Here is a 57,671-nt window from a genome sequence, read left to right on the forward strand (position 1 = left end):
AGATGACCGCAACAACCGACGAGCTCATGGCCGCGGCCGCCGCCTGGCTGGGCACTGACCCGGACCCGCAGACCCGCCGGGAATTGCAGGATCTGGTAGCGGCTGCGGACGGCGACGGCCCGGAGGCCACAGCAGCCCGGGCCGAACTGGCTGACAGGTTTTCCGGCACGCTCGCCTTCGGCACGGCCGGGCTGCGGGCCGCCTTGGGCGCCGGTCCGTTCCGGATGAACCGGGTGGTGGTGCGCCGGACCGCGGCAGGCCTGGCCCGGTTCCTGCTGGACACCGCCGGCGGCGAGTACACCCCGCGCGCCGTGGTCGGCTTCGACGCGCGCCGGAACTCGGATGTTTTTGCCGCCGAATCCGCCGCCATCTTCACGGCCGCCGGCATCGAAACCTTCCTCATGCCGTCGGCCCTGCCCACACCGGTGCTGGCCTACGCGGTCCGGGCACTGGGCTGCGAAGCGGGCGTGATGGTCACCGCCAGCCACAACCCCGCCAATGACAACGGCTACAAGGTCTACCTGGGTGGACGGGCCGTGAACGAAGGCGGCCGCGGCGCCCAGATTGTGGCACCGTACGACGCCGAAATTGCCGCCCGGATCGACTACGGCCCGGCCTTGGAATCGATCCGCCTGGCCGAGGAAGGCTGGACAGTCCTGCCCGACGCGATCGCCGGCGACTACGCAGCGGCCGTGACCGCGCTGGCCGATCCCCGGCTGTTCCCCGAGCGGGAACTGAAAATCGTGCTCACGCCGATGCACGGGGTGGGCGGGGCGACCATGCGGGCCGTCTTTGAGCAGGCTGGATTCACTGACGTCACGGTGGTGGCCGCGCAGGCGGATCCGGATCCCGATTTCCCGACCGTGGCTTTCCCCAATCCCGAAGAAGCCGGAGCCATCGACCTGGCCCTGGAGACCGCGGCGGACGTCGATGCCGATCTGGTCATCGCCAACGATCCCGATGCGGACCGTGCAGCCCTGGCAGCCAAAGATCCGTCGACCGGCGCCTGGCGGATGCTTCGTGGCGACGAGGTCGGTGCCCTGCTCGGCGCACACATCTCCGCTCGTTTGGCCGGCCAGGACCAGTTGGCCCCCGATAACGGCGCGCCCGGCCAAGACCGGGTCTTCGCCAACTCAATCGTCTCCTCCCGGCTGCTGGGCAAGATCGCGGCCGACGCAGGCACCCAGCACGTGGAGACCCTCACCGGCTTCAAGTGGATTTCCCGCGTCCCCGGCCTGGTCTACGGCTATGAAGAGGCCCTGGGCTACTGCGTGGCACCGCATCTGGTCCGCGACAAGGACGGCATGTCCGCGGCCCTGCTGCTCGCGGAACTGGCCGCCGACGTGCAAGCCTCCGGCCGCACCGTCTTCGACATGCTCGACGAACTGGCCCTGCGGTACGGGCTGCACGCCACCGACCAGCTCAGCGTACGGGTGGAGGACCTTGCCCTGATTCCAGCCATGATGGACCGGCTCCGCGAGCAGCCGCCGCCGTCATTGGCCGGGTCACCGGTGACGGCCCGCACGGACTTGTCCCTGGGCAGCGAAGCACTGCCGGCCACCGACGGGATGCTGTTCCTCAGCCAAGACCAGACCCGCGTGATCATCAGGCCCAGCGGTACCGAGCCCAAGCTCAAGTGTTATCTGGAGGTCATCCGGCCGGTCGGATCGGCGGAGCAGCTGCAGTCCGTGCGCGCCGAGGCCGCAGAGGCTCTGCAAGCGATCAAGGTTGATATCCGGGCAGCCCTCGGACTGGCGGAATAGCACCTTTTGCGCTAGGCACGACTGTGGGACGATGCTGCCATGGCCATCGAAGAGGATTATTCGCCAGCCTCGCCGGGCAGGCACCCAAGCCCCGAGGACAGGCCGGAACACAGAGCGTCGGAGGAACACGGCCCGGCGGACGACGAGCGCGCCATCGCCCGCCGTCGGAAGGACGCCGAGGACAAACTCGAGGAGCACCGACGCGATGCCGAACAACACGGCCATCCGACGGGCGGCAGGCACTGACAGGTAGGCCCCGCGTCGCCTGCCCGGGCGGGGCTGTGCACTGAGCTTCCCCAGCAGGTGTCCGCGGTATGCAAGGATGGATGTTCCTGGACCCAGCAGATGAAAGGGATGGCCATGTCTGAAGACAGCACACCCGGATCCGCGCCGAGCGAGACCTATCACGACCCGACGTCGATCGCTTCGGTCATCGACCACACCCTGCTGAAGCCCGAAGCTTCCCGCGAGGACATCCTCACAGTTTGCGCGGAGGCGGTGGCATACCACTTCGCCGCCGTGTGCGTGAACCCTTTGTGGACCGCCCTGGTGCACAGCACGCTCAAGGGTTCCGGCGTCAAGACCTGCTCGGTCATCGGCTTCCCGTTCGGTGCCACGCCCACCGATGTGAAGGTTTACGAGGCCCGCGGCGCCAACTTGGACGGTGCCGACGAGATCGACATGGTGATCGACATCGCCGCCGCCCGCGCAAATGACCGCGACGCCGTTTTCGCGGACATAGCGGCCGTGGCCGAGGCCGTACATGCCGGTGGTGCCATCCTCAAGGTCATCCTGGAGACCCACCTGCTCTCCGACGAGCAGAAGCGGATGGTCTGCGAAGCCGCGGCCGAAGCCGGCGCGGACTTCGTCAAGACCTCCACCGGGTTCAGCGGCGGCGGAGCCACCGTTGAGGACATTGCGCTCATGCGGGATGCCGTGGGGCCGCAGCTCGGCGTCAAGGCCTCCGGCGGCGTGCGCTCCATCGACGACGCGCGCGCAATGCTCCGGGCCGGCGCAACACGAATTGGCGCCAGCTCATCAGTGGCTATTGTTAATGGTGAGCAAGCCGCCGGCGGCTACTGATGCCGCATCGCACTATCGAGGAGAAACACCCCATGGCAGCCCATCCCAAGCAGCGCACCCATTCGGGCGAGGGACATCTGGCCAGCAATCTGATCACGTTCGTGGTCATCATGCTGATCTTTTTCGGTTCCCTCTACGCTTTCAGCCTGGAATCGGTCATCGGCCCCATCCCGGCGTTCGCCATCGGCCTGGGCCTGTTCGCGCTGGCGTTCTTCATTCCCAAGCAGATCCTCGGGCGCTCCGACACCCACCACGACGCCTGAGCCAACACAGGCTTTCCGGGCGCGCAGCCAGGGCACGGCAGGATCTGCCCCCGGCTGCGCGCCCGGCGCTTTTAAGCACGACGGCGGCGCCTCCTCGCGGTTCCGTCCGAACGGTTCCCGGCGCCTGAGCAACGATGGGCGTGTAAACTGGCACACGGTGTGACGGGAAGACTGGTCGTCAAGTCATTGAACGAGCCCTCAGGGCGACCAAAGTCAGGAGCCATGCATGGCCACTCCCCCATCTCCCGGCCAGAAGACCATCCTCAGCCGAGGCAGCTACCCAGAGTTCCTCCGGATCAGCGAGCTGCTGCGCAAGGAAACGGTCGGCGGGATCCTGCTACTGGTCGCGACCGTTGCGGCGCTGGTCTGGGCCAACTCGCCCGCAGCCGACAGCTACTTCGCCATCCGCGACTTCCAGGTCGGCATCGAGGCCCTGCACCTGAACCTCAGCATCGGCCACTGGGCTTCAGACGGCTTGTTGGCAATTTTCTTCTTCCTGACCGGTCTGGAACTCAAGCGCGAGTTCGTCGCCGGCGACCTGCGCTCCCCTGCCCGGGCCATCGTCCCGATTGCCGCGGCCTTCGGCGGGGTCGCGGTGCCCGCCCTGATCTTCGTGATGGTGAACCTGAGCGCCGGCCCCGAAGCACTGCGCGGCTGGGCCATCCCGACGGCAACCGACATCGCCTTCGCCGTCGCTGTCCTTGCAGTCATCAGCTCGCACCTGCCCAGCGCCCTGCGGATCTTCATCCTGACCTTGGCCGTGATGGACGATCTGATCGCCATCGCCATCATCGCGTTCTTCTACTCGTCCGACGTGCAGGTGCCCTACCTGCTGTGGATGTTGCTCCCGCTGGGCGCCTTCGCGTTCCTGTCACATAAATTCCCCAAGTTCTTCGCCCAACACCATCTGGCCGCCTGGGTCATTCTGCTGCCGCTCGGCATCGTCACCTGGGCGCTGATGCACTCCTCCGGCGTGCACGCTACAGTCGCCGGCGTGCTGCTCGGCTTCATGGTCCCGGTGCTGCGCAGCAAGAAGAACGGCGGGCCGGAAGCCGGCCCCGGGCTGGCCGAACAGTTGGAACACCGCTTCCGGCCGCTCTCCACCGGGTTCGCGGTGCCGGTCTTCGCGTTCTTCGCCGCCGGTGTGGCCCTCGGCGGCTGGGAAGGCATCAGCCGCACCTTCACCGACTCGGTGGCCATCGGCATTGCCGCAGCACTCGTGATCGGCAAACCGCTGGGCATCATGCTCACCACCTGGGTGCTGACAAAGTCCACCAAGGCCAGCCTGGATCCCTCGCTGAAGTGGATCGATGTGCTGGGCGTTGCGGTGCTGGCAGGCGTCGGCTTCACCGTGTCGCTGCTGGTCAACGACCTGAGCTTCACGCTCGGCTCCGAGCACCACGACCATGCCAAGGTGGCCGTCCTGGCCGGCTCGCTGGTCTCGGCCCTGCTGGCCGCCGTCCTGTTGCGCGCCCGCAACCGGCACTACCGGCAGGTCGAGGAGCTTGAAACCGCGGATGCCGACCAGGACGGCGTGCCGGATGTGTATCAGCAGGACCCGCGCGCTACCAACTGACCCGGGGCCGACTCCGGCCCGCGTCGGCGCTGCCTCTGCGACCCGCGTCACACACCGTACGGTTCCGCTGTGCGCACCCGTGCCCGTGCCCGTGCCATACTGAACCAGTTATGGCCAGCCCGGGCCCCGCAGAGTAGCCGGCAGGAGGGCTGCCGGAGTAGGGGATCTTCGAGCATGTCTGCCGCACCAAGCCCGCTGTTGTCATTGCTGATCGGACGCCAGCAGTTCCACGAGCTTTCCCTGCGCGCACGCGTGGTGCTGAGCCATCTGCCGCTGTGCCTGTCTGTGGCGTTGACCGCGTTGCTTGCTGCAGTGTTCTTCCCGGACCTGCTGTCCAACCCGCACTTCATCGGCGGACTGGTCGGCATCGGCCTCTTGTGGATCCTGAGTGCCGTCGTCCCCTGGGATCGGCTGCCCTATCCCTCCTATTGGGTGATCCCGCTGCTGGACTTCGTCGCCATAGGGTTCCTCCGCCAGGGCAGCGGGACGGAACTCTCCGGCATCAGTCTGCTGGCCATCTTCCCGGTTTTCTGGATGGCATGGTCGGAGATCGCTCCCGCCGCCGCCCGTATTATTAGTTTCGTTGCACCGCTGTTGATCATCTGGATCCCGGTGTTTGCCGGGCCGGATCCGGTGACAGCTGAAGCATTGGTGGGTCCAGCCCTGATCCCGATTGTGACCTTGGCGGTCTCCATCACCGCGTCCGTTTTCGCCTTGAGCTCTACGGCTCAACAACAAACGCTGGCTCACAAAGACCGCGAGCTGCGGGCCCTGCTAGAAGAGAGCAAGGTCCACGTTCGCCGGCTGGATACCGTTTTGAACGCCGTTGCCGTGGGCGTCCTCGTCACCGACGCCGAAGGACAGGACATCCTGAGCAACGTCCAACAGCAGCGGGACCGCTCGGTGGCCAGGCCCCAGGGAATCGAGAATCCGGACGAGGCCGACCTGCTGGTCTTCGAAGCCGACCGGGTCACGCCTTTCGCCCTGGAAGACCGGCCCATCCGCCGTGCCGTGCGCGGGGAAGCATTTTCGGACGTTTTGGTGTGGATTGGTGCCGGTGAGAACCAGCGGGCCATGCTGTGTACGGCCCGGCCCATGCAGGACGATGCAGGCCGGTTCGACGGGACCGTCATGGCGTTCAGCGACGTCACCGACCTCGTCAACGCGCTGACGGTCAAGGAAGAGTTCGTCTCCAGCGTCACGCACGAGCTGCGCACACCCCTGACCTCCATCATGGGCTACTTGGATCTCGCCCTCGAGGACGCCGACCAACTGCCGCAGCACGTCAGCCATTCGCTCAACATTGCGATGCGCAACTCCGAGCGGCTGCTCCAACTAGTGGAAGACCTGCTCTTCACGGCGGCGGGGACGCTGAGCATAGAACCGCGCAGCACCGCTTTGGCTGAAGTCGTGGCCGGCAGCGTGAGTTCGGCCATGCCGAGGGCGGAACACGCAGGCGTGGAATTGGTGATCGACGCCGCCGAGGGGCTGGTCGCCGAAATCGATCCGACCAGGATGGGCCAAGTTCTGGACAACCTGCTCTCCAACGCCATCAAGTATTCGCCCGACGGCGGCCGGGTCACCGTGCGGACGCTGGAATCCGACGGCGCAGCCGTGCTGGAGGTCAGCGACGCCGGGATGGGCATGTCCGAAGCCGACCAGGCGGAAGTCTTCACCAAGTTCTTCCGGACCAGTTCGGTCCGGCAAGCTGCCATTCCCGGGCTGGGGTTGGGGTTGGCGATCAGCAAGTCGATTACCGAAGCGCACGGGGGCACGCTGACCTTCACCAGCGTGCTCGGAGTCGGCACCACGTTCCGGGTTTCAATCCCGCAGCGGGGCGAAAAGGGAGGCCGCCCGGAGACGGCCTCCCTGAGCCAGCTGCCGGCATAAGCCGCTGGTGCCGGCAGCTGGCCGGATGATGCCCGACCGTTAGCGGATGGCCTGGTGGCCCTTGAACAGCATCTTGCTGCTGTCAGTTCCCTTGCCGTTGCCCTTGGCCGTGCCGTTCACCGCCGAAGTGGTCTCCGCGAAGGTCAGCGTGGTGTGCGCAATCGCATCGGCCATCTGTTCGAGGACCACGGGGTCGACGTTCTCCACCGTGTCGCAAGCTTGGTGGTAGCAGGGATCATAGGCCTCGCCCGCCGTGCCTCCGTAGATGGCTGCTTGTTCATCGGTCTTGATCTCCTCTGCACCGGTGAACAAACCTCCGGCGGGAATGCCGTTGTTGATGAAGGCGAAGTAGTCCGAGCGGCCATCGAAGGCCGTCGGCTCCGTGGCCAGTCCCTGCGAGGCGAAGTAGTCCTCGAAGATGTGCTCGACGTTGGCGGACCCGTTCGGCCCGGTCAGCCCGAACGCACTGCCGTCGCCGTCATACACGAAGCGGACGGCATTGGGCGAGCCGACCATGTCGAAGTTCAGGTTCAGCGCATGATTTTTGATGTCCTTCTTGGTCAGCTGGGACACGTAGTACTCGGAACCGAGCAACCCGTCTTCTTCCCCGCCCCAGAAGGCGAACCGGACCCGGTTCCGCGGCTCGTCGCCGCTGGCCGCGATCTGCAGCGCGGTTTCCAAGATCGCCGCGCTGCCCGAGCCATTGTCATTGATGCCCGGGCCTTCGGGGACCGAATCCAAGTGCGCGCCGACCACAACGGTGCGGTCCGCGCGTCCGGCCGTGTCGGCCAGAATATTGAAGGTCTCCGTCTGGACGATTTCGGCGTCCACCGCGATCCGCACCTCCAAACCATCCGTGCCGGCCAGCTCGGCCCCCAGATCGAAGCTGGTGGTCACCGCCGGGATGGCCTGGGGCGTGCCCAGCGTGCCGCCGAACAGGTCGAGCCGGTCCGGCGTCCCCCCGTTTCCTTGGTTGAAAAGCACCACGCCCACGGCTCCCGCCGCCGCGGCATTCGACACCTTCAGGGCGAAGTCGCAGGTGCCGCGCTGGATCAATGCGATGTTTCCGGAGGGGAAGCCGGTGAAGTCGGCTGCCTCACAACCGCTGGTGGAGGCCCTGTCACCGGCCAGGTTGACGTCCACTGCCGTTACCGGTGCGGTGACGTCGCCGGATCCTGAATAGTCCATGCCCAGGAAGTCCTCTTCCGCGGCATACACCGTGGGCGTCGGGGCCACCTGCTCGAAGTCCGCGCTGTTGAGCACGAAGCGTTCATAGGAGAACGTCTGGCGCAGCGGAGTGTATCCGGCGGCCACCAGCTGCTCTTCGATGTACTGGGCCGATGCCTCATACCCGGGGGTACCCGCGGCGCGGTTGCCGCCATTGGCATCGGCCACGTCCTGCAGGGCCTGCAGGTGGCTAAAGATGTTCTCAGCGGTGACGGCTTCTCGCAGGGCGCTGGTATTTGTCCCGTTGTCGGCCTGGGCTGGCAGCCCGATGCCGAAGGCCAAAGCGGTGGCGGCGGTGATGGCCGCTCCGCGCCTGAAACGGTGGGTTTTCATACTGGTTCCTCCGTAGGGTGCGATGATGGACCCCGCTATCCCCGTAGCAGGATCCTGCCCGGAAGCTATCCGATCTGAAGCAATTGCAAAAGAGTTGGCAACTGTTTCGGTGCTGAAACGAACAAAGATCCAGCAAAAGGGCTTCACCGATAGCACGGGGACCTGCTGCCAGTCCTGTTTCAGCACGGTGAACCTGCACGAAAGGACCCCCATGCGGCGTGGCACACCGCCGGAACGCGGCCGCCTCCCCGCTGCCACCTTGCTGGCCGTCTACCTCCTTGGGCTCGGCCTCGTCGTGTTGTGGCCCACGCCGATGGACGCGGTGGCGAACGGCTTGGTACAGCACGTCCTCTCAGCGCTGCATCGCGCAGGCGCCCCTGCCTGGTTCGACTACAACCTGGTCGAGTCCGGGGCCAACGTTGTGATGTTCGTCCCGCTGGGTTTCCTCACCGCCCTGTTGCTGCCATCCGGATGGCGCTGGCTCACGCCGGCGGGCGCGTTGTTGTTCTCCGTGGCCATCGAATGGTGCCAGCAGTCATTCCTACCCGGCCGCCATGCGTCCCTGCAGGACGTGTGGGTGAACACGCTCGGTGCCGCGATCGGTACGGTGCTGGCGTACGCCTGGCTGGAGCACCGGCGTAACCGGCGCCCGGTAACGCGATAAAGTCGAACTAGTCTCTCTCACCGCACGGACAAAGGACCAGTATGCGTATTTCCGTCATCGGGTGCGGCTACCTCGGCGCAGTACACGCGGCGGCCATGGCCAAACTCGGGCACGATGTCATCGGGATCGATGTGGATGCGCGCCGAATCAGCGAACTACAGGCGGGACGGGCACCGTTTTTTGAGCCCGGGCTGCCGGAGTTGCTGACCGAAGCGCAGCAAACCGGCCGTCTGGCCTTCAGCACCGACCTGTCGGAGGCGGCCGGCGCCGTCGTGCACTTCGTCTGTGTGGGCACGCCGCAGCGCAAGGGCGAGAACGCCGCCGACCTGCGCTACGTCGATGCCGCCTTCACATCGCTGGCTGAACACCTCAATCCCGGTGACGTCGTGGTCGGCAAATCCACCGTGCCGGTGGGCACGGCCGCACGGTTGGCTGATGAAGTCCGGGAGACTGCCCCGGAGGCAATCCTTGCGTGGAACCCGGAGTTTCTCCGGGAGGGCCACGCGGTGAAGGACACCCTGACACCTGACCGGTTCGTGTACGGCGTGCCTTCGGGACCCGCCGGCGAAGCGGCCACTGCAGCCTTGGACGAGGTCTATGCGGTGCCCCTCGCGCAAGGCACACCCCGGCTGGTGGTGGACTATGCCACGGCGGAACTGGTCAAGACGGCCGCGAACTCCTTCCTGGCCACCAAGATCTCCTTCATCAATGCCATGGCCGAGGTGTGCGACGCCGCCGGCGCCGACGTCACGGCCCTCGCCGACGCGATCGGCATGGACGAGCGAATCGGACGCAAGTTCCTCAACGCCGGCGTCGGCTTTGGCGGCGGCTGCCTGCCCAAAGACATCCGGGCGTTCATGGCTCGGGCCGGTGAGCTCGGGGCCGATCAGGCCCTGACGTTCCTACGCGAGGTGGATGCCATCAACATGCGGCGCCGCACCCGCGTTGTCGAATTGACCCGAGAGCTGGCAGGAGGATCGCTGATCGGCAAACGCATCACCGTGCTGGGTGCGGCGTTCAAGCCTGAGTCCGACGATGTCAGGGACTCCCCTGCCTTGTCCGTCGCCGCACAGTTGCAGTTGCAGGGCGCTACCGTCACGGTCACCGATCCAGAGGCACTGGCGAATGCCAAGCAGCGCTTCCCGGAACTCAGCTACGAACCGGATACGAAGACCGCGATTGGCCGCGCCCACGTCCTGGTGCTTCTGACCGAGTGGAAAGAATACCGCGAGCTGGATCCGGCCACCGTCGCAAACCAAGTGACTGAGAAGAAGATCTTGGACGGACGTAACGTGCTGGACCCCATCGCCTGGCGCGAGGCCGGCTGGACCTTCAAGGGCATCGGACGCCCGTAGCGTTTTTCCAAGTTCCGCCCTCCACAATGGACCCGTACAGCCAGGCTGTTCGGGTCCATTGCCGCATCCGTTGACAGTGGCCCCAAACAGGAGCATGTTAGGTGGATGGCCAGCGCCAACACCGCCGACCCTAGCCAAGTGCGGGTCCGGACCAAAAGCGCCGGCCGATGGGGGGGAATAATCGAGATGTTTCGGCGCAGCAGGCTTCTGACCGCGGGTGCAGCCCTCGGTGCCAGCTGCCTGCTGCTGCCCGCGGCTCCGGCCGCGGCTGCGCCGGACCCGGGGCAGCCCTATTTTGAACCCGGCACTGCCAGCATCGGCGATTCCTACTTTCCGGACGCCGGCAACACTGGCTACGATGCCAAGCACTATCAGCTGGATCTGCTCTATGACCCGCCCACCGATCAGCTCACTGCCAGCGCGACGATGACCGCGCGGACCACCCAGGACCTCGCCAGCTTCAGCCTGGACCTTGACGGGCTGACGGTCCATTCCGTCAGCGTTGACGGGCTGGGGGCACGCTTCGAGCATGACGGCAGCAAGCTTGTCATCACTCCCGCCCGTGGCATACCGAACGGCCGGAGCTTCAGCGTGGTGGTGCAGTATTCCGGCGTTCCCCGTCCCCTGTCCCTGCCCGGGCCTGCGGGGTTCATCCACACCGACGACGGAGCCATCGTCACGGGCCATCCGAAGAGCGCGCCGACTTGGTTTCCGGTGAACAACTACCCGGGCGACCCTGCCAGCTTCGGATTCAACATCTCGGTCCCGGATGGGTGGCAGGCTGTTGCCAACGGATTGCCGGACGGAACCGACCGGACGCCCGGGCGCACGGTGTACAAGTGGGAGGCTGAAGAGCCGCTCTCGCCGCATCTGGCGACCATCGCCGTCGGGCAGTTCAACCTGGCCGAGTACACCAAGGCCGGGATTAGGTACGTGGACGCCATGGATCCGGCGTTGAAGAAGACGGTCATTCCGCGCAACGGGGATGGCCTGGCCTGGTCGCAAAGCGATGACGCCAGCTACAAGCGCCTCACCCGAACGCTCAGCGTGCCCGATGCCGGCGCGGAGTTCTCATTCTGGATGCTGCGCGACACGGAGCCCGGCTGGGACTACGCGTTCGTCGAGGCACGCACGCCCGGCGGGGACAACTGGACCACCTTGAAGGACGCCACCGAATTCGCGGACAACGGCACCGGAAATTCGTGCCCTGCGTGGCATCAGGTGCATCCCTTCCTGAAGCACTATCAAAACGACGACGGCGGCGGCTCCTGTTCCGCGAAAGGGTCCAGCGGACAGTGGTGGGCGGCCACCGGTACGAGCGACGGCTGGGAGCACTGGGAGTTCGATCTGGCGGACTACGCCGGTGAGGACGTGGAACTCTCCATCACCTATGCCAGCGACATCACCGGACAGAACGACGGCGTCTTCGTCGAGGACATCAAGGTGACCGGGAGCGACGGCTCCACCTCGTTCGACAGCGACGGTGACCGGTGGGACGGCTGGAGCCCGCAGGGCGCGCCCAAGGGAAGCCGGCTCAATGAGAACGAGTGGACCGCCGGCAGCAGCACGCCCCCGTCCCAGGGCTACAAGATCCAGCAGTCGTTGGACAAGCAGCCGAAGATGATCAAGTTCCTCTCTTCCGTGTTCGGGGCCTATCCGCTGGCCAGTGCCGGCGGCATCGTCGACAATGTCGAGGACCTCGGGTTCGTGCTGGAGACCCAGGCCAGGCCGGTCTACCCGATGGATTATTTCTACAGCGAGGCCAGCGGTGACTCATTCATCGTCCGGCAACTCGCTCTCCAGTGGCTGGGCAGCCAATTGCCCGTCCATCGGTGGCAGGACAGTTGGCTCAACCAGGGATTGGCAACCTACGCCCAATGGCTCTGGGCGGAAGACCGGGAATCCGGCAGCGCCCAAGACAGTTTCGAGTTTTACGCGGACATCGACGCCGCAGACCCGTTCTGGAAGTTCAAGTTGTCCGACCCGGGGCCGGACAACCTGTTCTCCAGCGGCCTGCAGACCCGCGCGGCCATGGCCCTGCACGCGGTGCGGACCGAGATCGGCGACAAGGACTTCCACAAGCTTGTCAGGCAGTGGGTCAAGGACGGTTCGGGTTCCCCCAAGGATTTCCGGAAGCGCGCGGAGAAGGTCTCGGGGAAAGACTTGTCCGGCATCTTTAAGGCCTTTGTGTCGACACCGGGCAAGCCAGGAGCCCTCTGACGGCTGGCCGCTGCGGGCATCGCGGGCTGGCTCGTGGACTGCGCACTGTGCGGGCAGACAGCGCCGGGGCGTCGGTCCTCCCCGCTGCCGGCTCCGATTCCACAGAAGAGTGTAGGTGCAGGCGCTGAATCCAGCCGGCTAACGGTCCTCGCCCAGGACCCGCAGCCCCTCGCGGTAGGCATCAGCTGTGAGCTCGCCGCGGGCAAAACGCTGGTCCAGGATCTGGCGTGCCGTGCTGCGCCCGTGCGGCTTGTCCAGCCGACCGGCTGCGGAAGCCACTGCAACCGCATCTTCCACGCTGCCCGGGCGCAGCCCCACAAACGCCCTGACCACGAGGATGGCCAACATTGCCACGATGGCCACAAGCAGGAGGGCGAACAGCCACGCCAAGCCCATATCTACCATGATGAAGCACCCCTTCGATCACGACGGAACGATGGCTTTATAGTCCGTTCCCTTAGCGTCAGGATACGCGTCGGCCTCGGGAACAAACAGGGCAAATCCATCACAATAGGATTCCGCCGGCGCCGGCCGCTTCGGGCGGAGAGCCTCGGCCTCCCTTGACGGACCCACAGCGCGGGCGCCCGGAGCGGAGCCACTGACGATGCGCACGATAGCCACAGGTGGTAAATGATGCGGCATTGAGATGTTCCGCACCCACCGCTTCCCCGGTTTCCGGCGGATGCGGACATAGGATGGCTGTAGGCACCCTCCCGTGTAGATTACCGGGCCACTGTGCTGTCCTACTTTCCCTGACCTCCGGTTGCCCGGTTGAAAGTCGAGTTAATGAGTCCCACTGCCGACGGCACGCCGTTTCCGCGCCGCCGCGACGTCCGCACCGGCGCCGCGGAACCAGCCCAGCCCACCGGGATGATCCCTGTGGTCCCGTTGGTCTCCGCACCGTCCGGAACCCCCTTGCCTGCCCGCCGTGAACTGCGCACCGGACTCATCCAGGTGGTTCCGCCGGCCGCCGGCCAGCCAAGTGGCGCAACCCGATACGTTCGCACGGAGGCTCAGCCCGCTCCGAGTGCCACGGGGCGCAAGGGCCGAGGGACCGCGTGGGCGTTGTGCACCGCCGCGGTGCTTGCCGCTGCGTCCGCCGCATTCTGGTTGCTGTTCGTCCGCTAGGCCTCAGCCTTCCGCCGCTGTCAGCTTGCCTAGGAGCGAGGAGAGTTCGGCGCGCTCCGCTGCGGACAGGGCGGCAAAGTATTCTTCGGCATGCTGGACTTGGACCTTCCGGATGGCCTGCCCAATCTCCCGCCCCGCCTCAGTGAGGGCAACCACCGTGGCCCGGCGGTCCGTCGGGTCTGGCTCGCGCACGCACCAGCCGCGCTCCTCCAAACCATCGACGATGTCCGTGGCCGATCGCGGCGCTATCCGCAGCCGCTCGGAGAGCTCGCCCAGCCGCAGCGAGCCATGATGGCGGAGCATCCTCAGCGCACGGGCCTGCGACGGCGCTACACCCAGCGGGTCCAATCCCTGCCGGGTGGCCCTCCGGAGTTGACGCGACACAGCCCAGAATGCGTCCAGTAGGTTTTCATCAGCCATCGGAATAGGCTATCAAGTTTTCCTGTTGTAGCCTCATAGTGAGGTAACCTCAGCAATACGGCGGTGTTAGAGCCCCCAACATCATGAAACGAGGTGGTTCCGACGGAAACATTCGGAATGAACCCCGGCCGCGGCCCCGTGAAGGAACCGACGGCCGCAGAAAAAGAACAAGCACGGCACGTTCCGCTCCAGCGGATTGTGGCCCTGTTCCGGCCCTACCGGGGACAGTTGGCCTTGGTCACGGCAATCATCGTTGCCTCCTCGGCCGCCGCCATGGCCTCCCCGTTCCTGCTGCGTGCCGTCATCGACACTGCCCTGCCCCAGCAGCAATTGCCGCTGCTGGCCTTGTTGACCGCCGGCATGCTGGCCGTGGCTGCCGTCACTTCGCTCTTCGGAGTCCTGCAGACGTGGATTGCTACCAAGGTGGGCCAACACGTGATGCACAGTCTCCGGACCGACGTCTTTTCCCACTTGCAGCGCCAGTCGGTCGGCTTCTTCACCCGGACCCGCAGCGGCGAAATCCAGTCCCGCATCACCCAGGATATTGGCGGCATGCAGTCCGTGGTCACGTCCACCGCCACCGGCATTGCCACCAACTTGACCACCGTCGTCGCCACCGCCGTAGCCATGGCGGCCCTGTCCTGGCAGCTGTCGCTGATCTCGCTGCTGGTGATGCCGCCGGCAGTGGTGCTGACCGGCAGGGTGGCCAAGGTGCGTCGGGAGCTCACCGCCCGCCGCCAGCGGGAACTGGCCGACATGAACGTGACCATCGAAGAGTCGCTCTCGGTCAGCGGAATCCAATTGAGCAAGACCCTGGGCACCGGCAACGACTTAGCGGACCGGTTCTCTGCCTCCTCCGAGCGGCTGACCGATCTGGAACTGCGTTCAGAGTTGGCCGGACGCTGGCGGATGGCCACCATGAGCATCATTTTCGCCGCTGTACCAGCCGTCATCTACTTCGCCGCCGGCCTGCCCGGTGCCGCGGGGAACATCAGCATCGGCACCGTGGTGGCCTTCAGCGCGCTGCAAGGCGGGCTTTTCCGCCCGCTGCTGGGATTGATGAACGTCGCCATCACCGTTACCAGTTCGCTGGCGCTCTTCGCCCGGATTTTCGAGTATCTGGACCTGCCGGTGGAAATCACCGAGCCGTCCTCGCCGGCTCTGGTGGAGCCCGCCAGGGTGGCGGGGCACGTTCGCTTCGAGGACGTCAGCTTCAGCTACCCGGACAGCGCAACAGCGGCCCTCCGGCACGTGAACCTGACCGTTCCTGCCGGCTCCACCCTGGCCCTGGTCGGCCCGACCGGTTCGGGAAAGAGTAGCCTGGCCGCCCTAGTGGCCCGGCTGCACGATCCTACCGCCGGGCGGATCACCATCGACGGTGTGGACCTCCGCGCCATGCGCTTGTCCGATCTGGCACGCATCGTGGGAGTGGTCAGCCAGGACACCTACCTGCTGCACACCACGGTGCGCGGGAACCTGCGCTATGCCAAGCCGGACGCCAGCGATGCCGAAATCGAGCAGGCCGCGCGGGACGCCCAGATCCACGACCACATCGTGGCGCTGCCGGACGGGTATGACACCATCGTCGGCTCGCGCGGGCACCGGTTCTCCGGCGGCGAGAAGCAACGCATTGCCATTGCCCGCACCCTGTTGCGGAACCCGCCGGTGCTGGTGCTGGACGAAGCGACCAGTGCCTTGGACACGCAAACCGAGCATGCGGTGCAGCAGGCGTTCGACCGGCTGGCTGCCGGCCGGACCACCATCACCATCGCCCACCGGCTCTCCACCGTCCGGAATGCGGACCAGATCGCCGTCCTGGAGGCGGGTCGCATCGTCGAACGCGGCACCCACGAAACGCTGCTGGACGCCGACGGGCGCTACGCGGCTCTGGCCGCCTAGCAGCGGAAACTGGCCGCCCAGCAGGGGGCGCCGCTACTCGGTGAACACCGCGTCGATGACCCCCTGCGCCCACTCCAGAATCTGCCGGTCGGCCAAGTCCCGCCCCCCGATCCTCGCGGTCTTGGGCTTGGGAATCAGCACAAAGTCCAGCGCGGGTTTCACCTGCGACCCCGGGTACATCCGGGTCAGCCGCATGACCTTGGATTCCGGCAGTGCCGCCGGGGCGAACTTGATGAAGTTGCCCTGCACTGCCACATCCGTCAGACCGGCCGCACGCGCGCGGACCCGGAAACGTGCCACGGCCACGAGATTCTGAACCGGCTCCGGCAGCTCGCCGTAACGGTCGGTGAGTTCGGCAACCACTTCGTCGATGGCTTCGTCGGTGGCCGCCTGCGCCAGCTTCCGGTAGGCCTCCAGCCGCAGCCGCTCCCCCGGCACGTAGTCGTGCGGCAAGTGGGCGTTCACCGGCAGCTCGATCTTCATGTCGGCCACCTTCTGCTCGGTTTCGCCGCGGAAGTCCGCCACGGCCTCGCCGACCAGCCGGATGTACAGATCAAAACCGACGCCTGCAATATGCCCGGACTGTTCCCCGCCGAGCAGATTTCCTGCGCCGCGGATTTCCAAGTCCTTGAGCGCCAGCTGCATGCCGGCACCCAGTTCGTTGTGCGCCGCCACCGCTTTGAGCCGCTCCAGCGCCACTTCGCCGAGGGGTTTCTCGGCGTCGAACAGGAAGTACGCGTACGCCCGCTCCCGGCCGCGGCCCACCCGGCCGCGCAGCTGGTGCAGCTGGGATAGCCCGTACCGGTCCGCGCGGTCAACAATCAGCGTGTTGGCGTTGGAGATGTCCAGTCCGGTTTCAATGATGGTGGTGCAGACCAGAACGTCGAACCGCTTTTCCCAGAAATCGACGATGATCTGTTCCAGCCGCGACTCGCTCATTTGCCCGTGCGCCACTTCCACCCGCGCCTCGGGAACCAGTTCCCGGATCCGCGCCGCCTGCCGCTCGATCGACGAGACACGGTTGTGCACGAAAAAGACCTGTCCTTCGCGCATCAGCTCGCGTCGGATCGCCGCCGTCGTCTGCTGGTCCGTGTACGGGCCAACGTACGTCAGCACCGGGTGCCGCTCCTCCGGCGGCGTCGCCAGCGTGGAGGTCTCGCGGATGCCGGTCAGCGACATCTCCAGGGTCCGCGGGATCGGCGTCGCGGACATGGCCAGCACGTCCACGTTGGTGCGCATCTTCTTCAGCGCTTCTTTGTGTTCGACGCCGAACCGCTGTTCCTCGTCCACAATCACCAGGCCCAGATCCTTGAACTGGACCTCCTTGGAGAGCAGTCGGTGCGTCCCGATGACCACGTCGATGCTGCCGTTTTTGATGCCTTCCATGGTGTCCTTGGCTTCCTTGGACGTTTGGAAGCGGGACAACGCCTTGACCCTGACCGGGAACCCGGAGAAGCGTTCGCTGAAGGTCTCGAAGTGCTGCTGGGACAGCAGCGTGGTCGGCACCAGGACCGCCGCCTGTTTGCCGTCCTGAACGGCCTTGAAGGCAGCGCGCACCGCGATCTCGGTCTTGCCGTAGCCCACGTCGCCGGAGACCAGACGGTCCATCGGCACCTCACGCTCCATGTCCGCCTTGACCTCGTTGATGGTGGTCAACTGGTCGGGGGTCTCGATGTAAGGGAACGCTTCTTCCAGCTCCCGCTGCCATGGGGTATCCGGTCCGAAGGCATGCCCGCGGGACGCCATTCGGGCCGAGTACAGCCGGATCAGCTCACCGGCGATTTCCTTGACCGCCTTGCGGGCCTGGCTCTTGGTCTTGGCCCAATCGGAGCCGCCCATCTTGGACAGGACCGGAGTCTCGCCACCCACGTAGCGGGTGACCTGGTCCAACTGGTCCGTCGGCACAAATAGCCGGTCCCCGGGGGCGCCGCGCTTGGACGCGGCGTATTCCAGCACCAGGTACTCGCGCATGGCCTTGGTGGGTCCGGCTCCGGTGGAGCGCTGCACCAGTTCAACGAACCTGCCCACGCCGTGCTGCTCGTGCACCACGTAGTCGCCCTCGGTCAGCTGCAGCGGATCCACGGCGTTGCGCCGCCGCGACGGCATCTTCCGCATGTCCCGGGTGGAGCGTGCCGAGGCACGGCCCAGCAGGTCTGCTTCGGTCAGCAGCCCGAGTTTAAGGCCGTCGAAGACAAAACCCTTGCCGGTGCTGGCCGTGGTGATTTCGATGATCCCCGGCTGCGGCTCGTTCTCCAGCGATTCCACCCGCGTGGCCGGGATCTGCGCGTCGTGGAAGAGTTCGGCCATGCGCGAGGCAGGGCCGGGGCCTTCGGTGGCCACTACCACGCGCCATTGGTCGCGCACGCGGGAACCGATGAATTCCATCATCTCGGCCACATCGCCCTGGTAGCCCCGGGGTTCCCGGGCTGCGATGGTCAAGGTGTCGATGTCCAGCACGGTTTCGTCGTCGGGGTTGAACGACGTGATGGACCACCAGGACACCTGATGTTCTCCGGCCGCTGTGCGTGTATCGCCCAGCGAGCGGAAGCCTGCCTGCTCCAGATCCCCCTGCAGCGCCAGGTCCAGCGGCGCGTCCCCGCCCTCGGACGCCGTGGCCCAGGCGGCCGCGAGGAATTCGTCGTTCGTGGTCTCCAAATCGTGGGCCCGGCTCCGCACCTTTTCCGGCTCAATCACCACCGCGATGGATCCGGGCGGCAGCTCGCCGATGAAGGGAACCATGGCATCCACCAGCACCGGCGAGAGCGATTCCATGCCCTCGACCGCGATGCCCCCGGCGATCTTTTCCAGCATGTCCGCCGCAGCCGGCATCTGGTCCTTGAGCTTTGCCGCACGGCTCATCACCGATGGGGTGATCAGCAGCTCCCGGCACGGCGGGGCGTACAGCCGGGTGGGGTGCTTGACGTGCTCGCCGGCCAAAGACCGTTGGTCTGCCACGGCGAACCAGCGCATTGACTCGACCTCGTCGCCGAAGAATTCGATCCGGACCGGGTGGTCATCGGTGGGCGAAAAGACATCCAGAATTCCGCCGCGCACGGCAAACTCGCCGCGCCGGCTTACCATGTCCACCCGGGCGTAGGCGGCTTCGGACAACCGGCGGACCACATCGGTGAAGGCCACCTCATCGCCGACCGCCAGCGCAACCGGCTGCAGCTCCCCTAGCCCCTGCACCAACGGCTGAAGTACCGCACGGACCGGCGCAATGACCACGCGCAGCGGCGCCGCGCCGTCGTCGTGCTTCAATCGGCGCAGCACCGAGAGCCGGCGCCCCACGGTGTCCGACCGCGGCGACAGCCGCTCGTGCGGCAACGTCTCCCAACTGGGGAACTCCTCGATGGACTCATCCGGCAGGTAGCTCCGCAGCGCGGCGGCTAGGTCTTCCGTCTCCCGCCCGGTTGCCGTCACAGCCAGCACCACCCCGCCTGCTGCTGACCCCTCCGGTGATCGGCCAAGGCCGCCCTCGGCCGCGTGGAGATCCGCCTCCAGCCCCTGCACCATCTCTGCCAGCAACGCTGCCCGCAACCCGGGGGGTGCGCCGATCTGCAGGTCCTCGCTGCGCTCTGCCACAGGCCGGGCCGACTGCAGCCGCACCTTGGCGAACGAATCGTCCTGGGCGAGGGCTGTGCGCAGTCCGTTGAGGCTCATTTTTCCATCTTCTTCCGGTCGGGGCGCAACACGAATACCCTCCAGTTCGGCGGAACTGAGGGTCAGAAGTCCAACTTTACCGCGCACAGTAGGATGGATGTTGGCCCACCCAGTTCCGAGAAATTCCGGGAGTCTTTATGGCGCTCAGCGCTTCCACCACCCTGCCCTACCCCGCAGCCAAGGTCACCGAGACCTTCACCGACGAGGCGTTCCTGCGCCACATCAGCGAGCTGGTCGGCGGCTCGCTGGAGTCCGTGCAGCGCGACGGCGATGTGTCCGGCGCCTTCACCCTGACCGTGGTCCGCAAGGTTCCCAGCGCGCGGCTGCCGGAAATCGCCAAGAAGATGCTGGGCGACTCGCTCACTGTCACCCAGACGGAACGGTGGCAGGCACCGGCAGCGGACGGCTCGCGGACAGCCGACGTGACCATGAAGGTGGCCGGCGCTCCGGTGGACGTCAACGCCGTCCAGCAACTCGTTGCCGACGGGGGCTCCACCCGCGTGGACCTGACCGGCGACGTGAAATCCTCCATCCCGTTCCTGGGCGGGAAAATCGCCGCCGCCGCCGAGCCCATGCTGGGCAAGGCCCTGAACATCCAGGCGCAGCAGGCCGAGGCCTGGCTGTCCGGCCGCTCCTGATCCGGGAGCCGCAGAGATGAACATTCCAGCCGCCCTGGCCTGGGTACTGATCCTGGCCGGCGCGTGGTCCCTGCTTGTCTGGGCGCCGCACCTTGTCCGGGTGTGGAAGGATCCCCGTTCCAAGGACGAGAAGGGTGCAATGACCCGCTACTTCACCATGGAGTTCATGAAGGCAACCACCTCCATGATCCTGGGCATTGCCACCTTGGTGATCGGCGCCCGCGGACTCGCCGGGTAAGCAACGAGGACAGACAATGGGCCGGGCAGCAGATGTGCTGCCCGGCCCATTGCTTAACCTGCGGTCAGTTGGCCGCCAGCAGGGCTTCCTCCAGCGCCACCCACGCCAGCATGGCGCACTTGACCCGTGCCGGGTAGCGGGAGACGCCGGAGAGCGCCGCGGCGTCGCCGAGAATTTCCTCGTCGGCCTCGATGCTGCCCCGGGAGCGCATCAGCTCGCGGAAGTTGTCCACCACTTTCAGCAGTTCCTCCCGGTCCATGCCCTGCGCCAAGTCGCTCAGCACGGACGCTGAGGCCATCGAAATGGAGCAGCCCTGGCCGTCCCAGCTGATGGCGGAGAGGGTGGTGGCCGCGCCGTCGTCGTGCACGGCCGCCCGAAGCGTGATTTCGTCCCCGCAGGTGGGATTGAGCATGTGCGACTCGCCGGATTTGTCGCCCTGCGGCGGATCGGCCAGCGGAGACCCGTTCCGTTTTTTGGCGTGCTCCAAGATGATCTGCTGGTATAGCTGCTGCAGTTCTGCGCTCACGTCAGTTGGCTCCAAAGAACGGGCGGACCCCGGCGACGGCGTCCAGGAACACGTCGACATCGTCCGTGGTGTTGTACAGGTAGGTGCTGGCCCGGGTGGTCGCCACCAGCCCCAGCCGCCGGTGCAGCGGCTGGGCGCAATGGTGGCCTACGCGCACCGCAATGCCCTTGTCATCCAGGAACTGCCCCACATCATGGGCATGGACGCCGTCCACATCGAATGCTGCCAGCCCGATCCGCTCGGCGCCGGCGGCGGGGCCGAGCACCCGGACACCGTCGATGGCCTCCAATCCGGTCACCAGCCGCTGCCCCAGTTCCGCTTCCCAGGCGTGGATCCGGTCCATCCCCGTCTCCCGCAGATAGTCCACGGCCGCGGCCAGCGCCACCGCCTGCGAAATCCGCTGCGTCCCGGCTTCGAACCGCTGCGGAGACGGCAGATAGTCGGCCTTTTCCATGGTCACCGTGGTGATCATGGAGCCGCCGGTCAGGAACGGCGGCATCGCATTGAGCAGCTCCGCCCTCCCGTACAGCACGCCGATGCCGGTGGGACCGAGCATCTTATGCCCGGAGAAGGCGGCGAAGTCCACGTCCAGCGCCTTCACGTTCACGCCCATGTGCGGCACCGATTGGCACGCATCAAGCACGACGGCGGCGCCGACCTCCCGCGCCAGCCGCACCAGAGTGCCCACCGGGTTGATGGTCCCGAGCACGTTGGAGGCATGCGTGAACGCCACCACTTTGGTGCGCGGGCCAATGATCTGTTCGGCCTCGTCCAGGCGCAGCGCACCGGCGTCGTCTACCGGGATGTAGCGCAGGGTGGCACCGGTGCGGAAGGCGAGCTCCTGCCACGGAATCAGGTTGGCGTGGTGCTCCATCTCGGTGACCACCAGCTCATCGCCCGGGCCCAGGACGAAACGCGAGGCCGCCTCCCCGCCGCGTCCGGCGCTGGCGTTGGAGAAGGCATAGGCGACCAGATTGATCGCCTCGGTGGCGTTGGAGGTCCACACCACTTCGTCCATGCCGGCATTGATGAAGCCGGCGACGGTTTCGCGGGCGTTCTCGAAGACATCCGTGGCCGAGACCGCCAGCATGTGGGCGCCGCGGTGCACCGCAGCGTTGCGCTGTTCGTAGAACTCCTGCTCTGCCTCCAGCACGCACAGCGGATTCTGCGAGGTGGCGCCGGAGTCCAGGTAGACCAGGGGGGCGCCGTTCACCTGCTGGTTCAGGATCGGGAAGTCGTTGCGGATGCGCCGGGCCTCGGCGTCGTCGATCATGCCGGCGGCATGTTTGAGCGTTGCGGGTGTGGATACCACAGACACCTTGGGGTGCTCCTTGGATCGATGGTTGGAACGGTTTGTCCCGCACGCGGCGCGTGCCATCAGCCGACAATACGCAAGACAAGTCTGCGCTAATCATCCCACTTCGCCGGCCTCCGGTCACGTGAGTCCTGCCTTACCCAAGCGTTTTTACTGGCTCCTGGCGCCGGTTTTCCGGGGGTTTGCCGCCCGGAGCCGCTCTCCGCGGCGCCGACCTGCCCTATACAAAGCCCCGCTGGCTGGTTAAAAACGAAACTACGCACCATCGTCTCGAACCGATCTGCAGGAGCCTCATGCCGATTCACCCCCAGCCACCTGACCGTGACGCGCTGCTCCGGGTCGCAGAAGAATCGTTCGGTTGGAACGTCCTCCGCGAGGGGCAACTAGACGCGATGGCCGCGGCCGCCCGCGGCGAGGACGTGTTGGCCGTGATGCCCTCCGGACATGGGAAGTCCGCCGTCTACCAGGTGCCGGCCGTCGCCCTGCCGGGCACCGCCGTCGTTATCTCTCCGCTGATTGCGCTGCAGTACGACCAGGTGGATGCCATCAACGACGATCTGCGCGCCCGGCGGGCCTTCGCAGTCAATTCACAACAGCGAGCCTCGGAAGAGCGTGCCGCGTGGGACGCCGCGGCCGGCGGCGAGGCGAAGTTTCTGTTCCTTGCCCCGGAACAGCTGGCCCGTGAAGAAACCCTGCAGCGGCTGGCGGAGCTGGACATCTCGCTGTTCGTGGTGGACGAGGCGCACTGCATCTCCTCCTGGGGCCACGATTTCCGGCCCAACTATCTGACCCTCACCCCGGTCATTAAGCGGCTGAAGCACCCGCCGGTAGTGGCCCTGACCGCCACTGCGTCGCCGCATACCCGCTCGGAGATCGTTGACCGCTTGGGCATGCGCGAGCCCTACATCACGGTGCAGAGCTTCGACCGGCCGAACCTCAACCTCCGGGTGCTGCGGCACCACGAGGACCGCGGCAAGCGGCACGCCGTCCTGGGGCAGGTGGCCGGCCTTGACGGGCCGGGGCTGCTGTATACGGCCACCCGCAAGGACACGGAGCGCTACGCCGCCGAACTGGCCGAGCGCGGCCTGCGGACGGACGCCTATCACGCGGGACGGCGGGCCGCCGACCGGGTGGCGATCCACGAACTGTTCCTCGATGGCGGCCTGGACGTGGTGGTGGCGACCTCCGCATTCGGCATGGGCATCGACAAACCGGACGTCCGGTTCGTGTTGCACGCGGACATTCCCGACTCGCTGGACAGCTACTACCAGGAGATCGGCCGCGCCGGCCGGGACGGCGAACCGGCGCAGGCGGTGTTGCACTACCGGTCGGAGGACCTGGGCCTGCAGCGCTTCTTCGCCGGCGGTACTCCCGATCCGGAAGAGCTGGCCGCGGTCTTTGGCGCCATCCGGGAGCACGGTCCGCTCCGCCCGGCCGCGCTGCGCGAACGGACCGGGCTATCGCAGCGCAAACAAGCCCGCCTGCTCAACCTCCTGGAACACAGCGGCAGCATCGCCGTGAACCGCAACGGCTACCGGGCTGTCGGCGGGGCGGATCCCTCCTCGGCCGCGGACAAGGCGCTGGCGGAAGCGGATTCGCGGCACCGGATCGACGAGTCCCGAATCGAAATGGCCCGCGGCTACGCAGAGACGGACCATTGCCGCCGCGACTGGCTGCTGAACTACTTCGGCGAAGAGACCGACGGCTATTGCGGCAATTGCGACAACTGCGACGCCGGGTCGGAGGCCGTGGCCGAAGCCCGCGAAGCCCAGATGCCGGAGGGCTACGAGATCCAGCGGCCGGTGAAGCACCGTGAATGGGGGCCGGGCATCGTGATGGGCACCCGGCCCGATCGGATCACGGTCCTGTTCGAGTCGGTCGGCTACAAGGACATCGCGCTGTCGGCTGTGCGGGAGGACTCCGGGTTGCTGGAATCCATCACGGATCAGTAGCCCGGCCCGGCCCGGACCGCCCGCGGCGTGAACCATGGTGGTGGAAGCCGTTCCAACAGAGAAACCCGCCATCCTCTATACAAACATGCTGCCGCCACGCTAGACATAACGCCATGCGGGGGATAATTCTGGCTGGGGGCACAGGATCGCGGTTGCATCCGATCACCCTTGGCATCAGCAAACAGCTAGTTCCTGTCTACGACAAGCCGATGATTTACTATCCGCTGTCGACGCTCATGCTGGCGGGAATCCGGGACATCCTGATCATCACCACGCCGGTGGATGCGCCCCAGTTCCAAGCACTGCTCGGTGACGGGTCCCAGTTCGGCATCTCGCTGACCTACCGGCAACAGGAAGCGCCCAATGGCCTGGCCGAAGCCTTCATCATTGGGGCGGACCATATTGGAACCGACGCGTGTGCCTTGGTGCTGGGAGACAACCTGTTTTACGGCCCCGGTCTGGGCACGCAGCTCGAGGACATTGCCAGAGTCGACGGCGGCACAATCTTTGGCTATTGGGTGGCTGATCCGAGCGCCTACGGCGTCGTGGAATTCGATGCCAACGGCACGGCGGTTTCGATCGAAGAGAAACCGCAGAAACCCAAAAGCAATTACGCGGTGCCGGGGCTGTATTTCTACGACAACGACGTGGTGGAGATGTCCCGGACCTTGCGGCCCTCTGCCCGCGGCGAATTGGAGATTACCGACCTGAACCGGCTGTACATGGAGCAGGGCCGCCTGACCGTGAAGATCCTCCCCCGCGGAACTGCGTGGCTGGACACCGGGACCTTCGATTCGCTCAACGATGCCTCCAACTTTATTCGGACCATCGCGAACCGGCAGGGCATGCCCATCGGCTCGCCCGAGGAAGTCGCGTGGCGGATGAAGTACATCGACGACGAGCAGCTGCACGGGCACGGCCGGTCGCTGGCCAAGAGCGGCTACGGCACCTACCTGCTGGATCTGCTGGAGAGCACCCGCTACGGGCGTTGAGTGGCCCGGACCGGCGGCAGCCGGCCTGCTTCGGCCGGTGACGGGGGCGAGCGCCGCTGTTCGGCAATCTTGGCTGCAGCACTAGTCGCGCGGTGCAACGGTGGCTACATTAGGGCCTATGCGAAAGCTACTGGTAACTGGGGGTGCCGGTTTCATCGGGTCGAATTTTGTGCGCCACGTTCTGGCCCACACCGATGACCAGGTAACCGTAGTGGACAAGATGAACTATGCGGCCAACGCCGCTTCGCTCGATGGCCTGCCGGTGGGCCGCTGCCGCCTGGTGCACGGCGATGTGGCCGATCCAGCACTGGTTGACCGGCTGCTGGCCGGCCACGACGCAGTGGTGCACTTCGCGGCGGAAACCCACAACGACAATTCGCTGGCGGATCCGCAGCCGTTCCTGCACAGCAACATCGTGGGGACGTACACCCTGCTGGAGGCCGCGCGCCGGCACGGAACGCGGTTCCACCACATCTCCACGGACGAGGTCTACGGCGACCTTCCGCTGGACGGGACGGAGCGGTTCACCGAACACACGCCGTACAATCCATCCAGCCCCTATTCGTCAACCAAGGCCGGCTCAGACCTGCTGGTTCGGGCCTGGGTCCGTTCCTTCGGCGTCAACGCTACGCTGAGCAACTGTTCCAACAACTACGGTCCGTACCAACATGTGGAGAAGTTCATCCCCCGGCAGATCACCAATATCCTGACCGGACGCCGGCCCAAGCTGTACGGGGACGGCCGCAATGTGCGCGACTGGATTCATGTGGAGGATCATTCCTCCGCCGTACTGCGGATTCTCGACGACGGACGGCCCGGCGAAACCTATTTGATCGGCGCCGACGGCGAACGCAGCAACCGCGAGGTGCTCGGTATCCTGCTGGGCCTCCTGGGCAAGGGAACCGACGACTTCGACCTGGTGGCGGACCGGGCCGGCCATGATCTGCGCTACGCCATCGACTCCAGCAAGCTTCGCGGGGAACTCGGCTGGGAGCCGAAGTTCCTCAGCCTGGAAGCCGGCTTGGCCGACACGGTGGAATGGTACCGGGACAATCCCGGCTTCTGGGCCGCTGCAAAAGAATCCACCGAACTGTTCTACGCGGGCCGCGGCCAGTGAGCGCCGCACAGCACGGCATCGAGCAGACTCCGATCCCGGGACTGCTGGTGATTTCCCTGCCCGTCCACGGTGACAACCGGGGCTGGTTCAAGGAGAACTGGCAGCGCGAGAAGCTCATCTCACTGGGGCTGCCGGACTTCGGGCCGGTGCAGAACAACATCTCCTTCAATGCCAAGGCCGGAACCACCCGCGGCATCCACGCCGAGCCCTGGGACAAATATGTCTCCGTCGCAGCCGGCAGGATCTTCGGCGCCTGGGTTGACCTGCGCGACGGCCCCACCTTCGGCCAACGGTTCTGCATGGACCTGGGACCGGACACGGCCGTCTTCGTGCCGCGCGGCGTCGGCAACGGCTTTCAAACGCTGGAGCCGGACACGGTCTACAGCTACCTGGTCAACGAACACTGGAACGCCCGGGCCCAAGAAGAGTATGTGCACCTGAATGCAGGCGACGAGTCCGCCGCCATCCCCTGGCCGATTCCGCTGGCCGAGGCCGAACTGTCCGAGAAGGACCTGCACCATCCGCGCCTGACGTCCGTGGTCCCGATGAAGCAGCGGCGCATCCTGGTTCTGGGTGCCGACGGCCAGTTGGGCCGGGCCCTGCGCCAGGCGCTGCCGGACGCGGAATTCGCGGCCCGATCGGACTTCGACCTCACCCGTGAGGAGTCCTACCGCTCGCGGGACTGGAGCGGGTACCGCGCCATCGTCAACGCTGCCGCCCACACCGACGTGGACGGCGCGGAGTCCAGCGAGGGGCGCCGGCTGGCCTGGCAGCTGAATGCCACCGCCGTGTCGCGGCTGGCGGCCACCGCAGCCAAACACCGGCTCACGCTCGTCCATCTCTCCTCGGACTATGTTTTCGACGGCGTCCAGGAGCGGCACACGGAAGCGGAAATGCCGTCGCCGCTGGGTGTGTACGGACAGTCCAAGGCCGCCGGCGATGCCGCTGCCGCGACCGTTCCGAAGCACTACATCGTTCGCACCAGCTGGGTGGTCGGGGACGGCGCCAATTTTGTCCGCACCATGGCGGGGCTGGCGGCCCGCCATGTCTGCCCTTCAGTTGTCGACGACCAGCGCGGGCGCCTGACCTTCAGCCGCGACCTTGCCGCCGGAATCCTGCACCTGCTGGAGAGCGGCGCCCCGTACGGCACCTACAACCTGACCAATTCCGGCCCGGTCACCAGCTGGGCGGAGGTGGCCGCGGAGATCTACCGCTTGCTAGGCAAGGACCCGCAGCAAGTGACCCCAGTCAGCACCGCTGACTATCTGGCCTCCCGTCCGGCCGCGCCACGGCCGGCCCGGAGCGCGCTGGATCTGGCGAAAATCGAAGCCGCCGGTTTCACTCCTCCGAAGGCTTTTGCTGCGTTGCGGGACTATCTGGCTACGGATCCCGTGTGTGGTCCGCTGGCGGCACTCACCGTTTCCGGAGGGCCGGCCCAGTGACCCCAGTCCCGCAGCGCATCCATGAGTCGAGGTCCGCCGGCAAGCCCTGGCTCTTCCTATCGCCCCATCTGGATGACGCGATATTGTCCTGCGGCGCCCTCATCGAAGCCGAGGCCGGGCGCCGCGAGGTGACGGTGGCGACCATTTTCACCGAATCGGCCCCGCCGCCACACACCCGATCGGCACGCACCTTTATGCGGCTTGCCCACGTCGAGGACGCCGCGGCCCTCTTCGAGGCCCGCCGTGCCGAAGACCTCGCGGTACTGCGGAAGCTGGGCGTCAAGCATCTGCATCTGGGCGCCACCGATGCCATCTACCGCCGACGAACGCCGCCCGCCGCCGGTCCGCCGGGCCGGTTGGCCTGCTTCCTGCCGGAACTGGTGCATACGTACCCCACCTACCGATTCAATATTGTGCGGGGCCGGATTTCACGCGGCGACCGCCGACTCATGGCCCAGTTGCGCAGCACGGTGGAGCAGCTGATGGAGCAGACGCAGGCCGAACTCATTTTCTGCCCCCTCGGTGTCGGTGGGCATGTGGACCACGTGGTGACCAGGACGCTGGGCACGGCCTTCCCCGAGCGGGTGGTCTACTACTCCGACTTCCCCTACAACCAGTCCGCAGAACCGGAAGCCGCCTTCCTCGCCGAACACCTGTTGGAACCCTGGCATTGGGACGAGGGGCTTGAGGCGAAGGAACGCTGGATCCGGCAATACGACACGCAAGCCGACGCATTGTTCCCCGACGGACGCATCCCGGCGGCGCCGGAATCGTATTTCGCGCCGCGATGACCGGTAACGAGGGGAAAGCTGTGACTACAACCAATCATCCGTTGCATGTACTCGTGGTCCATCCGTCCGCGGACCTGTACGGCTCGGACCGGGTGCTGCTCGAGACGGTCCAGGCTCTGCTGGAGCACGGACACCGGGTGGCGGTAGCCCTTCCCCGAACCGGCCCGCTGGTGGATGAACTGATCGGACGGGGCGCCCTGGTGGAGTTCTGTCCCACCCTGGTGCTGCGCCGGTCCCTGCTCTCGCCGTCCGGGCTGCTGCGGCTTGCGGGCGAAGGTCTCAACGGGTTCTGGGCGGGCATGCGGGTGATGCGCCGCTACCGTCCCGACGTGCTGTACGTAAACACCGTGGCCGTCCCGTTGTGGCCGCTACTGGGCCGGCTGTGCCGCGTCCCCACCGTGACCCACGTCCACGAAGCCGAGCGCCATACGCCGCGCAGGCTGCAGTTGGCCACGGCGCTGCCGCTGCTGCTTGCAGACCGGATCGTGGCCAATAGCCGCTTCACCGCCGACACCTTGGCGCAGGTGCTGCCGGCGCTGCGCGGCCACGCCCGAGTGGTTTACAACGGCGTGCCCGGACCGGCCGGGCCGCGGCCGGCTCGCACGGCGCTCGACGGCGGCCTGCGCGTGGCCTACGTGGGCCGGCTCTCGCACCGTAAGGGACCCGACCTTGCCGTGGAGGCTGTCGCGCGGCTCCGGCAGCGCGGCGTCGCCGCGACGCTGGCTATCGTCGGTGCCGCGGTCCCCGGCTATGAGGACTACGAGCACGCGTTGAGAAGCCGGATCCGCGAACTGGGCCTGGGGGACGGGGTGACCTTCCACGGCTTCCAACCGAACCCGTGGGACGTCCTGGCTGACGCCGATGCAGCGGTGGTCCCATCCCGGCTGGACGAATCGTTCGGCAATACGGCGGTGGAAGCGGTGCTTGCCTGCCGACCGCTGGTGGCCAGCGCGGTTCCCGGGCTGCGCGAGGCCGCCTGCCATTACGCCAGCGCGCAATTTACGGCACCAGACGACGCCGCGGCGCTGGCGGATGCGCTGGAGCGGGTGACCCTGGACTGGGAGCATTTCCGTACCGCCGCTGCCGCCGACGCCGACGCCGCCTTCGAACGCCATGCCCCGCACCGGTATCGGCGCAGGATCACGGACGTCATCGTCGGGACGGCCGCCGTGCGCCGCAGACGCTGACGCAGGGTCACACCAGCCGGTTCAGCCGGCGGGCGGGGTTTTCTTCTCGGCCAGTGCCGCCCGGCGCCGCGCCCACGTTTGCAGCGTTTTCTTAGCCATGCGTCTCCCCCGGAGGTAGGCGGTTCGGCCCAGCACAAAGGCGCGGCCGCGCAGCGTGGCGATGACCCGCACTTCGTAGAGCGGACGAGGCCGGGCGCCGAAGTCAGCCTTGTAGGATTCGTCACCCACGGTGAGGTCGAAGAACTGTTGCCCGCGACCGATCGCATCCTTGGCAAGCTCTTCTACAATCAACAGGCCAAGTGAGTAGTTGCGCAGGCGCTGCATGTCGTAGCCCACCAACAGGAACAGGTCGCGGTCCGGGGCGATCAGGTCGAAGGCAATCGCAACCGGTTCGCCGCCCACCTCAAGGACGGACAAAGTCCCCGGGGCGCCGGTCTTGACGCTGTCCCGAACCACTGCGCAGTAGAACTCAAAGCAGTCCGCGTCCTGCACCAGGTCTACTCCCCGACGTTCCGCGAAGCGCGCGGCACGGAACTCCTGCATGCGTCGCATGAGGTCCTCGACGGCGGTGACGTCGGTGATCTCGAGCAGGCGCTTCTCGCCCTTCGGCCGGAGCCGTTTGTGCTTTCGGTCGAGGTGACGGACGAAACCGGCGTCCAAGCCGTCGCGCCACTCCGCTACGGAGGAGGCGAGCGTCATCAGGTGCGTATCGTAAAGATGCCTGGCGCTCGTGGCCCCGGTCAACAGTGCCGTGAATGCATCGGGCGAGTCGGCAACGCGCTCGATCCGAAGCAGGTCGAACCGGCCTAGAGCCTCGCGGATCCGGCGGGCCACCGAGGGATCCGCATCAAGGCCAGCCGTTGAGTCGAGGACAGGCGCCGCGTAGTCGGCCACGCCCAAGTCGGCGTATTCGACGAGACGGAATGGCCCCAACCGGCGGCGGACGAAAGGCAGGACGAGGACCAGTTCGCCGCCGTCACGCCGTGCAGTCACAACGACCTTCTCTGCCTTCCGGGCGGGCACCAGCATGTTGTACAGGCGGTCCAGCCAGACGCCGTGCTGGAACGGCGTGGCATCGGATTGCGCATACAGGTCGTCATACTCGCTGGTGAGGAAGTCGAAGTCGTCCTCGCGCTGCACGGTGAAGCCGGACATAGTCAGCCCTTTCGGTCTGGGCGGACGCGCCCGCCTCCTGGGGACCTGCGTACCGCCGTCGATGCGCTCGAGCGGGCCGGTCCCGTTGAGGGACGGCCGATGCGCGCCAGTCTAGCCGACGGGGTTGCGGCTTGCGGCGAACGGCCATAAAGTTGTGCAACTTCCGCGTCCACCAGAGCGGGGAGATCTGCGATGACGGATGGTTACATCTCGGGGCGGCGCCGACCGCCTGTGAAGTATCTAGCCGTCGGCGCGGTGACGGCTCTGGGCCTGCTGTGCTTGCCCTCGACGCTGTCCGCCCCGTCCGCCGGCGGGGAAGACCCGACATCAGTTTCCGCAGCGGCCGCGGCCGTCGCGGCCGCGGCCCAACCCTTGGTGGTTTCGCCCGAGGGCTCTGACGATGCGGCCGGAACACTCGCGGCGCCGCTGGGTAGCGTCCGGGCCGCCGTCGCCAGGGCCGCCACCGGCCAAACCATCGTGCTGCGGGCCGGAAGCTATCACGAATTCGTGACCATCCCGCCGGACAAGAAACTCATCCTCCGGTCCTACCCGGGGGAAGAGGTATGGCTGGACGGCAGCGTGCCGGTGACTGGCTTCGCCCGGCACGGCGGCGTCTATACAGTCGAGGGTTGGACCACCGAGTTCGATGCGAGCCCCACCTACAAGCGCGGCGCCCCCGACGGGACGTCGCAGGGTTGGCAGTTCGTCAGCGACAAACACCCCATGGCGGCACATCCGGACCAAGTCTGGATCGACGGTGTCCCGCAGCGACAGGTAGGGAGCCGGCCCGAGGTCGTGGCGGGCACCTTCTACGTGGACTATGCCGGCGACCGCCTTTACCTCGGCTCCGCTCCGCGGGACGGCACCGTCCGGGCCAGCACGCTGGGTAGGGCGCTGAGCATTCAGGGTGCCGGATCGGAGCTGCACGGCGTCGGAGTCCGCCGGTACGCGACCTCGGTGCCGCAGATGGGGGCGGTGACCGTAGAGGCCCCGCATGCAGTGCTGGACGAGGTGGTCATCACCGCGAATGCAACCACCGGCCTGTTTGTCGGCGCCGCCGACGCATCCCTGCGGAACGTCACCTTGGCGGGCAACGGAATGCTGGGGGCCGCCGCCACATACGCCGATGGGTTGCAGGTATCCGGGCTGTTGGCGGAGCGAAACAACACCGAGCATTTCAACACCTCCCCGGTTTCGGGTGGAGCCAAAATCGGCCGCTCCCGCGGCCTTGAGATCAGTGACTCGGTCTTCCGCGACAACGACGGACCGGGCCTGTGGTTGGACGAATCGGTCTTTGACTCGGCTATCCACGGGAACGATGTGCTGGACAACTCCGGCTATGGACTGGCCCTTGAACTTTCGGCCAAGGCCGACGTCGTCAACAACGTGATCGCCGGCAACTCCGGGCACGGGCTGAAAGTCAACAACACCAGCGATGTACGGATCTGGAACAACACCATCAGCGCCGAGGGCCGCGCCATTAATATAGTCCAGGACGGCAGGCGGGCCAGCGACCCGGGCACGCCCGGTCACGATCCTCGGCAACCTTTCCCGGACCCGGCCATGTCCTGGATCAACGGCCCGGTGGAGATCCGCAACAACATCATCTCCAATCCGGGCTCCATCGCCGACTGCCTGCTCTGCGTAGAGGACTATTCCGGGACCTACAGTGCCAAGGAGCTCGAGGTCACCGCCCTGGGCGACGTCTACCATCGTGCCGTGCCGGCTTCACCCGAGTCAGCCGTGATCTGGGCAATGGAATCCGGCAAACCCGCCTTGTTCGCGGATCCGGACGACTTTAGGTCAGCCACTGGCCAAGAACGGCAGCACCTGTACTTGGATGGTATTTCTCCCTTCGTCTCCGGCTACCGGCCGGACGACATCATCGCAACCCGGAATCCCACCGTCGCCCAACCGTTGCCCCGGGAGATCGCGCGACTGGCTGGTCAGCCGGCCGGAACGCGTTCGCTCGGTGCCTTTGACAGATAGTTCGCTGCCTTGGAACCTGGCTGGATACGGCTTGGCCGCGGTACCGCCGCGCATCCGGGAGTGTAGGTGGGCGTTGGAACGAAAGCGGGGCGGGACCGTTCGGTCCCGCCACGCTGTGTGCTGCTGCCGGCGGCGGTGTCAGTTGCCCGCTTTCACCGTCAGATCATCGAACGAAGCGATAACCGGCGTGTTGGTCGCGGAGCCGGAGGCATAGACGCCCAGCCCGACGGCTCCCGGCACCTGCAATTCCGGCGTCGTATCCGTGGCGGACACCTGCCAGTCCGCTGGCTCCTCTGTCCCGGCCGGCCACAGCTTGGCCCGAACAGTGGTCGGCGAGGTTCCCATGACTTCCAGGCGCAGCTGCAGTTGCTGTCCGGCTTGGTAGGTCAGTCCAGCAACTGTGGCCTGCCGCAGCGTAGTCTCCGTGGACCCGACGGCCCGCACTGCCTGCAGGGTCACCGCTCCGTTGGAAGCCACCCTGGCCGTAGCCATGTACTGCCCGGTGGTGCCGACCTGCCGCCCGACGACATCAACGTAGATGCCGCCGCCGGTGGCCGGCTTATCCAGCGAGAACCTCACGCTGGTGTCCGTCCCGGCCGCAGAGACCGCGTTCAACGAAGATCCCGGTCCATGCCCCGGAGCATTCATCCGCATCCGGCCCGCCCCATCGGCGACGCTGAAGTGCGTGGACGATCCCCGCAGGGTCCACGCCCCTCCGGTGTCGGCACTCCCCCAGCCGGAGGCCAAGGTCCGACCGAATGCGTCCGCCGCGACGTTGGCCGCCGGCGGCGGGCCGGCATCAACGGTGACCTCCTGGCTGGTACTCCGCGACTCGCCGTCGTCGTCCGTCACAGTGAGTTTCACCGTGTAGGTCCCGGCGTTGGCATAGGTATGCGACGCCGTCGCTCCAGTGCCCGTTGCGCCATCGCCGAATTCCCAGACGTAACCGGCAATCGAGCCGTCAGGATCCGAAGACCCGGACCCGTCCACTGCCACACCCAGGCCGTTGGTCGTGGCGGTAAAGGAGGCCGTCGGAGCCGCGTTGGACGGCGTACCGGTGCTACCGGCGGTGAAGTGGTTCTGCACCTGGGCGGCACTGAGCACGGCCGGGTAGATGGCCACTTCGTCGAGGTCGCCGGCAAAGTAGGCGCTGGTCGGCCGCGGGCTCCACCGGCTCAGGCTGTCCCCGCCGATCCGCCAGTAGCCCAGGACATCCTGGCCCTTGGTCACGTCCGCCCGCTGGGCCACTACCTGTCCGTCGACGAACAGTTGCATGCCGTTCGCGCCAAGCGTCGTCACCGCATGGTGCCACTTGCCGTCGTTGTAGCTGCCGGTGCTGTTGACCGTCTGCCGCGCACCGTTCTGGATGACGCCGAAGTACAGCTGGCCGGTGTTGGCCATGTACAGGTGACGGTCCATCAGGTCCGAGTTGATGGTGGTCGAGTTGGCATAACCGAGCAGCTTCCCGCCACGGGTTGTGGAGGTGCGGAACCACAATTCGGTGCTGAACGTGTTCGCCGGCTTCACCCGGGAGGTGGTAGAGGCAAACCCTGTTGTCGCTCCGTTGAAGGTGCCGGCAGCGTCCGCATCGGCGGCCACCGCTCCAGCTGTGCCCAGGGTTACCCCGGCGTTCAGCCGAAGGTCGTCCTTGCCGGACTGGTCGATACCCACAGCACCCGATGGTTCACCAAACCTCCAGTAGTTGGCGGGCTGGTCGGCCTTGATCGTGGCTGCGTAGGCGCTGGCCGCCGGATCCTCCGCCGCTGCGGTGACCGTGACCGTGTTTCCTCGAACCTCCACACCGGTGGGATCAGTGGCAATGATCCGGTAAGAGTACTGCCGCCCCGGCACCAGCCCGGTGTCCAGGAAGGTCATGCCCGGCCGGTCCCAGAACGTCGTGGAAGCGCTGGTGGTGTAGACCGGACTGGCAAGGTTGCCGTCACGGATCACCTTGTAGCTCAGCTTCTTGTTGTCCATGTCCCAGTTGGCCTGCCAGCGCACCCGCACGGTCCCCTTCTTCGGCGAGCTGAGCGTGGGGATGAAATTAGCCCCGATGACTTCCGGCCCCCGTAGGTTCGGTGCATTCTGGCGCACGGTATAGCGCACCAGTCCCTGCTGGGCCACGCCGTTCACCCTGGTGAACTCGCCGCCCATCACCACGTACTGGTCATTGCCGGTGACTGACCACGGACCCTGGAACTGGCCGGTGAAAGTGCCGGAGTTCATGTCCGGGAACCAGTTCTGCAACTCGGGCCGCGGCAGGCCTTCGAAGTTGGTGTAGTCGTACAACTCCCGTGTGATCGTGCCGCCCACAGCCTTGCTGAACGACATTCCCCGATGCCATTCCCAATCGACTTCCTGCGGGAAGGCACCGACATTGGCGCAATGGTGCGGGTGCCCGGCCAGATAAATCAGATCGGGCTGGCCCGCATAGACGGAGTAGGTGTCACCGTGGCAGTCGTTGACCCATTCGGTTCCCAGATCCGACCATCTGATCGAGACCACGCCTTCCAGCGTGCTGATCCGGCCAAAGGTGTAGCCGCTGGCATAGAAGTGGGTTCCGTCCGAGGTCAAGCTGGTGATCGAACCATTGTCGCTGCCATTGCGGATGTATGCGCTGGCTGGCAGCGGGAACTGCGTTGCGGATGCCGTGTCCAGGACGCCGAGCCCGTAGCCGGGCCGGTCTGAGCCGTTCAAGCTGGTGAAGGCGCCGCCGACGGCGATCTTGGTGCTGTCCGGCGATAGCGCCAGTCCATTGACTTGACCGCCCGCCGCCTGCGGCGCCCAGTTCAGCAGCGCTGCGTCCGAAGCCCGCACGGCCGCCAGCTTTCCGCGCGCCACGCTACCCACGAAGTTGAAATCGCCGCCGAAATAGACGGTGTTGTTCGTGGCGACGATACCGTGAACCGATGAGGAGGCCTGTGGCTGGAAGCCCTGGATCAACGCTCCCGTCGACGGGTTCAGCGCCACGATGCGCGAAACCGCGGTGGTTCCATTGAACTGCGTGAAATCCCCGCCCACATACAGTCGCGAACCGTCCGGTGAGGCGGCCAGGGTGAGCACCTGGGCATTGAAACGCGGGGCGAAGGAACCGATCAGCGCGCCGGTGGTGAGGTTGTAAGCCATGATGTTCGACCTGGCCACCTCATTGGTTCCGGCCGCCGAGCCGGCCGGCCGGGCGGACGTGAACTTACCGCCGACATACACGGTGTTGCCGATGATGACCTGCGACCAGACGACGCCATTGATCTGCGCCGTCGGCAGCCGGTCAGCAGTGACGGTGGCCGGAGTCAGCGGATCCGCTGGGTTCTCCGGCAGTGAGTCCGCGGTCGCGGACGGTACACCCACGATGGCTATGGAGGCTGCCAATGCGGCTGAGGATAGGAAGACGGCGCTCCTGCGCCAGCGTGTATGCATAGCTATCCTGCCTTTCTTGGAGCTGCGCCTTCGAACGCAACCACAGACTCGGACGCAGCGTAGTTCAGGTAAATGCGCACCTGACCCCGCTGGTCCTCGGGTACTAGGAAAACAAAGGTGCCTGAGGCCTTCTTGCCCGCCTCAACTTCCCGCGGGAAGAGCTTGGTGCCGGAACCGTCAAGCCGGATGGCGGGAAGCGTTTGCGCTCCTGCCTCCACGGTGACCTCGGCGGTATCCAGTTTCAGATCGCTTGCCGATGTGTTCTGTACTTCCACCACAAAGCGGATGGCCGGTCCGGCAATCTGCCCAATGCCTTCCGCCTTGGCTTCGATGGCCTCGATCTTGGAAATGGTGGCGACGCCGCCAGCGACGTCGGCGGGCTCCCGTAGCCGGACGGCCCGGGCGACAGGCTTGGGCGTGGCCGCCCGTTTGGCGTCCTTGTCGACCGCCAGCGAGTCGCCGCGTGAGTTGTCCGCCGGATCGCCCCCGGGCTCCTTCGCCGCCTGACCGGCCTTGGCCTTGGCTCGGTCGGACTTCGCCTCGTTGGATTTCTTCTCGGCCGCGGACCTATCCGCGGTGTCTTCGGAGGCACCCCCTGTCCCGCCCGCCTTGCCGGTTTGTTCAGGGACTGCGTTCTGGCCTGCCGCGGTGGAGGCCTCTGCGGCAGCCGAAAGCGGCGCAGCCGTCGTTCCCTGGCCGGCCCAGGTGGACCAGGCTGCGGCTCCGGCCACCGCCACGACCGCGGCAGCTGCCAGGGGCGCAACGATCCAGCGCGCTCTGCTCCGTCCGTTAGGCATGCCGCCCACCTCCCTCTGCAGGGCGGGCCGCCGGATCGAGGCGGCCCAGTTCCCGGAACCACTTCACGCAGGCCAGCATCAGGTAGGCCAAGTTCGCCGCAAAGAACAGGGTGTACAACACCATGAATAGCGCCGGTGCGCCCACGAAGAGGAAGACGAAACAGAAGATCCCGTAGTCCGTCGGCAACAGGGCAAGCGATTTGAGTCTTGACCCAGTCCGCGGCGTGGCGGCGGCACCGGCTTTCAGGAAGTGACTCTTTCGGAGCTGTTCGGTGAGGATCATCGTGAAGAAACCCACCCCGTCCACTAGGCAGTAGCCGATAGGGATCAGCAGCCAGACCGGCTCCTCTAACCCAAACGTGCGGTAGGCACACACCAGGACCGCAAGATGAAGGCTCGAGTTCTTCAGGCTGTCCAGCACATGGTCCAGCCACTCGCCGCTGAGCGAACCTCCTCCGCGCAGCCGCGCCACTTGGCCGTCCGCGGAGTCAAAGGCATAGCCAATGGCCAGGCCGCCCCACACCACGAGTCCGACCCACATCTCGGGCCCCGCCGGGCCTTGCGCCGGTGTGAATGCCAGGAAGACGATGGCGGACAACGTGAACAACGCGCTGATCGCGCTGACCGTGTTTGGCGTCAGACCGGCCCGGTAGGCTGCGGCGGCGAGCAACCTTCCGGCACGACGGTTGACCAGGACGGAATAAGCCGGGGCGCCGGGAGCCACCGACTTCTGCGCCTTGGCCAGGATCCTGACTGTCTCCAGATAGCCCGGACGATCCCGTCCCAGCAGCTGCCCGGTCATGCCACACCTGCCGGAGTCCGGTCCGCTGCAGTGGGACGACGGCGGCCGCCGGACTGTCGCACCCTGCCTGCGTGCAAATCCCGACAGAGCTGCTCATAGCCGTCGGTGACCACGTCCCAGTCGTAGTTGGCGGCGCGCTGCTGCCCCAGCAGGCCCCGGGCCGTGGTGGCCTCCGGCTGTGCTTCGGCGGCGACAGCCAACGCGGCCGCCTCCGCGGCAGTTGAAAAGTAGCTGCCGGCTTCGGCCAGGACCTCGCGGTTGAAGTTCACGTCGAAGGCGTTGGTGGGTGCCGCCGCGCCGATGGCCCGTAGCAGCGAAGGATTAGTACCGCCGACCGAGTGGCCATGCCAGTAGATCAGTGCGTTGGCATAGAGCCGGTCCAGCAGTTCCTGGTCCCACACCCCGCCGAGGAACCTGACCCGCGTGTCCGCCCCGTCCATGACGCGGCGGGTGTACTCGTCGCCATAGGGACTGCCGCCGACTACTACCAGCGGCAACTGCGCTGCGCTGGCCGTGAAGCCTTCCACGATTAGGTGGACATGGTTCTCCGGTTCGAAGCGGGCAACCACCAGGTGGTACCGGCCAGCTTCCAGCCCGAGTTCGGCCAGCCGCTCCTGCTGTCCCGGGCCGATAATGGGTGCGCCGTAGGTGATCAGCCGGGAGGCCGCACCAAATTGCTCCGTGTAGTAGTCCTGGATGCCGGCGGCGTCCGCGATCAGGGCGTCGGACCAGCGCACCGCCATGGATTCCGCCAGCCGATAGTATTTCCTCCCGATCGGCCCCCACTTGCCCCGCTTCCACTCCAGCCCGTCCACGTGCGTCGCCACCGGGATCCGCGCGGCGCGCAGCAGCGGCAGCCACGGGGCGTTCGCCGCATTGAACACGATTGCCGCGTCCACGTGGTGCGCCGCCAAGTGAACGGCCGACAGTCCGGAATGACTCAGCGTCTCCAGACTGCGGCGGCGCAGTGCCGGCAGGTGTACGAGCCGCATTCCGGCGTACTCGCGTTGGGTCGCGTCGGCGCCTGTGGTGGTCCGGCAGTAGACCACTACCTCATGGCCACGTGCGGCTAACCGCCGGCCCACCTCTTCCACACAGGTTTCGAAACCGCCGTAGCGTGCCGGTACTCCCCGCGTGCCCAACAGGGCAATGCGCAGCGGCCGTAGATCTTCCCTCGATGTTGACATATCCCCATCCCCAGCATGGTTGTGTCTTATTTAGCTGTGCTGTTGCTTCGCGGCGGCCCAGCCGGCCAGCGGGCTAATCATTCACCGCCGTGCCGGCAGGCCTGCCTCGGGCCGATGTGGCGCCGTTAAGCGCCGTCAGCGCCTGCCGCAGCGCAGTACTCGAGGTATGGACCGTGTACGGAAAATAGATCACCGAGACGCCAACGCTGGCGAAGTCCCGCTCCAGCCGGCGGCCCTTCTCGGTGTCCTTCCAGTCGTCGCCCTTGAAGAAAACGTCAAAGCCGACATCAGCCCACGTCTGCAACCGGTCCGGCGAGACTTCCGCCACGGCCCGGTCCACAAAGGTGATGTGGCGGACGATTTCCAGGCGCTCCTGCAGCGGCACTACGGGGTAGCGCCCCTTGGTCGCGTAACAGATTTCGTCGGACACGGCGCCGGCGATGAGATAGTCGCACCGCGAGCGCGCTTGGCGCAGAATATTCAGATGCCCGACGTGGAACAGGTCGAACGCACCCGCGGCGTAGCCAACTACAGTCATGCCCAGTCCCCCAGAACGTATCCCCTACGTTGTTGCCCTCAACGCCTTGCCCAGCTTCTGCCTGGCAACAACCGGATTCACGGATCGTTTACCGCTCCGTTACCTCAAGCCACAGCCTAGGAAAAAACAGCTGTGCACACATGAGTGGGTGATACGTAAGTCGGCGGGACAGATTACTCACAGCGCGCCGCACAATACTTACCCCGGCCCCGCCTGTACTCGTAGCAGGCGGCTGCCCACAGCGTGTGGATTTCTGCCGACATCGGCGATGCCAAGGACTCGTGCGGGCCCTCAGCTGGCGAAGGTCCCGTCCTCAGGGCGCTTTCGCTAGACCATCATTCAGCCCGGCGGGCCGGTAGTCTGCCGGGTGAAAGGGCCGGGCGCTGGCCCTTTCCAGGAGCACGGACAGGGTGAAGAAAACCACGAAGTCGACGCTGGCATCCACTAGTCCGTTCTCGGTCACGCTACGGAACAGGATGAACAGCAGTGCCCCATTGGTGAAGGTCCCCAGCTGCGGCGAGCGCAGACTGTCCCAACTGGTACGGGCCACCCACAGGGCCAGCAGTGCAGCTCCGACCAGCCCTGCCTGGGCCAGCGCCGAAATCCAGCTGGAATCGAAAACCTGCTCATCCCAATACTGGCCGAGCACGGCAATCTGCTTCACCGAGAGACCGCTGCCCACCCACCTTTCCCAGGTGTTGAAGGGGATCTCCAACACCGCTTCCCAGCTGATGGTGCGCGAATTCAGCGTGAGCAGCGAGGCGCTGTCCTCTCGATTCACTATATTTGCCAGCGTGGGCGTGTAGGCGATGACCGCGAAGATGGCGGGCACCGCCACGAGCACCATGGCGGCGACGGCGACGGGCGGCCTGCGCACCTGCAGCAGGATCACCAGCATCGCGGCGACCAGGGCGAAGATTGCCGTCCTGGATCCGGTGGCCAGGACAAGACCCGTTAGTCCCACAAACACGGCCAGCAGCTTGCCGGAGGCACGGCCATGGACGATCTCGTGCAGCACGCCGAGGGCGGGAAGGCCGCACAGTGAGGCGATGTCGTTGGGCGACAACGGCGGGATGCCCCCGCCCAGCCTTCCCCCGGCGAGCATCAGGCCGAGGCCAGTGATGGCGCTGAACGCTCCCACCAACGCCATGGCTGCCAGCAGTGATGTCACAGCCAGCCGGGCGGGGAACGACAGCAGCACCACGATCACCGTGGCCGTCAACAGCACAACGCGGGTGGCGAGCACCGCAGAGGGCTCCGTGTTCCCCTGCGCATAGGCGCCGATGGCTGAAACCGCCACGATCAACAGCAGCAGGCCCAGCGAGCGCCCGCCCAGCGGTTGCCGTTCCCGGGTGCGGATGAGCACAATCACGGCCACCATGAGCGCGAAGCACTGGATCAGTGCCTTGATCACGACTACCGGATCGGCGCCTCCGCTATAGATGCTGCCCTGCCGCCAGCGGACCAGGCTGACGACGACCAGCAGCCAGATGAGGAACGGGAGGACGGCGCGTTTGACGCCGGATCTAGGCATTCACGTCAGCGTCGCGGACCCGCGAATGCCGGCCGGCCGCTGCCTCCGCGCGATGGATGAGCGGCACCGCAGATGGCCGCCTGCGCAGTGGTACTCCCGTCATGACCACCCCTTGGGGCGGATTCCCTGCGGCGGCCAGTTCCGCAAAGGTCCGGCGCAGATCGTCCCTCTTGGTCTTCCCGTAGCGGCAGATGACCAGCGTGTGATCCGCGGAGAGAACCAACTGCTGCGCATTCAAGGGAGTGGAGGTTACAGCGCTTCCGGCCAGCGTCATATCGAAACGCGCTTTGAGTTCGTCCAGGACGGGCATGGCTCGACGCGCCCTGTCGAGGCTGCGGCGTTTTCCTTCCTCAGGTTTGCCCGCCAGGATATAGGAAACCTGACCCGCCTCGGCGGTCCGTATGACGGCGGCAAGGTCCTCCCTGCCGCTGAGAACTTCGGCCAGCCCGGCGCCGTCTGGCTCCTGCCCGAAGGCCGGAGGCAGTGCCGAGTCCGTTTCCAGAACGCAGATCCCCTTGCCCATGTCCGCCACCATCAGCGCGAAATTCCTGCGCTGGAAACTGGCGCCGGCCCCGGGCGACGCAGGTACCAGCAGCAACAGCGGCGGCAACTCCGATTGCCCCGCCAACAGCAGATTGGTGAGAAGTTCGCGGTGCGCCAGCCATTGCTTGCTGTTGCTGGCCCACTCACCCGGTTTGCCGGCCCGGCTCCGGTAGCGGGGCAGCTGTCCCACAACCGCCATCCCGACTGCCGACTGGACGTCATGGCTGGTGCGAAGCCGGGAGTCCAACCGGAAGGCCGCAATGGCGAAGAGCAGTCCGGCGGACAGCCCGATCAAGGCTCCCAGCGCCACATTGAGCGTGGTCCGCGGCGAGGAAGGAGCGGCTGGCGGTGACGCGGGAACGGTGAGCTCCGGGGCCACCGTGACCCTGCTGTCTCCGGAGGTGGTTTCCAGCCGTCGAATGTGCCGGCCCAGATGTTCCGCCACCGCATTGGCGATATTGGACGCCATCTGCGGTTCGCTCGATTGGGCGGTGACATTGAGGAACACTGTCTCCAGTGGGTTGTCTGCCTCGATGCTGGTCCTGAGCTCGTCAAGGCTGAGCTCAAGGTCCAGTTCGCGGATCACCGGTTCCAGGACCTCCGGGCTCTTGACCAGGCTCGGATAGGACTTGACCCGCTGCAGGCTGAACTGTGATCTTTCATAGGCTGAACCGGAGCCTGTTTCGACCTTCACGAAAAGGGTGGCATGGGCCTCGTAGACTCGGGGCATCGCACTGCTGGCTGCCAAAGCGCCGCCGATCCCTGCCAGCGTTAGAACGAGGATGATGATCCAGCGGCTGACAAATGCCCGGCCGTAGTCGCGCAATTCCATTGCTCCCACCTTTCCAGTGCCCCAACCGGAGGTGTACACAACATAGCACCCGCTTTACACCGGCGGCGGTCTGCGTTCCCGCACCGTTATGCTCCCGTTGTACCGGCCGGCCGGTACAACCCTCCGCGTTCGGCCGCCGGGCGCGCGCCGTGGTATCACTCAGCCCGGGCCTGGCCCACCCAGAGATTGTCCCAGAGGGAGTGGACCGGGGCGTTGGTAGCCGAGCCTGACAGGTAGGCTCCGACTCCGATCCGCCCCGGCACCTGCAGTCCCGGGGACGAGTCGGATGCCGTCAACTGCCACTGCCCGGGTTCCGAGGAGCCCAATCCCCAAATCTTGAACTTTATCTGGGTGGGCGAGGTCCCGGTGGCCTGCACCCTGGCGTTGAGTAATTCTCCCGGCTGGACCGACAGGCCCGAAATGACGGTCTCGTTGGCGATGACCGTCTCGACGCCGTTGAGCAGGCGGTACAGGCTCACGGCCACCTGGCCGCTGGCGCGGAACCGGACCGCTGCCTCGTACCTGCCCACATCCGGCACCTCTCGGACGACCAGGTGGTTGTAGACGCCGCCGCCCGTGGCCGCCTTATCGTTGCCCAGCTGGATGGCGATTTCCGTGTTGCTGGCCTCGACGCCCGGGAGCGTGACCCTCGGGCCCGCACCGGGACTGCCCATCCGAAGCCGTCCTTGGCCGTCTACCACGCTCAAGTTGGCCGCCGATCCGACGCGCTGCCAGGTTCCTCCTTCGTCCGCCTGGCCCCAGCCGCCGCTGAGACTTCGACCGAACGCATCCAGCGCGTAAGCGAGCGGTTCCTGGCTGGCCTCCAGGGAGATCGTCAGGGATACCCGTGCCTTGGCTCCGGCGTTGTCGCTGACGGTCAGCGACGCCTCGTAGTCGCCCGCGGCGGCATACCGGTGCTGAGCCGAAGCCCCTGTTCCTTGGGTGCCGTCTCCGAAGTCCCAGGCGTAGGATTCCACCGTGCCATCCGGATCGTTGGAATCGGCCGCGTCAAAGCTCACGTCCAGCCCGTCCACCGTGGACGTGAAGACGGCTACCGGAGCGGCATTGGCCACATTGATGTCCTCGGCATAGCTCCCGGTGCCACCGTTGCTGTCGGTCACCACGAGGGTGACCGTGTAGGTGCCGTCGGCAGCATAGGCGTGACTGATCGAGGCTCCCTCGGCACTCTGACCGTCTCCAAAGTCCCACGCGTAGCCGGTCACGGTGCCGTTGGGCGAGCTGGAGCCGGATGCATCCAGCTCCAGGTACCTGCCGGTGACCTCCTTGCTGAAGACGGCGCCGGGCCCCTCGAGCGCCTTGACCGTCACGCTCTGGGTCAGCGTGCTGCTGGCTCCCAGGTCGTCGGTCACGGTCAGCACAACATCGTAAGTGCCGGCTTTCGCATAGCGGTGCGAGACGGTCGTGCCGCTGCCTGCGCTGCCGTCGCCGAAGACCCAGGCATACCCGGAGACTTCCCCGTCAGGATCCTCCGATGCCCCCGCATCGAAGGCCGCGTCCAGTGCATCGGTGCTGAAGCTGAACGCAGCGGACGGCTCGGTATTAACCACCACCAGTTGAACGGTGGCAGCAGCCGAAGCTCCGTCATTGTCTGTGACAGTCAGGGTGACCGGGTATTCGCCGTCGGCCGTGTACCGGTGGGAGGGATTAACGCCCGTACCCGTGCCGCCGTCACCGAAGTCCCACGCATAGCTGGCTATCGTACCGTCGGTATCCGCCGACTCGGCGGCATCGAAGGTGACCCGCAGCCCGGTGGCAGTGCTGGTCAGCGACGCCGTCGGAGCCTGATTCGGGCGGGCCGTGGTCACTGCCAATTGCTTGCTTGCAGTGGCGCCGCCGTCGTCCGTGACGGTCAGGGTGACAGTGTAGGTTCCTACCTCGGTATAGAGGTGCTGGATGCCTGCCCCTTCGCCCGTCGTGCCGTCGCCGAAGTCCCATTGGTAAGTGACGATTTGGCCGTCTGCATCGGTCGAGGCCCGCGCGTCAAGGACGGCATTCTTGCCGTCGATGACGGTGCTGAAGTCTGCGACCGGGGCCTTGTTCAGGGTCCCGCCGAAGGCGTAGTGCGCCTGAACCTGTTCCAACGTCAGGGCAGTCGTATAAACGGCCGCTTCATCAATGGTCCCCGCGAAATAGCCGCTGGAGGCGCCGTCCCAGACGCGGTCCCCGCCGATGCGCCAGTACCCCGAATAAGGTTCGGCTGCGGTCTGCGGATGTGTGCCGGCGAGCATGCCGTCCACGTAGAGCTTCATCCCCGCCTCGGACTGGGTCGCCACCACGTGATGCCACTTGTTGTCGTTGTACGGCAGTTCAGTTGTGGTGGTGTTGATCACCCCCGTATAGGTGCCGAAGGTCAGTTTTCCGTCATTGCGCATATACACGTGACGGTCGTAGCTGTTGGAAAGCCCGCTGTTCGAGTTGCCGAAGCCGATGATCTTGCCGCCGCTGACGGTGCTCGTCTTGAACCACGCCTCAGTGGAATAGACCCTGGGGTTGCTGACAGAGTTGCTGGCCGCGGCCATCCCGCTGGAGCCGTCGAAGGTGAAGGCTTTGCCGCCCGGGCCGGTCATGGCACCTGGCACTCCCGCCGTCACTCCGCCCAGAACGTTGGCCGCGTTAGCGGACAGGCTCGTGTCGGCGGCGGTCGGTCCGCCGGCGTCCTCCAGCCGCCAGTACAGTGCAGGATCGTCCCGGAAGACTGCCGCGCCATATCCATCTGTTGGCACCGGTGCAATATCCGGTGTTCGCCCGCTGGCCTGATAATGGTCGGCAACGGTCAGGCGGTCGAGCGCAGCCGGGTAGATCGCGACTTCGTCGAGGTTGCCGGTGAAGCGGCTCGAGCTCGGCTGATTCGGCCAGCCATTAAGATTGTCGCCGCCGAGCCGCCAGTAGCCGCCGTATTTCTGGCCCGATGTCACGTCCGAACGCTCGGCGACGCGCACGCCATCGACGTAGAGGGACATCCCTTTGGATCCCAAGGTGGCAGTCAGCTGATGCCACTGGCCGTCGTTGTAGCTCTTCGAAGAGTTGACCGTGGCGGCGTAACCAAGCCACGTTCCGAACCACAGCCTGCCGGAATTATCCATCCAAACGTGACGGTCATAGCTGCCCGAGTCGCCGGTCCGCGTATTGCCGTAGCCCACGATCTTGCCGCCGCTGGTTGAAGTGGTCTGAAACCAGGTTTCCACCGAGAAAGTGTCAGGTGCCTCGGCAAAGTTCCTCGTGGCAATCGTTGCCGTGGCGGCGCCACTGAAGCTCGCGGCGGTGTTGCCCGGTACCGCGCCTTCGATGGAGCGTGCCACCCCGGCACCGGCATCGCCGTCATTAAACCCGGCATGGTCGAAGGCAACGGTGCCCGAGGACTCGTTCAGCGGATAGTAGGTCGAGGCGCCGTCAGCCTTGATGGCATCGCCGTAAGCGTTGGGGGCCGTGGCGGCAACCGTCACCGGCGCGGACCGTGGACCGATGTACTCATTGCCGGAGGGGTCCTTGACCCTGATCCGATACGTGTGCGTGGCACCCGGCGTTCGTCCGGTGTCGACGAAGCCGACGGACTTCTTTTTCCACCAGATGGAGGGTTCGTTGAGGACGGCTATTGCCGTCAGGCTATTGTCCCGGAGGACTTCATAGGTGAGGGTTGAGTCGTCGTAGTCCCAGGTGGTGGGCCAGGCGACGCGCACCGATCCGGCCGAAAGCGACACGGTCGTCGGTTTGAGATCGGCGGTGTACTCCGGCCGCATCTTGTTCGGTGCGACGGTGCGGGAAGCAAAAACGGCCAGCCCCTGTTGTGCCATTCCGTTCACCGACGTGAATTCTCCGCCGGCCACGAGGTAGGTGTCGTTATTGGCCAGTGCCCACCCGCCTTGGTATTGGCCGGTGAAGAAGCCGGTGTTAAGAGCGGGATACCAATGGAGCAACGTGGGAACAGGCTGTCCGGAATATGTGCTGTTGCTGCCCGGCGGTGCTTGGTCCGTTCCGGTAGCAAAGGTGGTTTCCGCGAGCGCCCGCTTCCAAACCTGCGGATCCTCCTCCGGAAACTCGCCCAGCGAGGAACAATCATGTGCGTGCGAGACGCTGTACATGATCTGGCCCATCACCGCTATATCAGAGGTGGAGCCGTAGCAATTGTCCATCCAGATCAGGTCGCCGGTCTTGAAGTCGGCTGCGAACCGGCCGTCAAACCAGTGTCCGCCCATCCCATTGGCCCCGGCATAAACGACGCCGTCTTTTTCGATCAGCTGGGTCACCCAAGAAGTATCGGCACCCCGGGTCTGCGGAATCGGAGTGCTGCTCCAGGGCAGGGACGCCCCCGTGATCCCGTGCACGGCCCCGATGCCGATTTTGCGCTCGCCATTGAGCTGTTGGAACCGGCCCCCGATGACTACCCGGCTGTTGTCGGCCGCGGCGATAACACCGTGAACGATACTGTCCACGGCAGGAGCCCACGGGAGGAGCGCGCCGTTGGCACGGTTGAAGGCGGCCACATTCTGCCGGGGCTGGCCTCCCGCGGTGCCGAAGGAGCCACCGAGGTAGACAGTGTTCCCGGTGACGGAAATGGTCTCCACCTGACCGCTGATGCTTGTGCCGAAGCTTTGGAGCGCCCCTGTGCCGAGATCGAATGCCGCAATCTTGCTGCGCGGCTGGCCTCCCACGGCGCTGAAGTCACCGCCGACAAAGAGTTGTGTCTTGTCCGGGCTAATCTCCACATCTTTACCCTGGGCGTTGAGATTCGGATTCCACGGAAGGATCTTTCCGGTGCTGATCTCAAACGCCATGGCGTTATTCCGGAGGACCTCGCCAGCGCCTCCGGCCGCGACTCCGGAGGGCCGTGCACGAGTGAAGCTGCCCACGGCGTATGCCGTGTTCCCATTCACCGCAGTGCTCCAGACGACCCCGTTGATTTGAGGAGAGGGCAGAACGTCCGCACTCACCGTCTGTGGCAGGACTGTGCCTTCCTGCGTTGTTTCCGCAGCATGGGTTGGGGCAGCGGCGAACAAGCTGGCTAGCAGCACCGCCGCGATCAGGAGCACCTGGCCGCGCCAGATACGTCCCCGGGCTTCCGAGGTGCCTTGGTGGGAGTCGAAGGTCGGTGTGGATTTAGACATGCGTATCCGACTGCCTTTCGTACGGTGCACTGTGATGGGCATTCTGCATCTCGTCCCGCTTCAGGGGAATCAGCAGAAAAAGTCGAATGGAGGTACCGCCGAGTCCGGAACCCAGTGCTGCCGCCCACGGCGCAAGCGCGAAGTTTCCGGTCAAGTGCAAAATAAGGACGACACCGGCCAGCGACACCAGCGTGTCAGCCAGCCTCAGCGCAAAAACACGCTTGGCGCTCCCCTTGATCGCAGCCAATGCCCCGTACGGAGAGACGACGGCCACCGAGGCGGCATAGGCCAGCCAGCCGGCGACTGCGAGGAAATCGGGTGTCTGGCCGGTTGCCAACGGTCCGGCAACCGGTAGCGCCCACAACGCTACTGCCGCGCCTGTGGCCGTAATGCCCAACACGACGAGCAAGGCACGGTCTGCCTGCGCCAGCAGCGCAGCAACCGTGGAGGCCCTGTTTTTGGCGTAGGCCGCGAAGAGGTACGAAGAGATCCCGCCGACAAAGAGCATGGCGGGTGCCGCATAAATGCGCGCAATCTCCAGCTGGCCTGTCGCGGCGAGCGTCACCAAGATCATCAGCGCCAGCCGCATGGCCGTCATCAGGCCCGGTCGAAGCATCTGCTGGGCCGCTCGCCAGGATCCGTATGCAGCCACGGCTTTCCAATCCGCACCCCTGAACCGCACCAGGTAGCGGTCGGTCCTAGGTACCAGTACCGCTCCGACAATTATTCCCGCGGTTTGTCCGCAGGCGATCGCTGCCAGGTATCCGGCCAGTGACGGAAGCCCATTCAGATTCTGCAGCCACACTATTGACAGTGCGACGCACGTGACAGACAGATCCATAACGACAATGCGTGCGAAGCCTAGATGCGCCATCAGCAGTCGGCGCAGCACATCCTCGATCAGGTAGGCCGCTACGGCCAGACCGAGCAGGAGCGCTTCTATCCCGGACACGAAGCCGACGGTCAAGCTAACAGTCGGCACAAGGACGCCGCAGGCACAGCTCAACGTCAGCAGCCAGAGCTGCATGCCGGCCCGGAGCCATCTGTCCGAGCGGTCCAGCACGGTAAGGGAGTCTCCAACAAAACCGCTGGTCGTCGCCGCGCAGAGCACCAGCACACCGTAGAGCACGCCCAATTTGCCCAGCTCTTCGATCTCCAACGTCCTGGCCGCGAGCGCCATGATGAGGAAGCTGCCGACCGCCTGACTGCCCTGCGCGCCCAGCGCCCATAAGGCGCCGGTCAGGGACGCCGGGATCCGCCGCGCGCTCACGGCAGGTCGCCCGTGAAGACGACCGGAGCATGTGTGCCGTTGATATCCAAGTACAGCGCCGTCCTCGTTGCATCAGCCGGGAGCAAGAAGGCGTACGTTCCTTTCGCCGAGCCTCCGGCAGGCACTGTGCCCACCAGATCCGCCGCCGGGACGCCGGTGTAAAGCGGCGCTGCGGGCACCTGATCGGGCCCGTAGGCCATGGTGGGTACTACCGCTGATAGATCCAGCGTGGCTTCCGATCCGTTCCGCACCCCCACCGTGAAGAGAACGTACGTTGCCCCCGTCATCGCCCCGGAGCCCTCTTCGGTGACTACCCCCTCGCTGAAGCCGCCGGTGGAGACGGTCACCCCGTCGTCGTACTTCGCTTCGCCGTTGAAACGGGCGGCCGACACCGCAATTCTCTTCTGCTTCCCGTCCTTCCCGCGATTCACCATGACGAATCCGGGCTTCCGTGCCTCGTACGCTGGGCCACCGATCGGGCCTTCAGGCTCCCCTGCTTCCGGTTGTGGCCTAGGGTCATCGAATGATGCCGCCGAGGCGACCCCTACTTGAGGTGCCGGTTGCGGGTCAGCCACGGCCGCGCCATTAGAACACGAGGTCAGCACGGCGAGCAGTGCCGCGGCGGCCATGATCCCCCCGCTTCGTTTCATCAGTAGGCCCCCACTGGATTCAGCATGACTTTCACTGTGCGCCACATGATGATGAGGTCCCCTAGGACCGACCAGTTCTCCACGTAATAGAGGTCGAGCCGGACACTCTCCTCCCAGTCCAGATCAGAACGTCCGTTGATCTGCCACAGTCCGGTACATCCGGGCTTGATGAAGAGGCGCCGGTGGGTATGGGTTTCGTATTTGCTGACTTCATCGTGCAAAGGCGGGCGCGGGCCTACCAAGGACATGTCCCCACGCAAAACGTTGTAAAGCTGCGGCAGTTCGTCCAGCGAGTACTTCCGGATCCAGCGGCCAACCCTGGTGACTCTGGGGTCATCCCGAAGCTTGAAGAGGACTGAGTTGCCTTCGTTCAAATGCTTGAGTTGTGCAAGTTCGTCTTCTGCGCTGTCCACCATCGAGCGCAGCTTGTACATCCGGAACGTCTGCCCGCCCTTGCCCACACGCTCCTGGACGAAGAACCCCGGGCCGCGGCTGTCCAACTTCACGGCGACCACCAGCATGGCTATGAGCGGGGACAGAAGGATCAGGGCGCTGAGGGAGCCGAGCACATCGAGGCAGCGTTTGACAACGTGCCGACCTCCCGTGAACGACGGGAGTTCAACATGCATCAACGGCAGGCCTTCAACCGGCCGGACACGAATGCGCGGACCGGCAACGTTCGTTAGGGCCGAGGCGACCACAAGTTCGGTGGAGGTCTTCTCCAGCTCCCAGCTGAGCCGCTGAATGTACCCATTCCCTCGGTGCAACTGTCCGGCGACTATGACAGCGTCGGCGCCACTGGCAGCCACGGCGTCCTGTATCGAATCCAAATTCCCCACGACGGGCACAGCGTTCTTACCAACCTGCAGGGCCGGGAACTTCAATTTTCCTTCCAAAGCCACACCGACGACGTCGTAGGCAGCACCCGATTTCCGAGCGATTTGCGCCACCACGTACCGTACGTCGTGGCGGTTGCCCATCACGATGACCTTGGACAGGTAGTGCCCGAAACGGCTCTGATAGTTGAGCCAGTTGCGCCAGGCCCAACGTCCTGCCAGCAGCAAGACCAGCCCCGCGGGCCAAGTCAGGAAGAAGAATCCCCTCGGGCCGGGCGAGTCCAGGAAAACGTAGCAAACAGCCACCAGCCCAAAGGTCGCTGCGCTGGCGTCGACGACCCGCTTGTATTCCCCTGCGCCGACACCTATCAATCTGGGGTCCCTGGTTCGCATCAAGCTGGTCATGCCGAACCAAACCACGGCGATGAACATCGCAGCAGCTGGATGGCCGAGGAAGGTCCTAGTCGTCGGCTCTTCCGGGACCGCGTCCAGCCAGATAGTCGAAGCGACCATCGTCGCGGCGATCAGTAAGCCGTCAGTGAGCCGGAGCATCAGCAGGTAGCGGCGGCGCCACGGGACTCCTGAATGAACCGCAGCGTTTTTCTGCGGTCGGGGGACGGCTATACGAAAGCCAAATTCGCGGGTCAGGGTCGTAGGACTATGCACAACGGTTCTCCCTCAGCCTGAGCGTCGAGATCTGGAACCGGGGCGGCATCCCGGTCTGGAATGGGAAGGAGCCGGCGGCGGCTGGGGGCAGGGCTTCAAACTCAAGCCCATGCGCCGCCGGCTCCGTATAAGGGGCCCTGGCTCGGTGCGGCTGCAACTGTGCAGCCGTAGGCAGGGCGTTCCGCGTGCTCCCGGCGGCGGGGTGACCCAACAGGCCGGCAGAACACGCGCGGTTAAAGATGAGAGAGCGGCCGGGCCGCACTGTTCCCACGGAAAGTAGATCTATCATTTCGAACCCCAACTGAACCCCCAGCAAAACCCCAACAAACAGCAAAACCGTTTGAGAAGTTCTTCGTGTCCTGAAGCCTACGGATCCGGTCAGGGGCGCTCACGAGTACTGACCACTGGGTTTTTCCCGAAGTCTTTTGGCCAGCTGGCGGCTCCCACTCAGTACCCGCGGACGGGTACTCGGAAGTACGATTCACCAAAATACCGAGCGTCCGGACAGAACAAGCCGGACGCTGAGCAGCCCGTCGCCAGACTGCTCTTACTTGCCGATCAGTTTGGGAAGTTCTTCCCGCCGGCTGATTCCCAGCTTCGAAAACATGCGGTAGAGGTGGCCTTCAACCGTTCGAGTGGAGACAGCGAGTTCGCTGGCGATTTCCTTGTTCGAAGCGCCGCTGAGCACCAGTGCTGCGATGGCCGACTCCCTGCGGGTCAGCTCCGGCAGCGCTCCTGCGGCCTTGGCCGGGACCGGCTTCGTGACCTCCGACAGTTCCTGTCTGGTCGCAACGATTTCCCGGCGCAGCTTCGCGAGCCTCGGATGGCGGGGAAGGTCCTGGGCACACACGAGGGCCTGGTCCAGGCAAGCGGCTGCCATCAGTGTGAAGCCGGCGTCCTTGGCATTGGCTGCAGCGAATGCCATGGCTTCCAGGTCTCCGTCGACGTGGGCTTTCGCTATCTGGGCCAGAATCCGGCGGTCTGTCCCCTCATCATCGGGCGGAGTGTCGACAAGGCGGCGCAGTAGGTCGGGGAATCCTAAGTGCAAGCCCAGCTCCAGGGCGTGCATTTCGACGGCGGCCATGCCTTGGTCTGCCACCCGGTCCGCCAATCCCATGAGTTCCGCGGATTTTTCGTCCATGGCCGCCCGCGCGGCCACTCCGTAACAGCGCCCCAGCATCATCGTATGGGCATGACCTGCTGCACGGGCCCCCTCGAGTTCGGCGCTGTACTGTTCTGCCAGTTCCCTTTCGCCGCAGACTGCCGCGGCATAGGCTCCCAGCCCGAGTGCCAGAGGCAACAGCTGTTCCATATCATTTTGGTGCAGCGCTTCGATACTCATGCCGATCTGTGGCAGAGCCTGCTCAAACCGGCCCTGACGGCACAATACTCTTGCCTCAGTCAGACCGATCGTGCCGCCAAAGTTATTCCATGCCCATGGTTCGGTGAACGGATACGAGGCGAAGACGTCTTCGATCTGTTCCCATCGGCCCCCCAAAATCAACAGTTCGAGGTGCCTGCGCAGTACCAGTCCACTGTGAACCTCCGTGGCGTGTCCGCCTTCGGCTAGCAACTGCATGGCTTCGTTACTGGCTTGAATTCCTGACTCAATTTTTCCCGTGAACCCCAGAGCCTCGGCCACCAAGGCCAGTTCCAACATTCTATTGACCGGTGCTTTGTCATGGTCCTCGGTCACGCCCGCCAATTTCGCCAGCGAGCTCGAGTAGAGGCCTTCACAGTTCAGCGCGTAGCACTCCAACAATTTATTGCTGAGCCGCGCACCGTCTAGTTGCTCGGCGCTGGCATCGGCTCCCGGCTCCTCGGCAATGCGTTCTATGACTGCTCGCCATTCCACGGCGTAATTGCCTACCCAACATCCCGGTTTTTTGGCTGCATAGGCAAAACGGGCCGACGTCCATGCCGCAGCTTCGGCCGCTTTCAGGCTCGGCGCAGCAGATATGAGGCCGCCCAGTAGTTCCTCCGAAGCGTCGGGTTCATTTCGGAGCATCTTTGCGCAGGCAAGTTCCACTCTCGCCTCCACCGTCAGCTGCGGGTCCGTTACCTTCGTGGCAGCCCGAATGGCAAAGTCCGGATCGCATCGTTGGTTGGCCTCCGCTGCCGCGCGCAGCAACCCGTTTGAGGACACGCTGCTACCGCAGTCCAGCGCCCACTCTACCCAGCGGAGGATACTTCCGGCGGGTTCATCCGCCGGGTACAAGACGTGGATTAGTGCGTTCCGCAGCGCCATGCGGCGCCCTATTGGTACCGTTTCGCGAATGACCGCGCCGACCATGGGCTGCGTCAACCGAGTGAGGCCAGTCGGGCAGTCTTCATGCGTGATCAGTCCGTCATCTTCCAGGGCGTCCACTGCTGACGAGTCCCCTAGGGCTAGCAGAGCCGAAAGCGGCACGGGTTCACCCAGGCCAACGGTTTCCAGCAGCACGCGTTCCGATACAGTCCGGCTGGACAGCTGTGCCTGCACCAGATCACCAATCAGGCGGCCGGGCTTGGGCGGTGCTCCCGACAGCACCCAGACCCCATTGTGATGTATCAAGTGGCCAACGCCTCGACTTCGGTCAACAAGCAGTTTCACGAGCATGGGATTGCCCCGCGCCGCGGCGTGGAAATAACGCCCTGCGGACGGCAGCACATCGCCTCCCAGATGAGCGGCGCACAACCTGTGCGCCTCAGCGGCCGTCATCGGCGGAAGGTCGACCCGGCGCAGCAATCCGTCTTTACTCAACGCAAGCAAGTCTTGCGGTAACGCCGTCATCGACCGCGTGAGCACCACAAGCCGCACTTCCTTGGCTGCGGCCAGCTGGGCCAAGAGCAAGGCGGAGTCCTCGTCGAGATACTGCGCGTCATCAACAACCACCACCGGCCGGACCTCTTGGTCCGTTTGGTCGGCCTCCAGAAACTCGCGGAAGCCGCGCAGGACGGTGAGCGCGGACAGGGCGTCCGCAGAGGACTCGAGGGACACATGCGGCGCCATGGCACCGAACGGAACAGCGCTAAGCACCGGGGACCCGTGGATCCAGAGGGGCAGAGTTCCATCCACCGGGTTCCGCAGAACGCGGCGGACAAGCGCGGACTTCCCCATCCCGGCATCGGCCACGATCACCGCGCCATGCACCACGACTGAGTTCAGGCTCCCCTTGACATCCTTCCGTAAGACAGCTCGGCCGATAAACGGCTCGTCCCCCGCGCCGAAGGGGTTCATCTGGAGGACACCTCGAGCACATCCGAAAGCTCCGACCTGCCACGGACATGCAGCTTGGCGTAAATCTGGTACAGATGGCTCTCGATGGTCCGGACGGACACGACTAGTTCGTCGGCGATCTGTCGGTTCGTCAGGCCGCCGACCGCGCGCAAGGCGATATCCGTTTCCTTCTCGGTAAGCGGGCTGTGTGATTCACCCTGCACACCGACCGGCCCCAACAGCGCGCGGTACTGCTGGGTACGGGCCCTTGCCGCTGCGGTTCTCGCCCCGTCCTCGGCATCCTCAGCCAGCGCGACTGCAGCCAAGGCAGCATCGAGGGCAAAAAGGTCATTCCCGATCAGGTGGGCATGCTCGGCAGCCAACAGGAGTTGTTCAGGGTCCCCGCCCGCGAGCCCTTTGCCATAGTGCTCGCAGAGCCGGGCGAATGCACCTTGGACAACAGAAGCCTTAATGGCCAGTTCCTCCGCTGCAGCGGAGTCGCCGAGGCGGACCGCACCGCTGATGGCAAACAGTTCAGCCGTCAGCGCTCCTCGTACACGGTGCTGATCGGCCTGTTCCAGCAGCTTCGCAGAGGCCAACTCTTTCGATGAGAAGGTGGCCGCTGCCATGGCCAAAAAGTAGTCCCTGTCGCAGTCGAAGATCCAAGCAGCCCTGCTGTGAATGGTCCGGCATTCCTGAGCCTGGCGAAGATACTCACGGCCCCCTTCTAAATCGCCGCACAAGCAACTCGCGTAAGCGGCCGCGGCCGAAGCGATACCGACCAGACCGTCAGGATCGAACTGGCGCAACTGACTGACAAGGGGTCGGAGCGTTTTCAAAGCCTGAGCCGCGCGGCCGCAATGGACGTCCATGACGCCTTCCGCCACGCTTGGAGTTGCGCTGAGGGTTCGCCTCTCTGCAGCCTCGGGAGACTGATCGACCGCCGAAGCGGTGTCGTGGCCATGCCAGTCCCTGGCAGTAAGGCGGACCACGGACAGGCCCCTGGCCGCTGATTCCAGCTGGTCTGCGGGATGCCCCTCCCGCTTGAGTCGCTCCATCAGTGTCTGGGCGAGCCGTAACCCGTCCTCGTTCCTGCCGGCCACTGCCATGGCCTCGGCGAGGAGGCAGTTCGCACGCAGTGATTGTTCCGCGCCGTTGCTTGGCAGATCCTGTCGGACCTGCTCCAATCCGGGTATGGATGACGCATGGTGACCATCTTGGGCCAACAGCTCAGCCGCTGCCAGCTCGATTCGGAGGCGAAGTTCCGCGTTGACGGCGATGTCTTGGTCGCTCCCTATCTTGGCGCGTGCAGCAGCAATGGCCCGGTGGGCGGATTCATATTCTCCGCTGATCCCGGCTAGTTGCGCCGTGACAAGGTCCAGATCAACACGTGAATTGAGGTCCAAGTCCTCGGCCTCCAGCGATTCAAGCAACTGACGGGCCTGGCATTGCTGCCCCGAACCTACCAGCGCAACCAGCTGAACCAGGGCGACTTCCGGGTCCCGGCGCCGGTCCCCCAGGGAGTCGAGAATCCGCAGGCATGTCTCGTAACTCCCTGACCGGTTCGCGAATCGGGCGCTCTCCAGGGCAAGCCTGTGGTCCGTCTCCTGCCGGCAGTCAATTCGCCACAAGGTGTGAGCGAGCCTGCCGTTCGGCGTCAAGTCCGTGGCCTCGGTGATTGCCTCGAGTCGCTCACGCAGCCTGTTGGCCCGGCCGGGAGGCACGTTGTCGCGGACCACCTCGCTGAGGAACCGACTACCCAACGTCAGAACGGGCCCGTCGGCCAACCTGATGCTGACCAACTGATGGGACTCCAGTTGGTCCACTTCATCCCGTCCTGCCAATCCAGTAGCCACCCACAGCGGCAGTTCCTCTACCAACGCGCATACTTCCAGCAGGGAACGCTGGGCCGCGGTGAGATGTCCCAGACCAAGATCAACGGCTTCGGCAATTCGGCCGCCATGTTCTATCAGATCATCACGGCAAACCCACACGCCATCGCGTTGCAACAGATGGCCAGCGTCGCGTTGCTCCCCAGCCAGCGCTTGAAGGAGCAGGGGATTCCCACGCGACGTTCCCCATAATTGCTGGACAACGGTCTCCGACGGGGGGCCCTCAAGGGCCTCGGCGAGCATGTCCCGAGATTCCTCGAGTGACAACCCTTCCAGATCAAACCGTTCCAGCGCGCCGTCGGTCCACATGCGCATCAGCTCCGGGGCTTGGGTCAGGTCGCGTACCGCGACCACCGGTGTCACGATGCCCGCTGCGGCCAGCTGGGCGACGGTCAGGGCAGAACGGCTGTCCAGAGATTCAGCGTTATCCACGAACATGATGACGGGCAGGCCGGCCGCCTCCGTCCGGATCGCATCTGAGATGCCGCCGAGGATCCGCAACGGATGCGCCAACTCGGCTTGGTGCCGGCTGAGGAGTACGTTGAATGCGCCGTAGGACGTGCCTTCGAGCGAAGCAGAACCGCGCAGATGCACAACATGCGCCTGGCCTCCAGCACGCCTGAGGACATGCTGGATCAGTGCAGTCTTCCCCACCCCAGCTTCACCGACCACCACGATGCCCCGCCGGCCGGGACCAGACAGGACCGACTCAAGAGCCTCGATCTGAACTGTGCGGCCGGAGAAAGGCCACGACAAAGTAAGCTGGGTCATTCCGGTCCCCCCAAGAAACCGTTAATGCTCAACCCGAACCCCCCAGTCCGGATCCACAGTGTCTAAATACAGCCGCAGGCCCCCGCTCGATGAGCCTCCCTGCTGGCTGTTGCTTAGCGTACCTGCAAAACGCGAATCTCAACAGGGCCAATTTTTCGGGGCAACGGCGGTACATTGACCACACGAAATCGCCAGCAGGCTCCTGCCAAGACCTCATGTCTCAGCGGATATGCCGGTGGGATGCACCGCGTTCGCTGCCGGTACAGCCCACCCGGCGGCACTTTGGAATGCGCTGTTTCAGGCTGGCCGCGGGCACTGGAAAGGGGCCGACGATGGGATGGGGGTGGCCCAGTCTCATAAGCCGCCCATCGTCGACCCCCGATCAAGGAGCCTTTATGGCTACTTCGATTCTAGGCAATCAAGCTGAAACGATCCAATCGACGAGTCTGTGACGCCGGTGGGCTCAGTCCTGCTAGGCGGTGCCGTGGAATTTTTGCTGCGCAGCCAGCAGGCCCTCGCGGAGGAGAAGTTCGGCAGCATCTGCGGCGTCGTCCACAAGGAACGGCAGCTCTTTCTTTTCCGCCGTCGAGAAATCGCGCAGCACATGGTCTGCTGTTTCCATCCGCCCAGGCGGGCGCCCCACACCAATGCGCACCCGGTAGTAGTCCTTCGTGCCGAGTGCTTTGGACATGTCGCGAAGGCCGTTGTGACCGCCTTCTCCCCCGCCGATCTTTAGTTTGATCGTGTTGAAGGGGATGTCGATCTCGTCATGTAAGGCCACCACATGG

The 57,671-nt window shown here is 65.4% G+C and carries 41 protein-coding genes (1 of these 41 running past the window's edge); 20 read left to right on the plus strand and 21 right to left on the minus strand.

What is annotated here, in order from left to right; genetic code table 11:
* The first annotated feature begins 2 nt into the window (after positions 1 to 2).
* The 6 genes from ACWF5H_RS16010 (at position 3) to ACWF5H_RS16035 (ending at position 6,575) form a co-directional block, all read left to right on the plus strand.
* On the plus strand, positions 3 to 1,763 hold the full coding sequence (locus tag ACWF5H_RS16010; RefSeq protein WP_452038059.1) for a phospho-sugar mutase: 1,761 nt from the start codon (positions 3 to 5) through the stop codon (positions 1,761 to 1,763).
* Positions 1,764 to 1,802: 39 nt separating this feature from the next.
* On the plus strand, positions 1,803 to 2,009 hold the full coding sequence (locus tag ACWF5H_RS16015) for a hypothetical protein (protein WP_364651032.1): 207 nt from the start codon (positions 1,803 to 1,805) through the stop codon (positions 2,007 to 2,009).
* A gap of 114 nt (positions 2,010 to 2,123) precedes the next feature.
* Entirely contained in the window at positions 2,124 to 2,846 is a 723-nt protein-coding gene (gene deoC, locus ACWF5H_RS16020; RefSeq protein WP_364651035.1) for a deoxyribose-phosphate aldolase, read from the plus strand.
* Positions 2,847 to 2,878: 32 nt separating this feature from the next.
* On the plus strand, positions 2,879 to 3,109 hold the full coding sequence (locus tag ACWF5H_RS16025; protein ID WP_452038062.1) for a hypothetical protein: 231 nt from the start codon (positions 2,879 to 2,881) through the stop codon (positions 3,107 to 3,109).
* Positions 3,110 to 3,335: 226 nt separating this feature from the next.
* Positions 3,336 to 4,685, plus strand: coding sequence for a Na+/H+ antiporter NhaA (nhaA, locus tag ACWF5H_RS16030; protein ID WP_364651041.1), 1,350 nt, complete (start codon positions 3,336 to 3,338; stop codon positions 4,683 to 4,685).
* 174 nt (positions 4,686 to 4,859) lie between these two features.
* Entirely contained in the window at positions 4,860 to 6,575 is a 1,716-nt protein-coding gene (locus tag ACWF5H_RS16035) for a sensor histidine kinase (protein ID WP_452038064.1), read from the plus strand.
* 39 nt (positions 6,576 to 6,614) lie between these two features.
* Here ACWF5H_RS16035 and ACWF5H_RS16040 read toward each other — a convergent pair whose 3' ends face one another.
* Entirely contained in the window at positions 6,615 to 8,135 is a 1,521-nt protein-coding gene (locus ACWF5H_RS16040) for a M20/M25/M40 family metallo-hydrolase (RefSeq protein WP_452038065.1), read from the minus strand.
* Positions 8,136 to 8,346: 211 nt separating this feature from the next.
* Here ACWF5H_RS16040 and ACWF5H_RS16045 point away from each other — a divergent pair, with 211 nt between their 5' ends.
* From ACWF5H_RS16045 to ACWF5H_RS16055, 3 genes are all read left to right on the plus strand, one after another.
* Complete coding sequence (locus tag ACWF5H_RS16045) at positions 8,347 to 8,799, plus strand: VanZ family protein (protein WP_452038067.1); 453 nt, start codon at positions 8,347 to 8,349, stop codon at positions 8,797 to 8,799.
* 41 nt (positions 8,800 to 8,840) lie between these two features.
* Positions 8,841 to 10,154, plus strand: a complete 1,314-nt coding sequence (locus ACWF5H_RS16050; RefSeq protein ID WP_452038069.1) for a UDP-glucose dehydrogenase family protein — start codon at positions 8,841 to 8,843, stop codon at positions 10,152 to 10,154.
* A gap of 186 nt (positions 10,155 to 10,340) precedes the next feature.
* Positions 10,341 to 12,374: a M1 family aminopeptidase gene (locus tag ACWF5H_RS16055; protein ID WP_452038071.1), complete on the plus strand. Its 2,034-nt coding sequence runs from the start codon at positions 10,341 to 10,343 to the stop codon at positions 12,372 to 12,374.
* Between the two features lie 138 nt (positions 12,375 to 12,512).
* On the opposite strand, the gene ACWF5H_RS16060 is transcribed toward ACWF5H_RS16055, so the two are convergent.
* Positions 12,513 to 12,779: an SHOCT domain-containing protein gene (locus ACWF5H_RS16060; RefSeq protein WP_452038072.1), complete on the minus strand. Its 267-nt coding sequence runs from the start codon at positions 12,777 to 12,779 to the stop codon at positions 12,513 to 12,515.
* Between the two features lie 381 nt (positions 12,780 to 13,160).
* On the opposite strand from ACWF5H_RS16060, the gene ACWF5H_RS16065 reads away from it, so the two are divergent.
* Positions 13,161 to 13,502 carry a hypothetical protein gene (locus tag ACWF5H_RS16065; protein ID WP_452038074.1) on the plus strand — a complete coding sequence of 114 codons (342 nt, stop codon included), beginning with the start codon at positions 13,161 to 13,163 and terminating at the stop codon, positions 13,500 to 13,502.
* A 3-nt stretch (positions 13,503 to 13,505) separates the two neighbouring features.
* On the opposite strand, the gene ACWF5H_RS16070 is transcribed toward ACWF5H_RS16065, so the two are convergent.
* Positions 13,506 to 13,922 (minus strand): MarR family winged helix-turn-helix transcriptional regulator, encoded by a 417-nt coding sequence (locus tag ACWF5H_RS16070; RefSeq protein ID WP_452038076.1) that lies wholly within the window; start codon positions 13,920 to 13,922, stop codon positions 13,506 to 13,508.
* A 117-nt stretch (positions 13,923 to 14,039) separates the two neighbouring features.
* Here ACWF5H_RS16070 and ACWF5H_RS16075 point away from each other — a divergent pair, with 117 nt between their 5' ends.
* Positions 14,040 to 15,821: an ABC transporter ATP-binding protein gene (locus tag ACWF5H_RS16075; RefSeq protein ID WP_452038077.1), complete on the plus strand. Its 1,782-nt coding sequence runs from the start codon at positions 14,040 to 14,042 to the stop codon at positions 15,819 to 15,821.
* A 33-nt stretch (positions 15,822 to 15,854) separates the two neighbouring features.
* Here the strand turns inward: ACWF5H_RS16075 and mfd are convergent, their stop codons facing one another.
* Positions 15,855 to 19,484, minus strand: a complete 3,630-nt coding sequence (gene mfd / locus ACWF5H_RS16080) for a transcription-repair coupling factor (protein ID WP_452038078.1) — start codon at positions 19,482 to 19,484, stop codon at positions 15,855 to 15,857.
* 137 nt (positions 19,485 to 19,621) lie between these two features.
* Here mfd and ACWF5H_RS16085 point away from each other — a divergent pair, with 137 nt between their 5' ends.
* Both ACWF5H_RS16085 and ACWF5H_RS16090 read left to right on the plus strand, forming a co-directional pair.
* Entirely contained in the window at positions 19,622 to 20,122 is a 501-nt protein-coding gene (locus ACWF5H_RS16085) for a DUF2505 domain-containing protein (RefSeq protein ID WP_136784261.1), read from the plus strand.
* A gap of 16 nt (positions 20,123 to 20,138) precedes the next feature.
* Positions 20,139 to 20,360 carry an SCO4848 family membrane protein gene (locus ACWF5H_RS16090; protein WP_452038080.1) on the plus strand — a complete coding sequence of 74 codons (222 nt, stop codon included), beginning with the start codon at positions 20,139 to 20,141 and terminating at the stop codon, positions 20,358 to 20,360.
* Between the two features lie 64 nt (positions 20,361 to 20,424).
* Here ACWF5H_RS16090 and sufU read toward each other — a convergent pair whose 3' ends face one another.
* Positions 20,425 to 20,886 carry a Fe-S cluster assembly sulfur transfer protein SufU gene (gene sufU, locus ACWF5H_RS16095; RefSeq protein ID WP_452038081.1) on the minus strand — a complete coding sequence of 154 codons (462 nt, stop codon included), beginning with the start codon at positions 20,884 to 20,886 and terminating at the stop codon, positions 20,425 to 20,427.
* Position 20,887: 1 nt separating this feature from the next.
* Positions 20,888 to 22,204 (minus strand): cysteine desulfurase, encoded by a 1,317-nt coding sequence (locus ACWF5H_RS16100; RefSeq protein ID WP_452038082.1) that lies wholly within the window; start codon positions 22,202 to 22,204, stop codon positions 20,888 to 20,890.
* Between the two features lie 290 nt (positions 22,205 to 22,494).
* On the opposite strand from ACWF5H_RS16100, the gene ACWF5H_RS16105 reads away from it, so the two are divergent.
* From ACWF5H_RS16105 to ACWF5H_RS16130, 6 genes are all read left to right on the plus strand, one after another.
* On the plus strand, positions 22,495 to 24,153 hold the full coding sequence (locus ACWF5H_RS16105) for a RecQ family ATP-dependent DNA helicase (RefSeq protein ID WP_452038084.1): 1,659 nt from the start codon (positions 22,495 to 22,497) through the stop codon (positions 24,151 to 24,153).
* A gap of 113 nt (positions 24,154 to 24,266) precedes the next feature.
* Positions 24,267 to 25,145: a glucose-1-phosphate thymidylyltransferase RfbA gene (gene rfbA / locus ACWF5H_RS16110; RefSeq protein ID WP_452038085.1), complete on the plus strand. Its 879-nt coding sequence runs from the start codon at positions 24,267 to 24,269 to the stop codon at positions 25,143 to 25,145.
* Between the two features lie 118 nt (positions 25,146 to 25,263).
* Positions 25,264 to 26,262 carry a dTDP-glucose 4,6-dehydratase gene (gene rfbB, locus ACWF5H_RS16115; RefSeq protein WP_452038086.1) on the plus strand — a complete coding sequence of 333 codons (999 nt, stop codon included), beginning with the start codon at positions 25,264 to 25,266 and terminating at the stop codon, positions 26,260 to 26,262.
* Positions 26,259 to 27,704, plus strand: a complete 1,446-nt coding sequence (locus ACWF5H_RS16120; RefSeq protein WP_452038088.1) for a sugar nucleotide-binding protein — start codon at positions 26,259 to 26,261, stop codon at positions 27,702 to 27,704. Before rfbB ends, ACWF5H_RS16120 begins: the two co-directional genes overlap by 4 nt.
* Positions 27,701 to 28,495, plus strand: coding sequence for a PIG-L deacetylase family protein (locus tag ACWF5H_RS16125; RefSeq protein WP_452038090.1), 795 nt, complete (start codon positions 27,701 to 27,703; stop codon positions 28,493 to 28,495). Before ACWF5H_RS16120 ends, ACWF5H_RS16125 begins: the two co-directional genes overlap by 4 nt.
* A 20-nt stretch (positions 28,496 to 28,515) precedes the next feature.
* Positions 28,516 to 29,682, plus strand: coding sequence for a glycosyltransferase (locus ACWF5H_RS16130; protein ID WP_452038091.1), 1,167 nt, complete (start codon positions 28,516 to 28,518; stop codon positions 29,680 to 29,682).
* A 21-nt stretch (positions 29,683 to 29,703) separates the two neighbouring features.
* Here the strand turns inward: ACWF5H_RS16130 and ACWF5H_RS16135 are convergent, their stop codons facing one another.
* The gene (locus ACWF5H_RS16135) at positions 29,704 to 30,837 is read right to left on the minus strand and encodes a GNAT family N-acetyltransferase (protein WP_452038092.1); all 1,134 of its coding nucleotides are present in this window, start codon (positions 30,835 to 30,837) and stop codon (positions 29,704 to 29,706) included.
* 192 nt (positions 30,838 to 31,029) lie between these two features.
* Here ACWF5H_RS16135 and ACWF5H_RS16140 point away from each other — a divergent pair, with 192 nt between their 5' ends.
* Complete coding sequence (locus tag ACWF5H_RS16140) at positions 31,030 to 32,826, plus strand: right-handed parallel beta-helix repeat-containing protein (RefSeq protein WP_452038093.1); 1,797 nt, start codon at positions 31,030 to 31,032, stop codon at positions 32,824 to 32,826.
* A 138-nt stretch (positions 32,827 to 32,964) separates the two neighbouring features.
* On the opposite strand, the gene ACWF5H_RS16145 is transcribed toward ACWF5H_RS16140, so the two are convergent.
* The 14 genes from ACWF5H_RS16145 to pth form a co-directional block, all read right to left on the minus strand.
* Complete coding sequence (locus tag ACWF5H_RS16145) at positions 32,965 to 36,243, minus strand: PKD domain-containing protein (RefSeq protein WP_452038094.1); 3,279 nt, start codon at positions 36,241 to 36,243, stop codon at positions 32,965 to 32,967.
* 2 nt (positions 36,244 to 36,245) lie between these two features.
* Positions 36,246 to 37,040 (minus strand): hypothetical protein, encoded by a 795-nt coding sequence (locus ACWF5H_RS16150; RefSeq protein WP_452038095.1) that lies wholly within the window; start codon positions 37,038 to 37,040, stop codon positions 36,246 to 36,248.
* Positions 37,033 to 37,842: a CDP-alcohol phosphatidyltransferase family protein gene (locus tag ACWF5H_RS16155; protein WP_452038097.1), complete on the minus strand. Its 810-nt coding sequence runs from the start codon at positions 37,840 to 37,842 to the stop codon at positions 37,033 to 37,035. Before ACWF5H_RS16155 ends, ACWF5H_RS16150 begins: the two co-directional genes overlap by 8 nt.
* The gene (locus tag ACWF5H_RS16160; RefSeq protein ID WP_452038098.1) at positions 37,839 to 39,029 is read right to left on the minus strand and encodes a DUF1972 domain-containing protein; all 1,191 of its coding nucleotides are present in this window, start codon (positions 39,027 to 39,029) and stop codon (positions 37,839 to 37,841) included. The genes ACWF5H_RS16155 and ACWF5H_RS16160 overlap by 4 nt, the downstream gene beginning before the upstream one ends.
* A gap of 73 nt (positions 39,030 to 39,102) precedes the next feature.
* Complete coding sequence (locus ACWF5H_RS16165; RefSeq protein ID WP_452038100.1) at positions 39,103 to 39,567, minus strand: adenylyltransferase/cytidyltransferase family protein; 465 nt, start codon at positions 39,565 to 39,567, stop codon at positions 39,103 to 39,105.
* A gap of 313 nt (positions 39,568 to 39,880) precedes the next feature.
* Entirely contained in the window at positions 39,881 to 41,101 is a 1,221-nt protein-coding gene (locus ACWF5H_RS16170; RefSeq protein ID WP_452038101.1) for an O-antigen ligase family protein, read from the minus strand.
* Positions 41,094 to 42,476 (minus strand): Wzz/FepE/Etk N-terminal domain-containing protein, encoded by a 1,383-nt coding sequence (locus ACWF5H_RS16175; RefSeq protein WP_452038102.1) that lies wholly within the window; start codon positions 42,474 to 42,476, stop codon positions 41,094 to 41,096. Before ACWF5H_RS16175 ends, ACWF5H_RS16170 begins: the two co-directional genes overlap by 8 nt.
* A 155-nt stretch (positions 42,477 to 42,631) precedes the next feature.
* Complete coding sequence (locus ACWF5H_RS16180) at positions 42,632 to 47,599, minus strand: PKD domain-containing protein (protein WP_452038103.1); 4,968 nt, start codon at positions 47,597 to 47,599, stop codon at positions 42,632 to 42,634.
* The gene (locus ACWF5H_RS16185) at positions 47,592 to 48,869 is read right to left on the minus strand and encodes a hypothetical protein (protein ID WP_452038105.1); all 1,278 of its coding nucleotides are present in this window, start codon (positions 48,867 to 48,869) and stop codon (positions 47,592 to 47,594) included. Before ACWF5H_RS16185 ends, ACWF5H_RS16180 begins: the two co-directional genes overlap by 8 nt.
* Entirely contained in the window at positions 48,866 to 49,303 is a 438-nt protein-coding gene (locus ACWF5H_RS16190; RefSeq protein WP_452038107.1) for a hypothetical protein, read from the minus strand. Before ACWF5H_RS16190 ends, ACWF5H_RS16185 begins: the two co-directional genes overlap by 4 nt.
* 215 nt (positions 49,304 to 49,518) lie before the next feature.
* Positions 49,519 to 51,021 carry a sugar transferase gene (locus tag ACWF5H_RS16195; protein WP_452038108.1) on the minus strand — a complete coding sequence of 501 codons (1,503 nt, stop codon included), beginning with the start codon at positions 51,019 to 51,021 and terminating at the stop codon, positions 49,519 to 49,521.
* Positions 51,022 to 51,568: 547 nt separating this feature from the next.
* Positions 51,569 to 54,241 carry a LuxR C-terminal-related transcriptional regulator gene (locus ACWF5H_RS16200; RefSeq protein ID WP_452038109.1) on the minus strand — a complete coding sequence of 891 codons (2,673 nt, stop codon included), beginning with the start codon at positions 54,239 to 54,241 and terminating at the stop codon, positions 51,569 to 51,571.
* Positions 54,238 to 56,883 carry a LuxR C-terminal-related transcriptional regulator gene (locus ACWF5H_RS16205; RefSeq protein ID WP_452038110.1) on the minus strand — a complete coding sequence of 882 codons (2,646 nt, stop codon included), beginning with the start codon at positions 56,881 to 56,883 and terminating at the stop codon, positions 54,238 to 54,240. The genes ACWF5H_RS16200 and ACWF5H_RS16205 overlap by 4 nt, the downstream gene beginning before the upstream one ends.
* Positions 56,884 to 57,355: 472 nt before the next feature.
* A protein-coding gene (pth, locus tag ACWF5H_RS16210; protein WP_452038111.1) for an aminoacyl-tRNA hydrolase crosses the window boundary here: on the minus strand, positions 57,356 to 57,671 show its 3' portion. The gene runs 269 nt beyond the window's last position; 316 of the gene's 585 nt are visible here — the last part of the coding sequence; the start codon falls outside the window, past its right edge; it ends in the stop codon at positions 57,356 to 57,358.

The sequence above is a fragment of the Arthrobacter sp. NPDC055138 genome, from assembly GCF_053607305.1.

Coding starts and splice junctions, on each gene's coding strand:
- ACWF5H_RS16010 (WP_452038059.1), top strand. CDS start 3: ATGACCGCAACAACCGACGAGCTCATGGCCGCGGCCGCCGCCTGGCTG.
- ACWF5H_RS16015 (WP_364651032.1), top strand. CDS start 1,803: ATGGCCATCGAAGAGGATTATTCGCCAGCCTCGCCGGGCAGGCACCCA.
- deoC (WP_364651035.1), top strand. CDS start 2,124: ATGTCTGAAGACAGCACACCCGGATCCGCGCCGAGCGAGACCTATCAC.
- ACWF5H_RS16025 (WP_452038062.1), top strand. CDS start 2,879: ATGGCAGCCCATCCCAAGCAGCGCACCCATTCGGGCGAGGGACATCTG.
- nhaA (WP_364651041.1), top strand. CDS start 3,336: ATGGCCACTCCCCCATCTCCCGGCCAGAAGACCATCCTCAGCCGAGGC.
- ACWF5H_RS16035 (WP_452038064.1), top strand. CDS start 4,860: ATGTCTGCCGCACCAAGCCCGCTGTTGTCATTGCTGATCGGACGCCAG.
- ACWF5H_RS16040 (WP_452038065.1), bottom strand. CDS start 8,135: ATGAAAACCCACCGTTTCAGGCGCGGAGCGGCCATCACCGCCGCCACC.
- ACWF5H_RS16045 (WP_452038067.1), top strand. CDS start 8,347: ATGCGGCGTGGCACACCGCCGGAACGCGGCCGCCTCCCCGCTGCCACC.
- ACWF5H_RS16050 (WP_452038069.1), top strand. CDS start 8,841: ATGCGTATTTCCGTCATCGGGTGCGGCTACCTCGGCGCAGTACACGCG.
- ACWF5H_RS16055 (WP_452038071.1), top strand. CDS start 10,341: ATGTTTCGGCGCAGCAGGCTTCTGACCGCGGGTGCAGCCCTCGGTGCC.
- ACWF5H_RS16060 (WP_452038072.1), bottom strand. CDS start 12,779: ATGGTAGATATGGGCTTGGCGTGGCTGTTCGCCCTCCTGCTTGTGGCC.
- ACWF5H_RS16065 (WP_452038074.1), top strand. CDS start 13,161: ATGAGTCCCACTGCCGACGGCACGCCGTTTCCGCGCCGCCGCGACGTC.
- ACWF5H_RS16070 (WP_452038076.1), bottom strand. CDS start 13,922: ATGGCTGATGAAAACCTACTGGACGCATTCTGGGCTGTGTCGCGTCAA.
- ACWF5H_RS16075 (WP_452038077.1), top strand. CDS start 14,040: ATGAACCCCGGCCGCGGCCCCGTGAAGGAACCGACGGCCGCAGAAAAA.
- mfd (WP_452038078.1), bottom strand. CDS start 19,484: ATGAGCCTCAACGGACTGCGCACAGCCCTCGCCCAGGACGATTCGTTC.
- ACWF5H_RS16085 (WP_136784261.1), top strand. CDS start 19,622: ATGGCGCTCAGCGCTTCCACCACCCTGCCCTACCCCGCAGCCAAGGTC.
- ACWF5H_RS16090 (WP_452038080.1), top strand. CDS start 20,139: ATGAACATTCCAGCCGCCCTGGCCTGGGTACTGATCCTGGCCGGCGCG.
- ACWF5H_RS16105 (WP_452038084.1), top strand. CDS start 22,495: ATGCCGATTCACCCCCAGCCACCTGACCGTGACGCGCTGCTCCGGGTC.
- rfbA (WP_452038085.1), top strand. CDS start 24,267: ATGCGGGGGATAATTCTGGCTGGGGGCACAGGATCGCGGTTGCATCCG.
- rfbB (WP_452038086.1), top strand. CDS start 25,264: ATGCGAAAGCTACTGGTAACTGGGGGTGCCGGTTTCATCGGGTCGAAT.
- ACWF5H_RS16135 (WP_452038092.1), bottom strand. CDS start 30,837: ATGTCCGGCTTCACCGTGCAGCGCGAGGACGACTTCGACTTCCTCACC.
- ACWF5H_RS16140 (WP_452038093.1), top strand. CDS start 31,030: ATGACGGATGGTTACATCTCGGGGCGGCGCCGACCGCCTGTGAAGTAT.
- ACWF5H_RS16145 (WP_452038094.1), bottom strand. CDS start 36,243: ATGCATACACGCTGGCGCAGGAGCGCCGTCTTCCTATCCTCAGCCGCA.
- ACWF5H_RS16150 (WP_452038095.1), bottom strand. CDS start 37,040: ATGCCTAACGGACGGAGCAGAGCGCGCTGGATCGTTGCGCCCCTGGCA.
- ACWF5H_RS16155 (WP_452038097.1), bottom strand. CDS start 37,842: ATGACCGGGCAGCTGCTGGGACGGGATCGTCCGGGCTATCTGGAGACA.
- ACWF5H_RS16160 (WP_452038098.1), bottom strand. CDS start 39,029: ATGTCAACATCGAGGGAAGATCTACGGCCGCTGCGCATTGCCCTGTTG.
- ACWF5H_RS16165 (WP_452038100.1), bottom strand. CDS start 39,567: ATGACTGTAGTTGGCTACGCCGCGGGTGCGTTCGACCTGTTCCACGTC.
- ACWF5H_RS16170 (WP_452038101.1), bottom strand. CDS start 41,101: ATGCCTAGATCCGGCGTCAAACGCGCCGTCCTCCCGTTCCTCATCTGG.
- ACWF5H_RS16175 (WP_452038102.1), bottom strand. CDS start 42,476: ATGGAATTGCGCGACTACGGCCGGGCATTTGTCAGCCGCTGGATCATC.
- ACWF5H_RS16180 (WP_452038103.1), bottom strand. CDS start 47,599: ATGTCTAAATCCACACCGACCTTCGACTCCCACCAAGGCACCTCGGAA.
- ACWF5H_RS16190 (WP_452038107.1), bottom strand. CDS start 49,303: ATGGTGAATCGCGGGAAGGACGGGAAGCAGAAGAGAATTGCGGTGTCG.
- ACWF5H_RS16200 (WP_452038109.1), bottom strand. CDS start 54,241: ATGAACCCCTTCGGCGCGGGGGACGAGCCGTTTATCGGCCGAGCTGTC.
- ACWF5H_RS16205 (WP_452038110.1), bottom strand. CDS start 56,883: ATGACCCAGCTTACTTTGTCGTGGCCTTTCTCCGGCCGCACAGTTCAG.